We start from the raw sequence: 56,693 nt of genomic DNA, 5'->3' as shown, positions 1-56,693 counted from the left end.
AAAATGTAGGCGAATTCACGCTGTAACTGAGCCAGCACTGATGGCCGACCATAAACCGGAACGTCCTTGCCCGACCGGAAATTATAAGCCCGGATTTCATCGAATCCTGCCGTATGGTCTTTGTGTTCGTGGGTGAAAATTACAGCGTCGAGCTGCTGAAGATGCAAACGGAGTACCTGCTGGCGAAAATCGGGGCCGGTGTCGATAATGAAGCTACGTCCCTCCACAGCGATATGAACCGATGTACGTAGTCGTTTATCACGAAAATCGACAGACCGGCATACCTCGCAGGAGCAGCCAATCAACGGTACGCCCGACGATGTTCCCGTTCCAAGCAGGGTAATGACCATAATGAGCGAAAGAGCGAATGAGTAAAAGAGCGAATTTACAGCGCCAACGCTCTTTCACTCATTCGCTCTTTCGCTCTTTAATTTAGTCTGTCAACTGATTTACGACTTCAACAAGGCGGTCGAAGTTGAGGGGTTTTACCAATACGTCGTTGAATCCGGCGGTTTTGAATTCTTCCTCTGTATAGTTTTTCGCATTGCCGGTGATGGCTACAATCGGCAGGCTCGCTTTTTTCGAATCCGGCAAAGCCCGAACCCGTCGAACGCACTCCATTCCATCCATCAGGGGCATGTTGATATCCAGCAGGAGAATGCTGAAATCTTCCTTATCCAGAATTTGCAGCACCTGCTCGCCATTTTTGACGGCCGTGATGTCGTAGTTCTGAAACTCAAGAATTTTGCGGGCCAGATTCTGGATAACTGAGCTATCTTCGGCAATCAGGACACGTTTGGAAGCTGACATAAGGCTTGTAAGGTCGTGTTACGTTTTAAGGTGGTGAAATTATAGAGTTAAAGTTGAATACCCTAAAAATAACCCCAAAAGTTATATTTACCCGTTTTTACGTATCACCAACAGCCTCTATGAAACATCTATTCGTCTGTCTGTTATTGTTGCTGAGTACCAGCAGCTTCATGTTTGGACAAACCAAACAAATTATCAAACCACGCAATGCGCCTTCGCTCCCTTACCCGTTTAGTCCGGGCGTGATTAGTAATGGATTATTGTTCGTATCGGGGCAGGTCGGCACCGATGCGTCGAGCAAACTGGTATCAGGCGGTATTGAAGCGGAAACAAAGCAAACCATTCAGAATATCGAAGCGGTTCTGAAAGATGGTGGTACGTCGCTCGATAACGTAGTGAGTGTCACGGTGTATCTGACTAATATAGACGACTTTCCGAAAATGAATGCTATCTATAAGCAATTCTTCAAGGAAGGCACCTATCCAGCGCGCACCACCGTAGGCGTAGCTAAACTGGTACTCGGTGCCAGCGTCGAAATAACCATGACGGCAGCTATCCCACCCCGAGGAAAGTAATAATCAATCTGCAAATTTACAAGGTGTTATGCTAATTCTTGCGTACTGCGGCTCACTAATAGCTGCGCAGAAATCTAAAAAATGGGAACGTAGTAACACCTGTGCCACTTGCGTTACTACAAGGTCAATAAATAATGATAATCACCAACCCGTTTCTGGAAGCCATTAACCGTTTTACGCCCTTGTCGCCCGACAGTCAGGACGCGATGGCGAACGTATTAAAACGGTTGGAACTGCCGAAAGGACACGTATTGATACCGCAAAACACGATTTGCCGATGGGTGTATTTTATCGAATCTGGTCTGACCCGAACGTATTACTACAAGAACGGAAAGGACGTAACAGACTGGCTCAGCGCCGAAGGTCAGTTTGCGGTTTCGCTTAGTAGTTTCCTGACGCAGCAGCCCGACCGACGTATCGTTGAACTACTGGAGCCATCAGTGCTTTGGGGTATTTCGCACGATGGGCTGGAAACACTTTATCAGCAACATCACGACATCGAACGGTTGGGGCGGTTGCTGGCAAATCATGGGATGCTTTTGCTCCAGCGACGATTCGACGAACTTCATTTTGCTACTGCTTTGGAACGGTACCGCAACCTGATAGCCCTAAATCCTACATTCATTCAGCGCGTTCCATTGGGTATGGTCGCTTCTTATTTGGGCATGACTCCCGAAACGTTGAGCCGGATGCGGGCTCAGGTTTAGTTTTTGACAATTGTCAAAGGAAAGCCAGTTTACTACGTTCAACTTTGCTTCAGAACGTAATGAACATGGTTATGGATATCTCACTCTGGCTCGCTCAGGGCTTTCTGGCGGTAGTATTTGGTTACTCCGGCTGGATGAAATCGACCCGGCTGGCTCCTGAACTGGTGACGATTGGGCAAACAGGTGTTGAGCATCTGTCGACGCCCCTCATCCGGTTTATCGGGTTTTCTGAATTACTCGGTACGTTGGGACTGCTGCTACCCTGGTACACCCAGATTTTGCCGATTCTGACGCCTGTTTCGGCTATCTGCTTGGGATTGATAATGTTGCCGGCAGGCATTATTCACTACCAACGTAACGAAAGACGTACCGTCTTGCTGAACGTATTTATCTTCCTGATTTGCCTGTTTGTTGCTTACGGTCGATTTGCTACGTAGTTGGGAAGGCCCCGACAGCCAGAGCCTGTCGGGGCCTGGTAATTACTCAACTCCCTTCACCTGCATTGGTAAGGTATAGACTGATTCAGTAGCTGTAATGAACAGCGTTTTGCGATCTTTTCCACCAAAACAGAGGTTGGCCGCCCACCGCGACGGAACTGGAATAAAAGCTACTTTCTTACCTGCCGGATTATAAACCGTGATGCCTCTGCCGCTCAGATACACATTTCCCTGACTATCAAGCGTCATACCATCGGAGCCCTGCGACACGTATAATTGCCGATTGGTTAGTTTGCCATCGGAGGCAATTTCGTACTTGTATGTTTTGCTCGCCCTGATATCCGCTACGTAAAGGTACTTGCCGTCGGGTGTACCCACGATGCCATTGGGCTGCATCAGTTCAGCATCCATGATGATAGCTTCTTTTTTACCGGCTGGCAGGTAGTAAACTTTTTGCCCTTCCATATCGGGTTTTTTCCGTTCCCAATAATCGCGCTGGTAGTACGGGTCGGTGAAGTAAATGCCTCCTTTGGCGTCGATCCATAAATCGTTGGGGCCATTGTAGCGCTGTCCCTGATAATCAGTCATTAATACCGTCACTTTCTTGTCGGGGCTGATAGACCATAGCTCGTCTTTCTCGTCGGCGCAGGAAATGATGTTTCCTTTCTTGTCGAAATAAAGCCCGTTCGAGCGTCCGGTTTTGTCCATAAACAGCGAAATACTGCCGTCGGTATCGAATTTCCAGATTTTATCGTTGGGCTGATCGGTAAAAAAAACTGCCCCGTTTTTATCGACCGCTGGGCCTTCGGTGAAGGTGAACTGGCTGGAAATCTTCTGGGGCGTAGCACCCGGTACAACTACATTTGCCGAATCCATCATGACGGGTGTGGGTTGCTGATTCTGGCTAAATCCGTTAGATAGGCTTAATAGGAGCGCCGAAAAAACGAGTCCGGCTTTGGTATAAGGTTTCATAGGTAGTCTGTTTCGAGGGCGTTCACTGGGCGATACGTATCGTTTTAAATTATCGGAAAGTCAATTTCTACTCTAATCCAATTGTATGACTGATACGAAATATACGCTGATACGTTTCCAGCTGCCAAAGTGAGGATTGTCAAATCACCGAATTCATATCTGGTTAACAATCGCTACTTTTGTCTATATTTTTTGTCAAAGAGAACCGTATCTGTGAGCCGCCTTCTTCTAGTTTGCTTCCTGACTGTCACCGTATTTAGCCGAACTAGCTACCATTCGTTTGCCCAGACTGCCGTTATGCCTGCTACGTCTACCGGAACCTGGTTTATTGGTACGTTGGTTGTGCCGGCTGGTGAAAAAAAGTGGGGTGGTTTTGCTGAAATTCAGGCACGTAGCAATGGACTGTTTCAGCAGTTTTTCTACAATGAGTTGAAAGGCGGTGTCAGTTACGATCTTGATAAAAATTTTTCGCTGATGGTCGCCGGTGGTCGCTACGCTACGTATGATCATCATGATTTATCGACCGGACCGCTTAACGTCGAAATGCGGCTTTGGCAACAACTAACTATTAATCAGTATCTTGCCCGGCTTAAGTTTGAACATCGATACCGGGTTGAACAGCGGTGGTTTACATATCGGGATGGAACAAATCCGTTCCGAAGTCGGATTCGTTACCGGCTCAATACGTTCATTCCACTTAACCACTTAACGGTTACCGACAATACGTTCTTTCTGTCAATTTACGACGAAATTTTCCTGAATCCAGTTGGTCCTGTTTTCGAGCGGAATCGGTTTTATGCGGGCGTCGGCTTTCAATTCGATCAACACCTGATTCTGCAGCTCGGCCTGGTGAACCAGACGAATTATAATCCTGCTACGTTCGATAGTGGCGTTTTCACACCTCAGTCGGCCAGTGGTAAAAACAACGTAGTAATCGGACTGATTTACCGACTCAACCGACGTAGCAACAACGAAAGACTACCAACCCAGCCTGATTGATTGGTTCTGTTACGTAGTGGTTCTATCAGACTTTTAAACGCTTGTTGACTATCTGTTTTTGTCATGCTGAGGCACGAAGCATCTTGAGGCATCCTAACCAGAGAATAAAGAAATCGTAAGATGCTTCGTGCCTCAGCATGACAAAATAACGCTGATGTGTAGTCTGCTACGTTAGCTGTGTATCAGCAAAGTATACCATCGCTTTGTTCAGAAAAACTGCGTATTCAGGGTTTTCCTGACCGTTCTGAGTTGTAAAGCGTGGGTCATCGATGTACAACTGCGCCAATCCTTTATACGCTTTCTGCATGTCTTTCGATTGGCAGGCTTCTTCTCCCCAGAAACCCCGAATATTAACGTAGTGTCGGGCGATTTGCTCCTGCACAGCCGGGCTGGTCGGGTCCTGATGAACCAGGCTTGCCAGCTTCTGAGCAATGTCTAGCTGGTCGGCTTTCAATTGCTCAAAACCCGCTTTACCGAGTTGCCGCAGTTTCGCTTCGCTGTCTTCAATGGTTTTCGCACCGTATTTCTCTACGGCTTCCTCTCGGTACTCCTGACCTTTTGGGAAGCCTTCGTATAACTCTTCGTTGGTTAACATGACTCGTTCTCCTTTTATGGTTGAAATCGTTTTGTCAATCGTCGAGAGCAACGTAGTAAGTCGGTCCTGGCGAGCTTTCAACGCCTGTTTATGGCTTTCAAGCGCCGTAAGCAGGTTGAATTCCGGGTCGTTCATGATTGCGAGAATGTCGGCCAGCGAAAAATCCAGTTCCTTGAAAAACAGAATCTGTTGCAGACGTAACAACTCGTTTTCTCCATACAGCCGATACCTGGCCTCGGTACGGATCGATGGCTTCAGAAGACCTAACCGGTCGTAGTGGTGCAGCGTGCGCACACTGACACCCGCAAGTTTCGCCAGTTTGTTGACCGAATACTGTCGCATAAAAATCACGTTTGCGATTGACAAGCCAAAAGTAGACTATGACGTAAGGGGAGAGTCAAGAAAAATTTTCACTTTTTTTCGAAACCGGTTTTTTCGTCAGAAGGCTAATGCGATTTATCGATGATTTTCGACAGTTTATCCGCTAAAATTGACGTCTTGTCAATTTGTAATAGGAGTGCTGGTGGTTGTATAGCAACTTTGTATCACCCTGCAACCAGTAAACAACGCTACTATGAAAGTTAAGAATTTCCTTCTGGCAAGTCTTTTTCTGTCGCTGCTCCTGATGAGTGCCATGGTATCGCGTAGTATACAAGCCTATCATCAGACCCACGCAACGGCTCAGCTTATTCAACCCTAAAAAAAGAGTGGATAAGTACACGACTCATCCACTCAGTTCAGTTTTCATCCCCGCCCCAGCGTAGCACCTACGCTGATGTTGGTAGTACGGCTCAATAACCTTCGTCATTAACCAGATAGTACTGCTTTGTAGCGGTGGACTGGTCTTCGTTACGTATCGTTACCGTCAGCAATTCGACATGTGTATAGGCATCGAACGAGTTCGTTTGGCTATCGGTGATAGTTTGGTTATTTGCTGACGTATCATTTTCAACAAACGCCAGTGCTTCCTCTCGCGTATCAAAACTGCCAAGCAAATTGTCGGGGCTGATTTCAGGTTCCTGCTCCGGGAGTTCACCTGTAGTATTCGAAATTGGTGAGTCCGATACGTTCGACGTATCGGTTACGGGAACGCTATATAATTCGATGGTCATCAGTATGAATGGATAATGAACAATGAATAAGGCATACTGAAAAAATTAACGTTACGCATCCTTCATTGTTCATTATCCATCCCATATTATTCATTACAGAGCTGTTTTGGGCAGCCGGTTAACCAGCCAGAGACAAAACAGCGCGTTGAAAATCAGGGTGAATGGGATAACGGATATATTCTTGAAAAACAGAATAATAGCCCACTCGGATGTCTGGTCGGAAATTAGCTGGCGGGCTTTCAATGTAATGTACAGGCAGGTTTCGTAAGCGATGTGATTAATCAATACGTTGAATAGGAAGGCGATCACTAAAAAAGCTACAAAATTAGCCAGCAACGATAGCCACTTGGTACGTAGCGTTTGCATCGCCAGTCGCCAGTTCTGCCGACGCCCTGTTTTGTTGGTTACCAATTGCGTTAACCGAACAACTCCTTTCCGAATATTGGTGAATCCCAGCGCATACAGGAAAATCAGAATTCGGGCCGATTCAATGACCACTTCCAGAAGCACATGGGCCGTTGGACTGACAGGGCCAAAAGCCCTTAACTGAATGGCTCGCCCGAAGGCGGCAATGAGTCCCAGACTGAAAATGAACAGAAAATGGTGCTGGCAAAAACGGATAGTCTGAACTGTCCAATCAAGGGCTTTGAGGGATTTGGGTGCTACGTTCATGAGTAAGAGGAATAAGATTTTAGCTCAATCAAATGTATCAATTTTCTGGTTCAGAAAGCGTTCCGACATCGAAATGCTACGTATCGGGAGCACGATTTCATTTCTCAGTTTTGACACCCGTCGAACCAACGTATCGTCGACACCCTAAAGCGCCTTTTCACCAATTCACGCGCCTATAATTCCAGTTCACCTACCTTTCTGATACGTTCACTTTTTCTATCCGCCAAATTTGAATCGTAAACAACAAAAAAACGAAAAGATAATGAAATACAACTTCTTGATTCTTGCCTTATTAGTCGTACCATTCGGCGGGTCGGCTCAGACACGTACTGCCGCTCGCAAACCCGTTGCTTCGGCTTCACAAAAAGCTACAATTCGTTCACAGGCCAGCGGTGCTACGTCGACGGCTGCGAAACCTGCGCCTGCCCCAGCATCGACTCGTTTTACGACCGAACAACCAGCACCTCAGGCACAGCCAGTTGCCGAACCTAAAGCAGTAGAGCCAGCCAACAAACCAACGGCTCAGCCCGTAGCAGAACGGCCGCAGGTACGCCCTGTTGCAGTTGCCGAAAGTAAGTTCCGGATTGGCGTACGGTTAGGAGGCAACTCCTCGACAATTGGTGGAACGGATGTGGCAGCCGTTGGCGCGGGTGTTCAACTGGAGCGGATTATGGGTTTCCACGGCGGACTTGTGATGAATATCGGTGGCCCAGGTTTTTCCGTGCAGCCCGAAATCCTTTTCAGCCAGTATGGAGCGCGCCTGGCTCTGGGATCTGATTATTTACAGATCAAATACAATCTGGTAGAAGTGCCTGTTTTGCTCAAAGCATCATTTGGTCAACCCAACCTGCGCTTTTTTGTCAATGCAGGACCCGTTGGGACATACGCCGTAAGTGGAACTGTTTCAGTACGGGAAGGTGGTCAGTCTGATTCGCAGACGATTGATATGAGCCAGCAGGGCCGGTTTAATTATGGTGTATCGGGTGGTGCTGGTGTAGCCCTGAAGGCAGGACCCGGTACCGTATTGCTGGAAGGCCGATATAGCTATCTGGTTGGTAATGAAGATAAAACGACACCACAAGCTGCCATGCTTTCATTCGGATATTTAATCCCGATGGGCGGCCGCTAAGATCTCATAGAAGAATGTCATAGGTTAGGAAAACGGAATCCCCGGTGCTGATGGCGCCGGGGATTTTTACATACTAAGTAATCTATATGACGAACTGACTTCTTAGCTCGGTAAAATGGTTTGTTTAGTCCAGTAAATCACAAGCGTACCGATGGCTATACAGACGTTGTAGTTTGTCGCGTGTACGTTTAAGCCGCATTTTAACGGTGCTGGATTTCAGATTATACTGCTCGGCAATGGCGTCGATGCTCAGGCCATCCTCGTATTTAAGCTGAAGAAGCGCCCGTTCTTTGGGTGAGATCGTTTCCATGGCCCGCTTCACCAGATGCATGGTTTCTTCGTGAATGGCCGACTCCCGCGATTCAGGAAAGTCCTGGTTTAATGTGTCATCCAGTGCTGTTACTGATAGTCGTTTCGCCAGCCGAATTTGATCTGAGCAGTAGTTGAATGAAATGGAATAGAGCCAGGTTGAGAAACTTGAACGCTCCTGAAAGGCATCTAGTTTATTGAAAACTTTCAGGAAAATATCATGTGTGAAATCTTGTGCCTGTTCTGAATTTTTGGTCATCGATAAACATCGACGGTATACTTTGTTAGCGTAGCGGTTGTAAAGTGTTTCAAAACAATGAGAGGGCTGGCTGGGAAGATAGCGACGAATCATCTCTTCGTCTGTTAAACGAACATTCATGGGCTGACTTATCATTTAATTTATGGGGTATCGGTAAAGTAAGCATAAAAAAATGTATTATAAAATAACAGTGTGGAAGAATTAATAGGAAGAAATGCGAACAATTAGCTAACGAATATCAAAAAACACATATCTATCTATTGCAGTATTATACAAAACAATAAATATCTGGTTTATAAATACTTAAAGTTGTACACTAAAGCAGTATATCAATAAAATCATATTCTTGATAATGGATATATGGCTATAATAAAGTATGTTTATGCTGTAAAAATATATTAAAAGTTACTGAAAAATAATATCAGTAAATCAAGAAATTAAAATTGTATTTAATCGTTAATTTCAATATCAAATTTTAACGCTGCCTTTTTAATTCGCTCTTTAATTGTGACTACTTCCTCACGATCATACTTGGCCGCATTGTCTTTATGATTGATATAACTCCAGGCAGCCCGAACATGCTCGGGAGTATCGATTGGATATTTTTTATTGGTTTGATCGGCAAAAGTAACATCGCCGTATTTGTGCTCGCCTTCGGACGGATTGACATCGTCGCGCCGGTCAATTTTTTGGTCGTTTGCCATGATCGCTACGTTAGTTTATTACAAATGAAACTGTAAAATAGCAACTTGGTTTTCGTAGTGGTACGTTACTGGAACACAGTTAGGTTGTGGTACTTAACAAAAACTGTCTTAGTCAGCCCTGTATTCTGAACGAATGCTACGTATCGCTTGATACCTGTTACGTTAACTTAGCCATAATTCACATTATGTGACGGACATTTATGACCAGGTATTGACGAATAAATTAGCTGTTATTAAACATTTTATCGCCAGAAACGGTAATCTTGCCAGTACGAATTGTATAACTAGTTATAACCGAATAAAACTATGCGTTGGTTAGGAGGTCGCGAAAGCGGTAATGTCGAGGACCGCCGGGGTATGGGCGGGGGAGGCCTGCTGGTGGGGGGCGGAATTGGTTCTGTTGTAATCGCCATCATTGTGATGCTGCTGGGTGGCGATCCGGGTGATGTGCTGAATCAGAGCCCACAGTCTCAGGCAACACAGGCCCCTGCCGATCCGCAGGCCGACGATGAGGCTGCCAAGTTTACCCGGAAAGTTCTGGCCAGTACAGAAGACATCTGGACGAAGATATTTGCTGAACAGGGCGCGCGCTATCGCCAGCCGACATTAGTTATGTTCCGGGGCGTAACGCAGTCAGGTTGTGGTACGGCTACTGAAGCATCGGGGCCTTTTTATTGTCCCGGCGATCAGAAACTGTATATCGATTTGTCTTTTTACGATGAACTGAGTCAGCGATTTGGCGCACCCGGCGATTTTGCAATGGCTTACGTAATTGCGCATGAAGTGGGGCACCACGTTCAGAACCAGCTTGGTATCATGAACCAAACCGATCAGTTACGGGCGCGGATGAGTGAACGACAGTATAACAAGGTGTCGGTACGTCTAGAACTGCAAGCCGATTTTTTTGCGGGTGTGTGGGCGAATCAGGCGCAGGGAAAGAGCTTCGAATTTGAGCCGGGTGATATTGAAGAAGCCTTAACGGCAGCTAACGCCATCGGCGACGACCGTATTCAGGAGCAAACCCGAGGACACGTAGTGCCCGATGCATTTACGCATGGATCTTCGGCGCAACGGGTTTACTGGTTTAAAAAAGGGCTGAAAACCGGCGATATTAAACAGGGTGATACGTTCAACAGCAACGAAGACTCGAATTTGCAATAAGTAAACAGAATTCTGTAAACGAGCCCAATGACTTCTGTCGTTGGGCTTTTTCGTGAGCTGGAACGTAATGTAGGTGGATGCTACGTTACCATGTTGGATATAAGCAGACATTTACCGTTCTTTCTGTCCTAAACCTACTACACATTCTATGGAGCCACAATCTTATTCCAACCAACATCCTTATCTATCCGCCGAAGACATTAAACGCGAGCAGGCTGCTTTTATGACGCAGGTCTACGGCTGGATGACCGTAGCTCTGCTTGTAACCGCTGTCGTTTCGATTTGGGTAGCCAGCACGCCGGCTGTACTAAATCTGATTTTTGGTAATCGGCTGGTTTTCTATGCCTTGCTCATTGGCGAAGTATTGCTGGTGATGTCACTATCGGCGGCTATCCAGCGTGTATCGGCCCAGACTGCTACGTTCATGTTTCTGGGGTATGCGGTAATGAATGGCCTGACACTGGCTTCCATTTTCATCCTGTATACCGGAGGTTCTATCGCATCGACTTTCTTTGTTACCGCCGGTACGTTCGGCGCGATGAGTGCTTATGGCTATTTCACCAAACGTGATCTGACGTCGTGGGGCGGTTTTCTGCTTATGGCGTTGATTGGTCTGATCATTGCGTCGGTGGTGAATCTGTTCTGGCAGAACGAAACATTGTACTGGGTTGCTACGTATGCAGGTGTACTGATTTTCGTGGGACTGACCGCTTACGACACCCAGAAAATCAAGGAAATGAACGTAATAGGCAATGCCGGAACTGATGAAGACCGAAAAGAAGCTATCATGGGTGCGCTACGTTTGTACCTCGATTTTATCAACATGTTTCTATACCTGCTACGTCTGTTTGGACGTCGGAAATAAACGTAGTGAAATCATAAAAAAGCGGAGGTATTCTGATCAGAATACCTCCGCTTTTTTATGGACCGGATAAACTTTTTTCGTTAAAAATAGTCAATACATTCAGTATAGAACTGGTTTACAGACCAAATTCACTAGACAACTCAACTATGAAACGCTTATTTGATAAACTCTTTTTGCTGTTCTGGTTGCCAATTGTGGCCCAGGCGCAGGATAAGTCCACTCTTGCTCAGGCTGCAATTGACGCGCTCAATTCGGCATTGGTTTCGGATGCGCAGGTTGCCGAATTATCCCGGCAAGCCGTCGTGGAAATGGATGCTAAAAATCCAGTAGCTGGCCCCAGCGATCCCTACACGATACGTCTGAATCGAATTGTCAGTCGTCACCGTACAGTAAGCGGGTTGCCTATCAACTACAAAGTGTATAAAGTGGCTGACGCCAACGCGTTTGCTACAGCCGATGGCAGTGTTCGCGTCTTCAAAGGGTTGATGGACATCATGACTGATAACGAATTGCTGGCCATTATGGGGCACGAAATCGGTCACGTGATTAACCACGACACGCGTGATGCCATGAAAAGCGCACTACGTCGGTCGGCAGTACGTAACGCAGCCGCTTCAACGTCTGGAGCCGTTGGGAAATTGTCGCGTTCACAACTGGCGGGCGTAGCCGATTATTTGTTGGGCGCATCATTCAGCCGTCGGCAGGAAACAGAAGCCGATGATTACAGCTATGGTTTTTTGAAACGTAACGGTTATAACGTACTGGCGCTCGCTACGTCGTTCGAGAAGTTAGCCAAGATGAATGGGGGAGGGCAGGGTGGCAAAGTAGCCACTATCGTTTCGACTCACCCGGACAGCAAAACCCGTGCTCAACGTGTCCGAAACCGAGCCCGACAAGATGGTTTGGCTCGATAGACAATAGTCGAAAACAGAAAATATGCCCTATTTTTTAGGATTTTATTCTGTATTATTGTCTTCATTTGCCTTTCCTTTATTTACTCTCTTATGAGTAAGTTGACCACTTGTTGGCGCTACGTTCTTGTTTTATCAATTGTATTCACCTTTTCAGGCTGTCAGTCGACTGATACAAAACTGACTCGTCTTTCGGGCTGGTCATCCAATCCTGTTGAAGAAAAATTAGTGGCTGGTGTTCTCGCCGATTTTCACCGGGAGAAGCCAGCTGTTAATTTTAAATACGAGCCGATTCCGGGGAATTATACCGAGAAAATTCAGTTGATGCTCGGTACGCATACGGCACCCGATGTTTTCTATTTGCGGGGCGAAACGGCTCCCTCATACATGCGATTCAACGTACTGGAACCACTCAATCAGTATGCTGCTGACACTACGTTCCGAATCGATGATTTTTATCCGGCTCTGCTCAAATCGTTTCAAAAAGGTGATACGTTGTACGGTGTTCCGAAAGATTTCAACCCCTACGTATTGTTTTACAACAAAGCCATGTTTGGGGAAGCGGGCCTGACGCACCCACCGCAAAACTGGAAAGAGCTGGAAGCCTTCTCGCGCCGAATGACTAAAGACACGAACGGCGACGGAAAACCCGATCAATACGGTCTGGTGCTGGAGCCAACCATCGAAATGATTATGGCGTTCGTGTATCAGAACGGCGGTGATTTTCAGAAAGAAGATGGTACGTTGGGAATTCTGGACAAAAATTTTCTGGACGCACTTGAGTACTACGTTCGCCTTTATAGAACCGGAGCTGCTACGATTCCGAGCGATTTGAGTGCCAAGTGGAATGGCGAATGTTTCGGTACAAAAAAATGCGCGATGGTGATTTCGTCGGGCTGGCTCATTCCGGAGTTGCGGACGAATTACAACGATGTCGATTGGGGTGTGGCGGAATTGCCCGTTGGCAGGCAAAAAGCGACTATTGTGTTCACCAATGCTTATGCCATGCCAAAGGAGTCGATTCACAAAAAAGATGGCTGGCAGATAATCGATTACCTGACGAGCCAGGACGGTCTGAAAAGCGTAGTTAAACAGGGACTCGCTTTACCTCCTCGCCGAAGTGTAGCGCAGAATCTGGGTCTGTATAACGACCCAGTGAAACGCGTTTTTCTGCAAAGCGCCGAGTTCGCCCGCACGTTTCAGACTACCCTGCCCGAACGCTGGTACGAGGAAGCGAGTGTGGCGCTGCAAATGATTTACTTCGACAACAAGACACCACGGGAAGCGATGGAAGCATTGAACCGGCAAATCGAGAGTGGGATTCTTCAATAACGTAACGTATGCCGCAACCTTCTACCCGTCAGCGTGATATGATTACGATAGCCTGGTTATTTCTGGGCTTCCCACTGTTGCTTATCGGTCTATTTGTGTTTTTCCCGATTGGGTATTCCCTTTTCATCAGCTTTTTCGACTGGAATCTGGTCACGAACCAGCGCACGTTTATCGGGTTGGCTAATTACACACGACTCTTCTCCGACTCACTTTTCTGGAAATCAACGGGTAATACCATTCTGTACACGATTGGCGTGGTGCCGATTCAGACGTTTCTGGCTTTATTCCTGGCGTTTGTGATGAATCAGAAAATACGTGGACGTTCGTTTTTTCGGGCCGCGTTTTACATTCCTGCCATTACGTCGTCGGTTGTTACATCGACCCTATTTATCGCTCTATTTTCTAAACAGGGGCTTATTAACCAGCTGTTTGGGTTAGAAAACGACTGGCTCACCAACCCGAACACGGCCATGCTGACGATTATGGCGAACAACATCTGGACGACGTCAGGGTATTTTATGGTGTCGTTTCTGGCGGGTTTGCAATCGATTCCGAATTCACTCTACGAAGCTGCACGCATTGATGGCGCATCGACCTGGCAGCAATTCTGGAAAATCACGGTGCCAATGGTACGTCCTGTTACGTACTTTGTGTTGGTGCTGGGGTTAATTGGTTGTTTTCAGGTGTTCGACCAGATTTTCATCATGAGTGCGGGCGGACCGGTCAATAGTACAACAACCCTGAGTTACTACGTATACGTAAACGGTTTCAAGTATTTCAAACTCGGTTATGCAGCCGCTGCGGCCATTGTGCTGGCGGTACTGATTTTCTCGGCTAATCAGGTTCAGAATAGATATTTCAAACCCGAAGTTGATTGAAAAAAAGATGATGATACGTTGCGTCAGATTATGTAGGGAGCGTTTTTGTCATGCTGAGGAACGAAGCATCTTAATGTATCCTGATTTGAGAGTTAAGAAACGTTAAGATGCTTCGTTCCTCAGCATGACAAAAACGATCATTGTTGATTGAGAAATACGTTATGAAGCGATTACAATTTCAAAAATTCATATTCTACGCCGTCCTGTTGCTGATGACGACGGTCTATATTGGGCCGTTTATCTATCAGTTTTTTATTTCGATTTCGCAGTCGAAAGACGTATTTGGCGACCCGGTCAAACTGCTTCAACCACCTAACTGGACGTTTCAGAACTATGCCAACGTCTGGGTCGATTTGCCGTTTAAGCAGTGGCTATTCAACAGCCTGTTCATTACGTTGGTGCAGACAATCATGAATGTTTTCTTCTCGGCTTTGGCGGGTTTCGTTTTTGCGCGATTAACCTTTCCCGGCCGGAAATTTCTGTTTGGGCTGCTCATTTCGTCACTAACCGTTCCTGTCATTATTTTGCTGGTACCGAAGTTTATTTTTATGAATAATCTACGGCTGGTCAATACGTATGCGGGGCTGATACTTCCTAACCTGATTACCATTACGAACATCTTTCTGATGAAGCAGTTTTTCGAGACGATTCCCAAAGATCTCGAAGAAGCGGCCCTCATTGACGGTTGTTCTTACTTTCGCATTTTCTGGCAGATTTTTCTGCCGGTCAGTACGCCTGCGCTGGCTGCCGTCGCGATTTATACGTTTCAGGGAAGCTGGAATGAATTTCTCTGGCCTGTTACGTTAGCCATCACCAGCGACAAGTTTACGTTACCAGTTGGTGTTGGTTTTCTGAAAAATCAGTTTCAGAGCGACTGGCCGCTGCTGATGGCTGGTACGTTGCTAATTACATTACCTACGCTTTGTATTTTTCTGGTTTTCCAGCGATACTTTGTGCAGGGCGTTGCCGCTTCGGGCGGGAAAGAATAACGCGGACGGTCCGCCGATGCGGGGAAAACCCGCTTTTTTAAGCTAATTAATTGCGGGTTTCCACCAAAACGTCGGACCGCCCGCGTTACAACATATGGCAACTGTAGAAATCCGCAACCTTGTTAAACAATATCCCGGTGCTGCAAAAGCAGCCATTCCCAACGCAAACCTGACGATTGACGACCAGTCGTTTGTGGTATTGGTTGGCCCTTCAGGCTGCGGAAAATCGACGTTGCTACGTATGATTGCGGGTCTTGAAGAGATTTCGGGAGGAGAGTTGCTCATCGATGGCCAACGCATGAACGACCTGTCGCCCAAAGACCGCGACATTGCAATGGTGTTTCAGAATTACGCGCTTTACCCGCACATGAGTGTGTACGAAAACATGGCGTTTGGCCTCAAACTCCGCAAGTTTTCGAAGGCTGAAATTGATAATCGCGTACGCGCTGCGGCTGATATTCTGGATATGAAAGAACTGCTGGATCGTAAACCCAAAGCGATGTCGGGGGGGCAGCGGCAGCGGGTGGCCATCGGTCGGGCCATTGTTCGTGAGCCGAAAGTGTTTCTGTTCGATGAGCCGCTGTCGAATCTGGATGCTAAACTACGGGTGCAGATGCGGGTAGAAATCAAGCGGTTACACCAGCGACTCAAAGCGACGATGGTCTACGTAACGCACGATCAGGTAGAAGCCATGACGATGGGCGATAAGATTGTTGTGTTGAAGGCAGGCGTGATTCAGCAGGCCGATTCACCGATGAATCTGTATAACAATCCGGCTAATCTGTTTGTAGCCGGATTCATTGGCAGCCCGTCGATGAATTTCGGCCGGGGCACGCTGGTCGCTCAGGACAAAACGCTACGTTTCGTCAACTCGGCTCTTGATTTTCAGATACCGGCTTCACTGGCTGATACGTTAGTTGGGCAGGTTGGTAAAGAAATAATTTTTGGGTTTCGACCGGAGAGCATTTACGACATTTGCTTCCCCAGCGGCAAGACCCTGACCGAACCGCAACGTATCACCATAGACGTAACGGAACCCATTGGCAGTGAGACGTTTTTATACTTCTCGCTCCAGGATCAGGTCTGTTGTATGCGAACGCTGTCGGATAGCCAATACCAGCCAAATCAGACTATCGACGTTGGTTTCGATACGGAACGTTTATATTTCTTTGATCCCCAGACTGAGCAACGTATCGGCTAATTTATAAGCGAGATTTAAAAACCTTGTTACCGGATTTAGTTCACTACGTCCCAACGTATCAAGCGTTTACCTGAGAAAGGCCTTACTTTTGCGACCAGTTCTGTGTTTGTTTTCCATACATGACTTCTCAATCTCATTCCGATTCTGGCTGGCAGCTTACGGCCGATAATATTGATTACACTAATTATTTCGGCGTCACAGTTGCCAACGGCATGGTTGGCCTGGTTTCATCGGTGCAGCCGATGCAGGTGCAGGATGTTATACTTAATGGGGTGTATGATAACTACCAACGTGGCCGCGTTGAAAACATTCTGAAAGTCTTCAATCACCTTAACTGCTGGCTCGATGTTGACGGAAAACGGGTGTCGAGTCAAACTATAAGTTACTACGTTCAGACACTCGATATGAAAACGGCTACCCTTGTTACTACGTTCGAGATAGCCAATAAACTAAGGGTGAAACATAGCGTGCTTTCACTACGTCATTTGCCATTCACAGCTATGGTTGAGCTTGAGTTCGAAGCCTTAAGCGACGTAACGATAACACCTGCTTCGGTTATTGAAGCGCCAGTTCATTTGCAGGAGATTCGTGGTTTATATAGCCAGATTGATCGGCCACACGTTACGTTGCCATTGCTGACATCGGTGGCAAAAAGTCCTTCGGGGAAATACGTAGTAGCCGCTTCCAATAGCTTCATTTTTGAAGAACCTCACGGCCAAGAACCCACACTAATTCATGAAGACTGGGATTATAACCTGCATCTGGCTAAATTCTCGAAAACGCTTCAGAAAGGTGAAACCTATTCGTTCGCTATTGTCGGTTCGGTAATTTCCTCGGCGCACGTAGCAGATGCACATAATGAAGCTGAACGACTGACTGTATTTGCGAAACTTGAAGGGCGTGACCGACTGTTAAAACGCCACCATCAGGAATGGGCGCAGCTCTGGCAAAGCGACATTGAAATCGATGGTGATGAGCCGGTGCAACGGGCGGTACGTTCGGCGATCTATCATCTCTATTCATTCGTGCGCGAAGACTATGCGTACAGCCTATCGCCGATGGGTTTATCGGGATTGGGCTATAACGGTCACGTTTTCTGGGATACCGAAATCTGGATGTATCCGGCTCTGCTGATGCTACGTCCCGAACTGGCTAAATCACTGCTCGATTATCGTTTTGAGCGAATGGAAGCCGCTCGTCAGAACGCCAGATCACATGGATTTAGGGGCGTGATGTTTCCGTGGGAGTCGGCTGGTGATGGTTCTGAGCAGACGCCGGTATGGGCGTTGACGGGGCCGTTTCAGCACCACATAACAGGTTGCATAGGCTGGGCTTTCTGGAAGTATTATCAGGTTACGAAAGACAAAAAATGGCTGGCTGAGCGCGGTTTCCCGCTGCTACGTGAGGTCGCTGAGTTCTGGTGCAGCCGCGTTGAGCGTAATCAGCCTGAACAGTATGACATTAACAACGTAATAGGCGCTAACGAATGGGAAGAGAATATCGATAACAACGCCTTCACAAATGGTATGGCCAAAACCGTACTTCAATACGCTGTTCAGGCCGCTCACGAACTTGGTATTACGCCGGACGCAGACTGGCAGCACGTAGCAGACCGAATTCCAATCCTCACATTTCCCGACGGCACCACTCGCGAAAATGCTACGTATACTGGCGTCGATATCAAACAAGCCGATGTAAACCTGCTGGCCTATCCCCTCAACGTAGTGACTGATGAAAGCGCTATTCGACGTGATTTAGCTTATTACGCGCCCCGTCTGTCGCCAGAGGGGCCAGCAATGGGGCCATCAGTTTTGGCCGTACTTTATGCTCGATTGGGCGAAACCGGAAAAGCCTACGAATGGCTATTGAAAAGTTATCGTGCTAATGAAGTGCCACCTTTTGGCGTACTGGCTGAGTGTGCGGGTGGCACGAATCCATATTTTGCAACAGGCGCTGGAGGAATGCTTCAAGCCGTTTTAGCTGGCTTTGGAGGATTGGATATCACTGATGCAGGCTTAGTCCGCCGAAACGTTACGTTGCCGGAGTCATGGAAGGCGTTGCGGATTAAGGGGATTGGGGTTGCGTAGACAGAGTAGATAGAATAAACTCTATAACTGAGGACCTCTGTCACTTCTTTTTGTATACCTGTTTGCGATCTGCGATTTCAACGACTGTAACAGTCAGTACGTTATCGTTTATCTCATAGATAACGCGGTAGTTGCCGACCCGAATGCGGTATGCCTCTATGTTTGTTAGTTTAATATGATTATGAGGACGAGGATTATTGGCCATTCTCCAATGGCTTCTTTAATTACAGAAACCATTTGTCTATTGATTTTCCTGAGCTGACGTATTGCGTACTCAGTAAGAGCAATGGTGTACATCAAGAAGCTTGTTCACGATGATATTCTTCAACCTGTTTAAAAGCCTCCTCGAAAGGGACCGTTTTGCCAGCCTTTCTTTTTGCCTTTTTATAAGCCGCAATATCCGCTAATTCTTCAGCATCAGCCAGCAATTTTTCGTACTCTTTGACAGGCACTTGAACATACAGCGGCTTGCCATTTCTATCGGTGACGTATTGGACATTTAGCATAGTTGTAGACATTCTTGTTGACAAATATAAGCACATTGGGCCACAAAAAGCCCGGCCACTTTTCAGCGGTCGGGCTGGCACGCTGTCTGTCAACTAAACATTATAATTCAATTTCTGCATCCAGATTGGTGAAAGCGATTTCACCGTCGGGATTCAATTCCATCAGGACGACCGAATCATTTTTTACTTTACCCGACAGAATGCTTTTCGACAACTCGTTCAGCACCCGACGTTGTAACACCCGTTTCAGTGGACGAGCGCCGAAAATTGGGTCAAAACCTTCTTCGCCAATTTTGGTTAGTGCTTCGTCAGTAGCGTCGAGTTGGACGCCGTTTTCGGCCAGACGACGTTTGATTTCGCCAAATTGAATGTCGACAATCTTGCGGATGTTGGCCTGCGTCAGCGGTTCAAACATCACAATCTCGTCAATCCGGTTCAGGAATTCGGGCCGGATGGTTTGCCTCAGCAACTCCATTACTGACTTTTTCGCTTCCTCAATGACCAGTGTATGATTCCAGCCTTCGTCCTCGGCAAATTTCTCCTGAATCAGGTGGCTGCCGATGTTCGACGTCATAATGATAATCGTGTTCTTGAAGTTCGCCACGCGACCTTTATTGTCGGTCAACCGGCCTTCGTCGAGTACCTGAAGCAGAATGTTCCAGACATCCGGGTGCGCTTTCTCAATCTCATCAAGCAACACAACTGAGTAGGGTTTCCGACGCACCGCTTCGGTTAATTGACCACCTTCGTCGTAACCAACGTAGCCCGGAGGTGCACCGATCAGACGGCTCACGGCATGACGTTCCTGATACTCCGACATGTCGATACGTACCATTGCGTTCTCGTCGTTGAATAAATACTCGGCCAATGTCCGGGCGACTTCGGTTTTACCAACACCTGTGGTACCCAGGAAGATAAACGAACCAATCGGACGTTTGGGGTCCTGCATACCGGCCCGACTCCGACGTACCGCGTCCGAAACCACTTCAATCGCTTCCTGCTGACCTGCTACGCGTTTGCCCAGTTCTTTTTCCAGATTGAGCAGTTTCTCACGGTCGCTTTGGAGCATTTTCGAGACAGGAATACCCGTCCATTTGGCAACTACTTCAGCAATGTCTTCTGCAGTTACTTCCTCCTGCATCATCCGATCCGACGTGTCTTTCTCTGCCCCCTGCAACGTAGTGAGTTTCGTTTCTATTTCGGGGATTCGACCGTAGCGAATTTCGGCTACTTTACCGTAGTCGCCACTACGTTCGGCCTGTTCGGCTTCCAAGCGCAGTTTATCGAGTTGCTCTTTCAGCGTACGGCTTTCATTGACCGACGCTTTTTCGCTTTCCCATTTGGCTTTCAGAGCATTACGTTCTTCACTGAAGTCGGCAATTTGCTTATTCAGTAATGTTTCTTTTTCCTTGTCGTTTTCCCGGCGAATGGCTTCCCGTTCGATTTCCAACTGCATGATACGTCGGTTCAGCTCGTCGAGTTCTTCGGGAACGGAGTCCATTTCCAGACGTAGTTTGGCGGCCGCTTCGTCCATCAGGTCGATGGCTTTATCAGGCAGGAAACGGTCGGAAATGTAACGCGTCGACAGCTCTACGGCGGCAATTACGGCGTCATCTTTGATACGTACACCGTGGTGCAGCTCGTATTTTTCCTTGATACCGCGCAGAATCGAAATGGCATCTGCTACGTTAGGTTCATCGACCATAACGGCCTGGAACCGACGTTCGAGGGCTTTATCTTTCTCAATGTATTTCTGATACTCTTTCAACGTAGTGGCCCCAATAGTATGAAGTTCACCGCGGGAGAGAGCAGGTTTCAGGAGGTTAGCGGCATCCATGGCGCCTTCGCCACCGGCACCCGCGCCAATGAGCGTATGGATTTCGTCGATGAACAAAATAAGTTCGCCGTTTGAATCCGTTACTTCTTTTATAACCGATTTCAGTCGTTCCTCAAACTCGCCTTTGTATTTAGCACCCGCAATGAGCAGGCCCATATCAAGCGAGACGATGGTTTTCGATTTCAGGTTTTCAGGAACGTCGCCCGAAACGATACGTTGTGCCAATCCTTCCACGATGGCGGTTTTACCTACGCCCGGTTCGCCGAGCAGAATTGGGTTGTTTTTGGTTCGGCGACTCAGGATTTGCAGTACCCGCCTGATTTCGTCATCACGGCCAATCACCGGGTCAATTTTCCCCTGGCGGGCACGTTCGTTCAGGTTGATGCTGTACCGCTCTAATGATTGATATTTAGCTTCTGCGTTTTGGTCTTTCACCGAATTTCCTTTTCTAAGTTCGTTGATGGCCGCTTTCGTTTGTTTCTCGTTGAAACCGGCGTCTTTTAATAAACTGGCTATCTGATCTTTACCAGCCATTAGGCCCAATAGCATCAGTTCGACACTGACAAATTCGTCGCCAAATTCTTTAGCCGTGTTGCTGGCTTTGGCTAACGCTGCGGCAGTGTCGTTGCTCAGATAAACGCCCCCATTGCCACCCGATACTTTTGGATACGTAGTAAGAATGGCCTGTAAAGCACTGCTTGTATTTGGTAAGTTGATGCCCAGCTTTTGGGCAATAAAACCAACCACGTTTTCGTCTTCCGACAGGATTGCCTGTAAAAGGTGACCTGTTTCAATTGCCTGCTGGCCGTTACCCAGCGCGATTTCCGACGCTTTCTGAACGACCTCCTGTGCTTTGATGGTGTAATTCTTGAAGTCCATATCAGTTCAGGAATGAATCTAATGATTAATGGATAATGTAAAATGAATAATGGTTTTCTGCCTACACTATTCATTAACAAATCATGGGCCGGGGCGATTTTGCGGACATTTTGGCGGAAAAGTTGCGTTTTTCTTTACGTAATACGCCATAATGTCGCACAAAAAAAGCTGCTCAGTCGGAACGTAGCAGCTTTTGAATAAAGAGTATTACGGCTAATCTAAGCCTTCAGCTTCTATGGGCTTCATGCGCTCGCGGGCGATTTGGGCCTGATGCGGTTCTTCAGTTTCGATTGGACCGGCCAGCACTTCGGCTTCGTTCACAACGTAGTGATCATAGCTGTGAAACTTTTCTTTTGGAAGCCAATAAGCCAGAAGTCCAGCGTAAGCAGCTGCCAGAGCTGCCGCTGTCCAGCCAACAATAGGCTGTTTTTCCCACTGCCGGGTAGCAATGCCACTGAAACCCGCTACAAAAGGGACCATATACCAGGGGTCGTTCAACTGACGAGCTATGAAGTATCCGGCACCCGCCGTTGCGCCCAGAATACCCGCTGAAACGGGTTCATCCTGTTCATCGTCCGATTTCCACCAGTCAAGTGTCAATAATGAGTTTGGCGTTCCAACGACCGTAGCTGCCGTGAGCCAGCCTGCATATAAACTCACCGGAATACGAAGATATTTTTCGGGACTTGGTACATCTGTTTTGCCAATCTCCAGACTTTGGTGCAAACCTAATGCAGCAGGCAAATTAAACTTCGTAGTCAGATCCGAAATGAGAATACTCTGCGGGTCGTTTTGTGAGAAAAAGCGGCCAAAAATCGCGTTCAGCGTCCAGGAGGCCAACCACCAGGGTAGTGCTTTCTGGTAGCGTGGATTATGCTCCTGCGAGGGTAATGCCTGGTGTACCATCAGGGCCGTCAACCCTGAATAAATGGTCGACCAAACCGCGCCGAACGTCCAGCCTGCGGGTACAATCTGGTTTTTTTCGAACACCTGTTCGTATTCAACGGGTACATCGTATTCGTATTCCGATCCTCCCTGATTCGCTTCGTGACGTTCCTGGCTCTCGCGCCGGGAGCGACTACTCGACGTAGTAGTGTAGATGATACTGCCAACGGCAAAGACGGCCGCAGCTATTCGCCAGATTGAGGTGTTTTTCATTGCTGGTAACAATAAGCCCGAACGTAACAAGTGCTACGTTCGGGTTCGTAAATACATTAAGAAACGACTTCTTCTTCCATTACCTCCTCTTTTACTACGTCGGCCTTATGAGTCAGATCGGAGGCCTTGTCTTTCGTTGTATTGTATGCGCTCACAACCGAATCTACTACGTTATCGACCACCGACGAAAGTGCGTCCGATATGGTATCGCCCAGTGACTTGGCTTTATAGCGGTACCGTGCCCGCGTGAAGTCATTTGTATTCATATAGGCGTAACCCAGCGCAATACCAGCAACTACAGCAATACCGATGCCAATGCCCCAAGCCAGCCCGTTTGAATGTTCTTCTTCGTTAGGATCAGGCTTTTGTGACATTTTATCACGCATCAGGGCGGATAGTGCTTCCTGCGGTGCTACGTAGGACATCACTTCATACGATTTATTTTTGAAGCCGCCAGGAATGACCTTCGGTTTTCCGGCCATCAGGGCATTGTACCCGTCTTTTGCAACCATAACGGGGTCCTGCACCTCGTCGGTTACTTTGGTATTTTCGGCACCGGCCTTATGGAAAAAATCGGTGTCGGTAGCGTTGGGCAACAGAGCCGTAACCGTTACATTGGTGTCCTTCAATTCATTCACCAGCGACTGGGTAAAGTTGTATACGTACGCTTTTGTGCCTGCATATACGGCCATCAACGGCGTGGGTGTAATGGACAGAAGAGAAGCCAGATTCAAAATTTTCCCCTCATTACGTGACAGCATGTCGTAGAGGAAAAGCTTGGTCATCTGGGTGAGTGCCAATACGTTCAGGTGAATCATGGCTTTCTCGCGTTCCCAATCTGTATCGGTGGCGAAGAGGCCATAAAGGCCAACCCCGGCGTCGTTCACCAGTACGTCGACCGTAATATCTTTCGCCTTAACCTGGTTGTAAACATCCTGAGCAGCATCCTCTTCCGACAGATCTTTTCCGATAACGGTAATTTCCTGGGTGCCATAATTATTTTTGAAAACATCGCCTAGCCGGTCCAGCTTATCGTCGCTTCGGCCAACCAGCACCAGATTGTAGCCATCCTGTGCGAAAAGCTTGGCCAATTCCTGACCGATACCACTAGAGGCCCCTGTAATTAAGGCGGTTTTACCTGTTCCTGCGTTCATAACGAGTCTTAGTTAGTGAATAAAAACATCGTTTCTATCCAACTACAACAAACCAAAGTTGTTTTTGATAAACGCATTTTGAAAGGAACGTAATGAAAAAAGCCTCTCCAAAGAAAGGCTTTTAAAATACTGTTATTCAGTACGTTCAGAATTACTTCACGACAACTTTAAGGTCAATTTTGCGTAGGGTTGGTTTAGGAATACCCGACGTATCGTTTTTACTCACCCCGGTTCCTCGTCCAATGGCATCAATGCGTAGGAAGTCAACTCCCGAAGCCATTAACTGCTGTTTAATCTGGTTTACGCGCTTGAAAGACAGGCTCTTGTTCGTAATGTCGCCCTGTGCATCATTGGCATAGCCAACAAGCTGAATCTGCAACCGTGGGTAGGTTTTAAGGATGGTTCCAAGCTCACCGATCGTAGCAACGGAACCCGCCGTCATCGACAATGATCCCGGCTGAAAACTGATACCAGTCAACGGGAAAACCTTGCCTTTTGGCAAAGCAGCATTGCCAAGATAAGGTGCCATTTGTTGCGTCAGTCCGCCAGGGGCTGGCGCTGTTGTTGCCGACGTAGCAACCGGACGACTGGCCACCGCCGTTGGGCTCGTAGCTGACGTTGATTTTGGCGGTGTGCCAGCCAGCGAATCTTTAGGCAGGACCATCGAACGCGTAACTGTATCAGCCTGAACCGTATCGGTATTGACTGTGACGTCGGTAGCTTCTTCCTGACCGTTCGAATATTTCTGCGTATTCTGGTAAACGTAGTACCCGCCAGCGGCAACCGCCAGAAACAATAAAGCACCAACGCCCCACTTCGCCAGTGAGCTATTGTCGCTATCCCGATCATCATCGGGTTCGGAATAGTTGACGGGTGGCCGGACGGTTGTTGTCGATGAACTGCCGCCAGAATTTGTGGAATAGCCTGACGATTCGGCATTGGTACGTCGGGCCGGATTAGCCAGTCCCGAAATGATCTGATGCAGCCCAAGCCGTTCAACGAGCTGGGGCATAAACTCGTCCGGTACCGTATTCATCAGGGTGTCGCGTTCGGCAAAAAGCAGGGCTGCAAGACCATCGGCGTCAAGCTTTTTCTCTTTTACCTGTCTTCCCAATACGTGCAGAATGATCGTAGTAATGAGCCCCAATAATGAAATCGACGACGAATTGCGAATACCGGCATACCGGGAAATCATGTTCCCAATAGAGCTTTTCATTGCCGGCAACAGGTGGCTGATTACATCGTTTCCCTGCGTAATCAGCGTATTCGTCTGATTGGGCTCGCGTAAAATCGTTAGTAGATTATCGGTCAGCGAACCATCATAACGACCTTTCTGAATATGGTTATATAACTGATTGACGCCTATTTCAGAGGTGGTACGTTTCATCAGTCCACCAATAATTGTATAAACCAGCCCGTCGACGGCCTTGCTCGTTCGTTCGTTTGATTCGTCTATATAGGTCGCGATACGTGCCAGCACATCCGGACTCAAAACAGTAGATAGTGTATTAAACAAATTCATAAGTACGTATCAATCAGGGAGTAAAAAGGCTATTGCTCACTCAAATCAGCTCTCACATTCCTCTGCAATAGCAACGGTAGTCAACCTATAGCTCAGACGTATTATTGTCGGAAGCAGTCACTACGGGATAAAAATAGGTAAGGTTTAGCAAAGGTGAGCTAACTTCATCCGTAAAATTACCATATTCATCGCCGAGGGAGTCGCTCAATGATTTCCTGATATTCAGTTTCAACGGCCCGTAATCGTTCCTGACAGAACGTAATCAACTCGGTGGCCAGCCGAATTTTTCCCGGCAACTCATCAAGAGCTACCTCCTCATTCTCTATTTCATCGACCAGTGTAAGCAACTGGTCATAAGCTTCCTGATACGTCATTTTTGGGTTATAAAGTTGTGGTGTTGGAAAGTTATAGAGTTGGGGAAGAGAATGTTAGACGAAATAACTTTACAGCCATATAACCTTACAATCATACTACTTCCACTTCCACCGTTCCGTCGTGCATTTGCAGTTGGAGCGTTTCGTTGGGTTGAATGTCAGTAGTTTTTGTAAGTATTCGACCGTTACGTAGTACCATGGCATACCCCCGACGTAGTACGTTCGATGGGTCGAGGTGACGTAACGTAACGGCTTTTTCGGCGAGGCTGGTATGGCACTCGCGGAAATAAAGTTGCGTTACGAAACGAAGTCGTTCGGTTTCGCGGTCTACCTGCTCTCGGGCTATCTGCATGGCTTCGCGCGCAACTACGCGCAATCGGTCGCCCAGAAGAAGGCAGTTTGCTTCAAACTGTCGATTCTGCTCGATTAGAAAGGCAGCCGCTTTGGTAGGGGTTTTTACGCTCTCGTGGCATAGCAAATCAGTAATGCTGACGTTACGTTCGTGACCGATGCCCGCCAGAATCGGTATTGGGAAACCAGCTACGGTTTGCCCCATCAGATACGTATCGAACGACCCAAAATCGAGCTGGGAGCCACCGCCACGTACCATCACGACGGCGTCGTAGGGAATGCCACTAAGGGCGATACGTTCCAGCTGGCCACAAATGGCACGTTCGGCCCCCTGGCCCTGTACCTGCGTCAAATATTCGTCTACAACGAAGTCGTAGCCGAACGGATTCTGGGCCAGCTCATGCCGGAAATCGCGCCAACCGTCGGAGTTGGGCGCTGCGATAAGGGCAATCCGCTGCATAACAGCGGGGCGGGGGAGAAGCTGGTTCGCCGTAATGTATTGCCCATCTTCGAGCCAGATCAATTCGGGATGATCGCGCAGAAGGGTATCGAGCACTGCCTGCCGTTCGCGTTCGAGATTGCCGAGCGTGTAGGACGGGTCAATTTTCAGAATCTCTAGCCGAAGCCCATACACCGGATTGAAACTGACCGATACCAGTAACAATAATTGAATATTACGGGCAAAAGCCACGCCCGTTGTCCGTTCAAACTCGCTAATGGTATGGTAATTTTTTCGCCAGATACAGGCCTCCAACTTTGCCAGCGTACCTCCGGCAGAAGCTCCGGCTTCGCGTTCGACCAGGGTCAGAAAACAGTAGCCCCTGTCAGGATAGTTTTTGATATCGCTCGTTTCGGCAATAACCCACACCGCCTTCTGTCCGAATGCGTTATCGATAACCGCTTCCAGCGTAAACGCTAAATCTGAAAGGCGAACGGGTGTCATGAATTAAAGAGCGAAAGAGTGAATGAGTGAAACCGGGCCGCCGGAGCGGAGCGAATGAGTTGATGCAGAATATTCGCTCCGCTCCGGCGGCCCGGTTTCACTCATTCACTCTTTCACTCTTTATTTAAAGTCCTTCAAACTGGCGGAGGAAACGGACGTCGTTTTCGGTGTAGAGCCGGAGGTCGTTTACTACGTATTTTAACTGGGTGATACGTTCGATACCCATACCGAATGCAAAGCCGGTAAATTCTTCGGGGTCGATGCCGCAGTTGGCAATAACCTGTGGGTCGACCATACCAGAGCCCGCAATTTCGACCCAGCCCGAGTGTTTGCAAATGTTACAGCCTTTCCCACCACAGATCTGACATGAAATGTCGATTTCGGCGCTAGGCTCCGTGAATGGGAAATAGGAAGGGCGAAACCGGATCTGTGTACCCGGCTCAAATAGCTCTTTTACAAAATGATAGAGCGTGTCTTTCAGGTCTTTAAATCCCACATTGCGGTCGATGTAAATGCCCTCGACCTGGTGGAACATGCAGTGTGCCCGCGCCGAAATGGTTTCGTTTCGATACACCCGACCCGGCATAATGGAGCGGATTGGCGGGGTTTGCCGTTCCATCAGACGGATCTGAACGTTGGACGTATGCGTACGTAGCAACGTATCGTTTGGCGTATCATCGCCCTCATTGCCAGCCGCTTTTGCGATGAAAAACGTGTCCTGCATATCGCGCGCCGGATGATTGTCGGGAAAGTTAAGAGCGCCAAAGTTATACCAGTCCGTCTCGATTTCGGGGCCATCTGCTACGTTGAAACCGATACGTTCAAAAATCTGAATGATACGTTGGCGAACTAAACTCAACGGATGCTGGGTGCCCGTTAGATTCGGAATGGTAGGCAGCGTCAAATCGACGGGAGGAGTACCACCTGACGTAGTACGCTGCTCATCAATCTGCTGACTGAACGTATCGAATCGCTCCTGTGCAAAGTTTTTCAGGCCATTTAATTCCTGCCCAACAGCCCGGCGGTCGGCTTGCGGAACCGTTTTTAACCCTTCAAACAACTCGGTAATAACGCCCTTTCGGCTAATGAACCGCATCCGAAACTGTTCCAACTGTTCAGGGGAATCTACCCTGAACTGATCGATTTCCTGATGTATATCTTTTACTCTATCCAGCATATACTATCGCTTACGCGCTAATTACAGCGCAAAGGTACGAAAAAGTGGTTATTGAAGCCGAATCCCTTAATAGAGCAGTCGGTGAGACTGTAGCTTCACTACTTAGAACAATCTACGATTTTTATATGTCACCACGGAAAACTATAACTCAATTCATTATTGATGAGACAGTTGCTAATTGTTGAGTAAACGGTTAAATATTTTGATAGACAGTTTGTTAAATTAACTATATTTCAGCAATACTTAGGTATTTTTTGGAAGTGGGTCTAATTCTTGCGTATAGATTTAGTACAAAACCCGGTTGGGTTACTGTTTTTGATTTACAGAATGGTGCAGTAAACTTCTGAGTGTCAGTCATAAACCGTTTTTCACGTAGTACCTTAAATAGCCAGTATGAAAGCCTTCACTAACAACACCATCTTTGACACAGTGTCCATGGGATTCCACAATAGTGTGGAAAAAATTGCCGATCCAAGCTGCCTTCAGAAACTGCTCATTCCTTTTTATGACCGTAAACGTACCGTTTCCATTGAAGAAATTGTGCGGTTGGAAGGCTGTGGAAACTACACCAATTTTTTCCTGAAAGATGGAACAAAAATGCTGGTATCCCGTACACTAAAAGAATACGAAATTCTGCTCGATAATCAGGCATTTGTGCGCGTTCATAAATCCTGCATTGTGAACCTGGGTTTTGTTCGTAAATTCTTTGTTAAGAAAGAAGGCGAGCTGGAATTACTTGATGGACAGCAGGTAAAAATTTCACGTCGTCGGGCACAGATGTTTATTGACCGTATCCGCGACTTTCAGCCAGCTATTAATTGATTGATAGGGAGGAGTTTTTAGAAAAAAAAGCAGTTTTTTATACGCAGCCGCACTACGTAGTTTTACGTAATAAGCAGAGTACATTCACTGAAAAAAATACATAATTTAATCAACAAGTACCTGATTAATAGATCGTTAACTTAAAAAATTAACGCTCTAGCAATCAGGTACTTTTTTTAGGTACGACCGTAGAAAGGTAGTTTTGCTTCATCAATCACGGATTTCAAAATCCCGAACCAAAACTATTCCTTTGACATGGACGCTACTCTTTTTCCTACTGCACAGCCAATTGCTGTAGTACCTCAGTTCCCATCGTCTTATACACGAGGTGCTCAACGTATCGCTTTGCCCTATCTCAATCGCACCGTTTTTATTTCTGTAGACGATATATTGTACCTGCAGGGAGAAGGTAATTACACCTTTCTATACACTCGCGACCGGAAGCGCTATTTGGTGTCGAAAACGCTGAAAGAATTCGAAAAACTACTGGACGCTACGTTGTTTCTGCGGATACATAAATCCTACATTGTAAATCTGGGCTATGTGCAGCAACGTATTTGCCCAAAATCGCGGCAGGTACATCTGGCTAATGGCCGTGAAATCGATATTTCACGCCGTCGGGTGAAAGATATTTCGCGCCAACTTTCGCAATACTGGCAGCAGCTTTACAACTAACGTTTCCAAACGCTACGTTCCGACTCGAAGATTTCGCTTTTTAGTGGGTTAATAAACAAACAACCGTTGCTACACCTCCGACCTGGAGCAGATAGCAACGGTTTGTTTTTGGGAGTGGCGATTTACCCCTCTTTATTTATCGCCATAATGACCAAGACAGGACAATACAAATACTTCTGCGTCGGTTACTCTGTAAACTAATCGGTCTTTCTTGTTTATGCGCCTTGACCAATAACCAGAAAAATCGTGTTTTAAGGCTTCTGGCGCCCCTTTTCCTATAAAAGGAGAATGAGTGCATTCGACTATTAACTCAAATACTTTTTTAGCTATTTTAGAATCTGTGCCTAGCCATTCTTGATACTCTTTTGACGCTTGAGGAGAAAACGTAATCTTACGAGTGGCCATTGGTTATGGCGGCAAGTTCCTCTACTGTAAAGGTTACACCACGACCTGCGGCAATATCAGCCTCCCCCTGTTCAATAACTGATTTTAGCGTTTTACTCGCTACCCCTTTTGACTGGCGAGCAGAGCTATTTTCGTTCCTAGTTTGCGAACTTGTTGCTTGGTTGAACGTACCAACTTCTGCGTTTTTTACTACTGTTGCTCGTGCCATAAATAACCCTTTCTAAATTGACAGTATTGCTTAGACTGAAATTATGGACAAACGTTTCGCACCAAATACAAATAAACTTCTGTGGCACATAAATTAACGCAGGAATCTGATGATAAGTTAAACAAATGGAGCGGGAAAGCAGCCGAAAAAATAGAGTTGTAAAGTTATAGGGTTATAAAGTTGGCTGGCACATCAACAACTTTATAACCCTATAACTTTACAACTTAAAAAATCTGATAAGCCAATGTTACCTGCCAGGATTTCATGCGCTGGCTGAATTGACCCCCACTGTTCTGAATCTGAGCAATATCGCTGAGGTTTCCTTCATAACGAACATCAAGTCCCAGTGGGCCCAGGTCCAAACCTCCTCCCACCTGAAAACCGTAGTACGCTTTGGTCCAGGCGTCGTTCAGGCTGTTGTTAGTGTACTGTCGGATGGCAGCACCCAATTTCTGATTATCGTCGACCTTGAACGAGATAATAGGCCCCGCCATGACACGTAGTGGGCCACCTTTAAGACCCAGCAAAATTGGTACGTCAAAACTGGTTACCGTAACAGCTACCCGTTCGGTCTGGCCGTTACGTATCACATCGAACGCCCCTGCTTTGGTTGAATAAAGCAGCTCGGGTTGCACAAATAGAGCACCACCAATGCGGGTATAAATACCAAACGACGTACCGGTACGAGTTTCGTAACTGTCGCTGATACTGTTTCGGAAGGTCTGCCCATCCACACTAGCTGTGGGTGATCCATTACCATTCGTACCTGTCTGTACAAAATTGCCGAAACTCAGTTTCGACAGGTTAACTCCGCCTTTTATACCAATCTCAAACTGCGCAAACGACAGGGCAGGCAGCAGAATCAGCGATGCAAAAAACAATACTTTCTTCATAACTGGTTGTGTAAAATGTGATGTTTGTTGTTAAACGAGATTTCCGCCAATACGGTACAAAAAGTCAACTTATTTTGAGTGAATGGCGTTTAATAAATGGGTAATGGTCAATGAAAAATGAATAATGAAAAGCCTGTTTGTGGCTTTGATACACTTTATCCCTTGGAGGTTTAATCTGCCTGCATATCCATTTTACATTAATCATTATACATTATTCATTATCAATTGAATGGCAAAACTAAAAACCACTTATTTCTGTCAGAATTGCGGCCAGCAGTCGGCCAAATGGATGGGCCGATGCCCCACATGTGGCGAGTGGAATACAATTGTTGAAGAACTCGTTCAGAAAGACGAACCTGAAAAAGGAGGCTGGCGCAGCCCATCGTCGGGGCCGGGCAGTGTAAAGGTGGCGCCGAAACCCAAAGCGATTCACGCCATCAATTACGAAGAACAGCCACGTGTTCGCACGACCGACGCCGAACTGAACCGCGTATTGGGCGGTGGTATTGTTCCAGGTTCGCTGGTGCTCATTGGAGGAGAACCGGGCATTGGTAAATCGACGTTGCTGCTACAAATTGCGCTGAGTCTGAGCGGAATGCGAGTTCTCTACGTATCGGGCGAAGAAAGTGAGCAGCAGATAAAAATGCGGGCTGAACGTCTGGATACGCCCACCAGCGATTGCCACGTAATGACCGAAACATCGACGCAGAATATTTTCCGGGTGGTCGAGCATTTTGAGCCGGAAATCCTGATTGTCGATTCTATCCAGACCATGCAATCCTCATTGGTGGAGTCGGGCGCGGGGAGCGTATCGCAGGTACGAGAGTGTACGGCTGAATTTATGAAGTACGCTAAGGAAAGTTCGGTGCCCGTTTTCATGATTGGCCACATTACCAAAGAAGGTTCGTTGGCTGGCCCCAAAGTGCTGGAGCACATGGTCGATACAGTGCTGACGTTTGAGGGCGACCGTCATACAACGTATCGGATACTACGTACCACCAAAAATCGATTCGGCAGCACCGATGAGTTGGGTATTTACGAGATGCTCGGAACGGGGCTGCGTCAAGTAACGAACCCTTCCGAAATCCTGATTTCGCAACGCGACGAAGCCTTAAGTGGCGTTACCATCGGCTCCATGCTCGAAGGTAACCGCCCGCTCATGATCGAAACACAGGCGTTAGTGAGTGTCGCTACGTATGGTACGCCCCAACGTAGCAGTACCGGTTTCGACGCCAAACGACTGAACATGTTGCTGGCCGTATTAGAAAAGCGAGGTGGTTTCCGACTGGGACAGCAGGACGTATTTCTGAATATTGCCGGTGGCCTGCGCGTTGAAGACCCGGCCATCGATCTGGCCGTTTGTGCGGCCGTGGTTTCGAGTTACGAAGACATTGCCATTCCGTCGACTGTGGCGTTTGCCGCCGAGGTGGGCCTGGGTGGTGAAGTGCGAGCCGTAAGCCGGATTGAATCACGTATTGCCGAAGCTGAAAAATTAGGTTTCAAGCAAATATTCATTTCCAAATTCAATATGAAAGGGCTGGATACCAGAGATTTTAAAATCAGCATCAAACCTGTCTCCCGTTTAGACGAGGTATTTCAGGGAGTTTTGCTCTGACAAAAAGCCATTAAATAAGTACGCCCTCTACTAACCAACGTAACGCTTTCTTGGAGGGCGTATTTTTTTATAAGACGCTACGTTCCGACTACAAAAATCCTTTAATAGCTTCTTCGATCATGTGGGCCGATACGAAGAATGGCTTTTTGTTGATGGTGACCGAAACAGGCGTTGGATTGCCCGCTACGTTCCCTCGCACCTCGTATGTGCCTTCCACAGCTCCCGCTGGTGTTTTTAAATGAAAATTACCTTTCGATGCGTCGCCGTCGAATGTGCCACCTTTCTCTTTAATAGCCGTTCCTGCTTTAGTGGCAAACTGATCGGCGGTGCCCGGAAAATCAATTGTGAATGTACTCATACGTAATACCTATGGTGTTTAGTCAGTCAATGCTGGATGAAAGATGAATATCAAAAGTAAATAAGAATCATGTGCAGATTGTTTTGGTGAAAATGAGTGCGTACCGAATTTGAGCAACACTGTTCAGTGGTAGTCGATAGCCAGAGTCTGTCGGGGACTACCGTAGACGTAGTAATTCAATCATTAAGTTTGGTAAGGAGACTGCTTTGATAGATAACGCTTAGTAGTGATTCGTACTGGCTATTCTAAACTTTCCCTTATGCAGCGAAGAACATTTCTGAAACAACTCTCCCAAAGCACAGCGTCGGTCGCGGCACTGAGTTCACCGCTGGCTGCACAGGCGACCGACTGGGCATCTCACTACGTCGATGCCAAAGATCTGGCGGCCCATAAAATTGCGGACATCAGTTACACCAAAGTTCAGCTGAAATGGCCGCGTTTTGTCGGGAAAAATGGTCGGCGGGATATTCATGGCTATGGCCCGAACGTGGGAGTCTGCGTACTTACCACCGATCAGGGAGCTGTAGGCTGGGGAATGCACGGCAAGCGGGATGATGAAACGGTGGCGTATCTGAAAGGCAAGCGGGTGTCGGATGTGTTTCAGCCATCGACGGGTGTTACTGATGCAAAAGCGTTGGCTTTCGACGTACCGCTGCACGATTTAGCAGGTGTTATTCTGAATAAACCCGTGTATGAAATGCTCGGTCAGAAAAAGCCCATTCTGACCAAATGCTACAGCGGCATGATTTATTTCGATGAGCTGGAACCCAAAGAAGGGCAGGTAAAAACCATGCCCAATGGTCTGGACAAACTCCTCGAAAACTGTAAACACGATTATGATCTCGGGTATCGCCAGTTAAAACTAAAAATTGGGCGGGGAAATATCTGGATGCCAAAAGAAGAGGGCACAAAGCGCGACATCGAAGTCACTAAACTAGTTGCCAGGACGTTCCCGGACATCGAGATTCTGGTGGATGCGAACGATGGTTTCACCGTCGATATGGCCATTACGTATCTGGAAGGTGTTCGTGATATTCCGCTGTTCTGGCTGGAAGAACCCTTTGCCGAGAACGTAGCAGATTACCAAAAGCTACGTGCCTGGACGAAAGTGAACATGCCCAAAATGCTTTTAGCCGAAGGCGAAGCCAATCCAAATCAGGAACTGCTACGTGAATTGTGCGAAAAGAAGCTGATGGACGTCCACATCTCCGATATTATGGGGTACGGTTTCACGCCCTGGCGAAAGCTAATGCCCGAACTCAAAAAAATGAGTATTACGTCGTCACCGCACGCGTTTGGTGAACTGCTGAAATCGTATTACTGCGCCCAATTGACGGGTGGTTTGGGCAATACGGTCACGATTGAGGGTGTGCCGGCTACCTGCGAAGAGGTCGATTTTGGTACGTATAAAATTGAGAATGGTAAATTTATTCCATCGTCAGCGCCGGGTTTTGGTATGAAGCTGCTTAAGAAATCATAATTCTCTGCATGTATCGTTACGTAACACTTTCCGTAGTTTTAGTAAGTTTCGCCCTAACAGTTGTTGGGCAGGTAAAAACAAATTCGAATCCACCAAAAACGAACGTAGTAAGCCGGGCTCCGCTACGTCCGAATGCCTACGTCGAATTGCCGTTGGGAGCCATCAAGCCGCAGGGCTGGCTTCGGGAAATGCTGCTACGTCAGAAAAATGGCGCGACGGGGAATCTGGATAAATTATATCCGTTGGTGATGAACGAACGTAACGGCTGGCTCGGTGGCAATGGCGATCAGTGGGAGCGGGGACCGTACTGGATTGATGGTCTGCTACCGCTCGCTTACATTCTGGATGACGCCGAACTGATTGCCAAAACCAAACCCTGGGTCGAGTGGGCGCTTAACAGCCAGCAGCCTGATGGTTATTTTGGCCCGTCCAAGGATTACGGTCCGGAGCCGGGTGTTCAGCGTGACAACAGCCGCGACTGGTGGCCCAAAATGGTGATGCTGAAAATCCTGAAGCAATATTATTCGGCCACTGGCGATAAACGGGTTATCAATCTGATGACCAACTATTTTAAATATCAGTTAAAAGAACTGCCGAAAAAGCCGCTCGACCACTGGACATTCTGGGCGCGCTATCGAGGGGGCGATAATCTGATGGTGGTGTATTGGCTTTACAATATCACCGGCGATAAATTCCTGCTCGACCTCGGAGACCTGATTCACAAACAGACGTTCGATTACACGAATGCGTTTCTGAATACGGATTTGCTCACCAAACAAGGTAGCATTCACTGCGTTAATCTCGCGCAGGGTATCAAAGCGCCGATTATTTATTACCAGCATCATCCCGACAAAAAATACCTCGACGCCACCAAAAAAGGTTTCACAGATATTCGGAAATACAACGGTATGGCACACGGCCTTTACGGAGGTGATGAAGCCCTGCACGGCAACAACCCAACCCAGGGTTCGGAGCTTTGTTCGGCGGTGGAGATGATGTTTTCGCTCGAAAGCATTCTCGAAATTACCGGCGACGTAGCGTATGCCGATCAACTCGAAAAAGTAGCCTTCAATGCGCTGCCCGCCCAGGTTTCGGACGATTTCATGGCGCGTCAGTATTTCCAGCAGGCCAATCAGGTGATGGCTACCCGACACACGCGCAATTTCGACGTCAATCACCACGGCACTGATCTTTGCTTTGGACTGCTTTCCGGGTATCCCTGCTGCACCTCGAACATGCACCAGGGATGGCCGAAATTCGTTCAAAATCTCTGGTATAATACGCCTGACAATGGGCTGGCAGCTCTGGTATATTCGCCTAGTGAAGTGAAAACTACGGTTTCCAACGGTACGTCTGTTTCGGTTAAGGAAGAAACTGGTTACCCGTTTGAAGAGCGTATTAAATTCACGCTTACCATTGATAACAATGCGAAAACTGCTACGTTCCCTTTCCATTTGCGTATTCCGCAGTGGTGTAAGAAAGGCACCGTAAAAGTCAACGGGAAAATTTCGCAGGAAGCCCCTGGTAATCAACTGGTAAAATTGCAGCGTACCTGGAAATCGGGCGACGTAGTAGAGCTGGAATTACCCATGCACATCTTCAAAAACAACTGGTACGAAAACTCGATGTCGGTGGAGCGTGGGCCATTGACGTATGCGCTGAAAATTGGCGAATCGGCTACATTGGTGAAAAACGATAAAGACCCGATTGATTATGGTGCTATGTATGAAGAAATACGTCCGACAACGCCCTGGAACTATGCCTTGATGCAGGTGCCCGATAACAGGCTGGACGAAAACTATACATTGGAAAAGAAAGGCCCGATTTCTGATTTCCCGTGGAACCCTGAAAAAGCTCCACTAGTACTGAAAACTAAAGCGAAACGCATTCCATCGTGGGGTATCTACAACGAAATGACCGGGCCAATTCCGTATAGTATTACGTATCAACTGGAAACGGCAAAAGAGGAGGAAGAAATCACGCTGATACCTTACGGATGCACCAGTTTGCGTATTTCGCAGTTCCCGGTTGTGCGGAAGAAATAACTGTTTTTTGTCATGCTGAGGGACGAAGCATCTTAACGTTTCCTAGCCTATACATTTGGATGCTTTAAGATGCTTCGTCCCTCAGCATGACAAAAATGTCCAACCAAATAAAATTCTTAAAATGATGCCCATTTCTCAGAAAACCATAGTTCGAAACGTAGCAGCCTGTTTGATGGGCATCATGAGTACGTCGGCGGTGTTCGCGCAGGCACAGTTGCTGGTGCAGCGGTTCGAACCGGTCGGCTTTTCGCAGGTGTCGATTACCGACAAGTTCTGGAAACCGAAACTGGATAAAGTAGCCACTGCTACGTTGCAGGCCTGCATTGTGCAGACCGAACAAAAAACCGGACGTATCCGCAATTTTGAAAAAGTAGCCCGCAAGCAGGGCGAAAAACACGAAGGGATTTATTACGACGACAGTGATGTGTACAAGGCTCTTGAAGCGATGGCGTATTCGCTCAAGAACCATCCTGACGCCGTTCTGGAACGTAAAGCCGACGATTGGATTGATAAAATTGCTGCGGCTCAACTGCCTGACGGCTACCTCAATACGTATTACACGCTGACCGGTCTCGACAAACGCTGGACCGATATGGAACGGCACGAAGATTACTGCGCGGGCCATTTGATCGAAGCAGCCGTAGCCTATTACAACACGACTGGAAAACGCAAACTGCTGGACGTAGCGATTCGGTTTGCCGACCATATCGACTCTACGTTCCGAATAAAAAACCGTCCCTGGGTGAGTGGCCATCAGGAGATTGAGTTGGCTTTGATGAAGCTATATCATCAGACCAAGCAGGAGCGCTACGTTAAACTGGCCGACTGGTTTCTGGCTCAGCGCGGACATGGATATGGCAAAGGGAAGATCTGGGACGACTGGAAAAACCCCAAATATTGCCAGGACGACGTACCCGTGAAGCAGCAGAAAGAGATTACCGGCCATGCAGTGCGGGCTATGTACCAATACACGGGAGCCGCCGACGTAGCAGCCGCCACAAACGACCCGGGCTACATGAACGCCATGACTACCGTTTGGGAGGACGTAGTACACCGGAATATGTATCTGACCGGTGGCATCGGTTCGTCGGGGCACAACGAAGGTTTTACGGACGACTTCGACCTGCCTAACGAATCGGCTTATTGCGAAACCTGCGCATCGGTGGGCATGGTGTTCTGGAATCAGCGCATGAACCTGCTGACCGGTGAAAGTAAATACATCGACGTACTGGAACGGAGTCTGTATAATGGGGCGCTGGATGGCCTGAGCCTGAGTGGTGACCGATTTTTCTACGGCAATCCGCTCTCATCAGCCGGTAATTACGGACGTAGCGAATGGTTTGGAACCGCCTGCTGCCCATCGAATATTGCCCGATTGGTGGCATCGCTGGGCGATTACATCTACGGTCGTTCGGAGCAGGGTATTTGGGTGAATTTGTTTGTGGCCAGCAATACTACGTTCAAGTTTGGAAAAACTGACGTACCGCTTCAACTCGATACCAATTATCCCTGGGACGGCAACGTAACGATTACGGTCAATCCGGCCAAAAAAGTGGCTTATGCTTTGCATGTACGCATACCCGGCTGGGCTGATAATATGCCGGTACCCGGCAAGCTGTATCAGTTCACCGATACTACTACTGGTAAAATTGAGGTGTTGCTGAACGGTAAACCTGCAACGTATCGCCTGGAGAAAGGTTATGCTGTTCTGGACCGTACCTGGCAGAAAGGCGACGTAGTGGAAGTGAAATTGCCGATGGAAGTACGTCAGGTGGCAGCTCGCCGTGAAGTTAAAGCTGATCAGGACCGGATTGCCCTGCAACGTGGCCCGCTGGTGTACTGCGTTGAAGGCGTAGACAACGCTGGCCGTGCCTGGAACATCCTCGTTCCCGCAAACGCGACTTACGCAACCAAACCCCACCAAGTACTCGACGAACCCGTTACGGCCATTCAGGCGAACGTATCGGTGGTGGAAGCTGCCCCCGACGGCTTGAGCGTACAGACAAAACCGCAGATCATAACAGCTATTCCGTACTACGCGTGGGCCAACCGGGGTAAAAGTTCTATGCAGGTCTGGCTACCTGGTCGCATTAAAGAAGTGAAGATTACGGAGTAGGAACAAACAGCGCCAATCAGGGATTTCAATAAACCTTAAACACAACGAAAATGGGCTACTTGATTACTTTCACCATAGGCGTCATCTTGCTTCTACTGTCCTTCTATCTATTTTCGAATGCCAATAACCTGATTCAAACTGGTAATCGGACGAATGCTGTTGTCGAAGAACTTATCGAAGAACGTAGCAAAAAAGGGAAATCTACCTACCGGCCTATTTTTCGCTTCACGACGATTACTGGTAAAGAAATACACTATTCCTATGGAATAGCCAGTTCGCCACCGGATTGGAAAGTAGGGGAAACGGCAACGATTGTTTATCGGACCGACGATCCTGAAAACCCACTGGTGTTGACCTACTTCGGTGCTTTTGGCTGGGCCGTTATTTTATTGGCTGTTGCCGCCGTGTTACTCATTATTGGTGGAGGTAATTATGTGTTTAATCTATATGCGAAGCAATTTTTGGTGTGATCGGGTTTGAATAGGAGGGGCACAAGAGAAATTTATTAACGTTCAAGGATAGGCTTCTGGATGACTATGAAAGAAAATATACACTTGATATTCTAATACGTAAACCGGTAGATCCTTCTTATTTCGTTTTATCAGACCGGATTTAAACCCATCATTAGGAGTTGGCTGGTCGTCGTAACCGTAGCAAACTCACCATGCAGACTCGCCAGCGCCGTGGCATGAATCTGGTCGGCACTGTACTCTTCTCCGTTGTAACCCTTCCGATTGAAAGTTGCGGTTGCATCGGACACAACGAACGTATCATAACCATAATTGCCAGCCATTCGCGTGGTTGTCGATACGCAGTGGTCGGTAGTTAACCCAGCTATTACCAGCGTCTTAATTCCTGCTTCGGCTAATCGCTGCTGCAAATCTGTGCCGATGAAGGCACTGTTAACCTGCTTGCGGATGATGGGTTCTCCTGCCAGAGGCTGAACTATCTCCTTAAACTTGTTCCCTGGTTGGCCATCGGCTAATAGAGAAGTAGGGTTCGCAGAGCAATGTTGAATATGGAAAACAGGCCATGTCTGGGTACGCCAGTGATCCAGCAAGCGTTTACAGTTGCTTTCGGCATCCAGATTGTTACGGTGATTTCCCCAATAGGACACGTCATCAAATCCCTGCTGAATATCGATTAGCAGCAAGGCTGGTACGTTTTCGAATGTCATCATAGTAATCTATTACAGAATTTTTATGAATTTTATTCCCCTAACCAGCGCCGGAACGCCATCGATTTTTCCCGGCTAATGATGACGTCATCGTCGGTGGCGGGTAGTAAATCAACTTTCAGTTTGCTGGTGAAATACAGATGAACTTTCTGCACGGATTTATGACTGACGATGAACTGCCGGTTGACGCGGTAAAATCGGCGTGGGTCAAGTGTCTGCTCAAGTTCGTCGAGTGAGTAGTCAATGGCGTACTGCTTGTCCGTGCCAGTTTTCAGGTAAGTGAGTTTGTTAGCCGTAAAGAAATAAGCCACTTCCGCTACGTCGATGGGTAACAATCGCTGCCCCATGTGCACCAGAAAACGGTCGCGGAAGTGCGTGTTGGGCCGCCCATGCTGATTGATCTGACGTAGTAGTTCATCGATAGGTACTAACAGCCCACCCGATGTACCCGCTGACGTATCACCGCCATACGTTTGGCGCAACTGACGAAACTTGTCCAGCGCTTTACGTAGTGCCGCTTCTTCGATGGGTTTGAGCAAATAATCGACGCTGTTGACCTCAAATGCCTTTCGGGCGTATTCGTCGTAAGCGGTCGTGAAAATAACCGGACTTGTTACGTTAACCTGCTTGAAAATCTCAAAACTTTGTCCGTCAGCTAGTTCAATGTCCAGTAGTATTAAGTCGGGTTGGGGCGACTGACGCAGATACGTAACAGTAGCCTCGATGCTTTCCAGAACGGCCATTACGTTTATATCCTCGCCCGCTCGGCACAGCATCGCTTTCAATTGCCGGGCTGCAACAGCTTCATCTTCAACAATCAATACATTCATACCGATACGGGTTTTAGCAAAGGAACAGCGACCTGAAAAGTGGTTTCGGTTTGGTGAATTACGATGTCGGGTTGGTTCAGCAGTCGGTATTTGGCCGCAATATTAGCCAACCCCATCCGATTCGATTGAACCGCCGACTGCTTGGGCTGGCGGTTGTTGACGACCACTACGTTGTTGGCCGCATCGGTAAAAATACGTATCGTCAATGGACAGGCGGTCGATACGCGGTTGTGCTTTACGGCGTTTTCAACGAGCATTTGTACTGTCAGCGGAGGAAGATTGTACGTCAGCATCTCCGGCGCTACGTCGATGTGCAGCACCAGCCCCTGTTCGAAGCGGGTTTTCAGCAGGTCAACGTAGGCCCGGATAAACTCCAGTTCCTTCGAAAGCGGAATGATCAGTTGCTCATTACTTTGCAGCAGGTAGCGATACACCTGCGACAGATTGATGATAAACGAAACGGCCTGTTCCTTTTCATCTTCCATCACCAGCCCCTGCAACGTATTAAGGCTATTGAACAGAAAATGCGGTTTAACCTGCTCACGTAGCGATTCCAGCTGGGTTTGCAAGGTCATTTTTTTTAGCTCTTCAGCTTCAAAATAGGTCACTCGCCACTGCCAGTAGAGGTACAATCCTTCGTAAATGGTTGCAATCGGGATTACGCAGAAGATACCTACGGCGATGTTATACAGGTAACGTAGTGGCGTGTAATGATAGCCCCAGACCATTGTAAAATCGTAAATGGCTGAGGTTATCAGCCGGAAAAGCCCCGTTACCAACAGGAACCAAATGGCCTGAAAAACAACCCGTTGCCGTGTCTGACTCAGGGTCGGGTATCGTCGGCGGGACTGCACAATTCCGTACCGGCTGATTGTCCACAGCAGCGACACTTCGACCAGACTGACCATGTAATCGAGCCAGAAGGGCCAGCCATGTTGCTGGTTGATTTCATCGTAGAAAATCCAGTCGCCCAGCAGGGCGATGAGCGGGATTCCCACCCGCCGAAACCACCGATCGTTTAAACCCATCGTCAGGGAGCGTTCCATCCGTGCCAACGTAAGCGTTTTTTCTTAATGAAGCAATTCGAGAGCGGTTTCCAGCGCCCGGTCGTGACCGGATTTTAACTCTTCAGGCTTGTTCTTTACCAGTACTTTCGGTACGATGCCAATCCCTTCGAGATTACGACCCGTAGCATCGCGCACGTCGGCAATGGGCACGCGAACACTCCAGCCGTTGGGTAGATCACGCGGGAGAGCATCGGATAAAGCTCCGCCCGTTACGTCACCAACCTGCGTGACCGTCTTATTCTGAAGCATGGCCAGCACAAAGGTTTCTGCCGAACTATACGAAGTCAGATTTGTCAGTAAAATCACTGGTTTAACGTATTGGAAACGGCCCGCCGGTTCGGTGTAGAACCGTAGTTCGCGGCCAAAGTCGGTGTGGCGGGGGCCGTTACGTAGCCGGGAAGTGAATGACAGATGTCGTTCCGTGGCGAAACGATTGGCAATATATTGAGCCACACGGTCTTCGCCACCGCCGTTTTCGCGTAAGTCGATGATAATGCCTTTTGTATCCTGGAGGTGCGTTAATACCGCGTCAATCGTTTTGCCATACGTAGCAATATCGTGTTCAAAACCTTTCAATAGAATATACCCAATGTTACCCGGAAGTTTGCCCGTAATAAACTCGTTGGTGAATGTCCGGCTGTCGGTCAGGTACTTTCTTACGACCGAACCATCGTAATCCTCAATTTTCGTGCGCCCTAAAATACCCCCGTCGTACCAAGGTAATCCGGTGTTCGCTGTCGGACGAAGGTAGACGTGGTTATCGTCGAGGTGATTCAGGAGAGCCGTCATGACCCGATACAATTCGGCGTCGGTCGTTTTCTCGTTCACCTGCGGACGGTACGTCTGGTAGAGCGCGTTCCAGTCGATTTTCCTGGGCTCAAATGCACCGTAAAGTCGGTCATATTCACCCCACAAATGGTCAAAGTTGGTGATCGGATTGTTGGGCGTTTCAGGACCGATAATCCGATTCGAACAAGCCGTAAATAGCGCGGCTGCACTGATTATCAGCATAGAAATCAATGACTTTTTCATGATGGTTTCGCTCCGGCGGACCGGCTAATGTTGTTTACGGAAATTAAAAATGTACTTCTCCTTCCAGCGAAAGCGAACTGGTCAGGGCACGTATCGGACGTGGGTCGGGATAGGTCAGGTAACGAGCACGATACGTAGCACCGACGCTTATCCGCGGACTAACGCGGTACGAATAACCCAGTTGCACATTGGTATTGCCCAGCTTGTTCACGGTTGCCCGATGCGTACCCTGTTTGACATAAGCTATTACGTTGTTATCGCCGATTGATTTGGGGAAACTGGCCCAGATGGCGCGGGTAATCAGTCCCACAGCAGCAATGTCAATACGTAGCGTCAGGCTGTGGCCAGCACCAAATGCATAGTCGGTTTGTACCACGGGTGAAACGGTTGCCGTATTGACGAGCCAGGGGAAATTGGCCACTTCATCACCGTAAAGCAGTGATTCGTGAATTGAGCCACCTACCCACGTAGTAAGGCGACCCGGTTCAGCCGGACCGATGCGCTGGAGGTAATCGGCTTCTACGTTAACGTGAAAAAATTCAGACGAAATCTGGTAGGAGTAGGGTGTGCCATCCCCAAATTTGGTTGTATATGTCCGGGCGCCAAAGCGTTCGGGGTTCATTGTGCCCGCTCCGCCCGAAAATCGCAGGTTAAATTGCGAACGATCGGTATGATACCGATACGTAAATCCGTACTGCGGGCTAATTGTACCCACGTAGCGTAGGGGAGAGGCTTGCTGATCGAGTGTGCGAAGATGGAACGTACCAATCGACAGGCCAATACTATTTCGATACGTCTGTGCAGTGGCTATCCGGCTAGTAATGGCCAGCACAGCGACGCAGAGAGCGATTTTGGTAAAGCAGTTCATTAGGGCGATGTTGTTTGATTGACATCGCAAAAGTGACATCCCGACAGTAGTGCGCCAACTAACCACCGACGAACTGGAAAACAAGGCTATTTACGGTGAAAAAAAACGTACCGAAACGTAGCAGTTATTCGCCCAGCCACCGCTTAAATTCGCCCGCTTTCTCACGACTGACCAGCACTTCTTCGCTAAAAGCCGGTTGAAGCGCGATTTTTAGTTTTCCGTTAAAATAAATATTCACCTGCCCGATGGCTTGCAATTCGGCAATAACCTGCCGATTGAGTCGGAAAAATCGCTGTGAATCAAGCATGTGTTCCAATTCATCCATTGTGTATTCGATCAGCCACTCATGCCCGTCGTTCGATTTTAGAAACGTCATTTTATTGCGGCTGAAAAAATACGATACTTCGTGGATAGGCACTGAAAACAGCCGTTGCCCCTGCTTCACTAAAAAGCGGTCTCGCTCAGACCGACGCTCGGATGAATTATTCCGGAACGGCAATTGTGCTGAGAATTGCCCTGTAACAGATTGTTCGGCAAGCTGCTGCAATAGATTCACCAATGATGTTTGTACGCTGTTGGGTTTGTCTGTCAATACTTCTTTCAGGCTGTGAAGTTTGGTGAGTGCGCCCCGGAGATCCGTTTCTTTAATCGGCTTGAGCAGGTAATCGATACTGTTGACTTTGAACGCTTTAAGCGCAAATTCGTCGTAAGCCGTCGTGAAAATGACCGGGCAATTAACATCGACCTGTTTAAAAATCTCAAAGCTTTGCCCGTCGGCCAGTTCAATATCCATTAGAATCAGGTCGGGCGCGGACGGGTGGCTAGTATCATGCGTTCGCAGCCACGCTACCGATTCTTCTACACTTCCCAATTGCCCAACAACCGTAGCTGTCGGTTCAACGTCGGCCAGTAGCCGCTGGAGTTTGCGGGCAGTGGCTTCTTCGTCTTCAATGATTAGTATCTTCATACGTAACACATCGTTGGTAAACCGTAACTTCTTTGTCTGTTACGTTGGCTGAGCTTATTGATCAGTAAACTCAGGTGGGGTTACTTCGATAAGCGGAATCATTACCTGAAAAATCGTATCAGTTTGTTTAATTACGACCTCTGCCTGCCTTAGCAAGCGATATTTAGTGGCAATGTTACGTAAGCCCATCTGGTTTGAAGGCACCGCATTCGCTTTTTTTTGCAGATTGTTCATGACAAACAGATTCCTTGCTTCGTCGGTATACAATCGAATGAGCAGGGGGCGGTTTGGCATAGCCGTATTGTGCTTAACGGCATTTTCAACAAGCAGTTGCAATGTAAGAGGAGGTAACAAAAAGTTATAATAACGTTCATCAACGGCAATATCAAGTTCAATACTGCGGCCGAATCGCATTTGCAGTAAATGAAAATACGCCCGGATAAACTGCAACTCCTGCTCCAGCGTTGTCAGATGCTGGTTCGCTCCTGATCGGAATGCCGCACCACCAGCCTCCCGGTCGTCGTGGTTGGTTTGCAGGAGGTAACGGTATACCGACGCCAGTTCTTCAATGAACCGCTCGGCCTGCTTCGGGTCTTCGGCCACCAATGAGGATAACGTACTGAGGCTATTGAACAAAAAATGAGGATTGATCTGAGCCTTGAGCGAATCAAGCTGACTTTGCAGGTTTTCCCGCTTCAGTTGTTCGGCTTCGTAATACGTAATGCGCCATTGCCGGTACAGATGACGGCCCTCGTAAATGGCCGCAACCGGTAGCGTAAACAGGAATGACACCAACGTAGTGACCCAGTACGTACCACCCGGCAGCGGATACCCCCAGAAATGCGTTACGTCGTAGATATACGTGACGATAACCCGGTGGGCGACCGTAGCGGCCACGAACCAGCTCAATTCCAGGGCGATACGTTGCCTGGTCTGAGCCAGCCGGGGATAATACCGACGGGCGACCCGAATACCTTGCCGATTGACTTCCAGCAGAATGATCCATTCGATCAGGCTGATAAGCAGGCCCTTAAGCCAGCTGATGTGCTGAACGTCGTTGTCGGGCTGGTAGAACACAAAATTTGCAACCACCGCCACTACCAGAATGGCAATCACCCGTAACCACTTGTCGTTCAGCTTATCCATTGAACCGTAAAATCGCGTTAAAATAACCTACTAGCGCTTCAAAGCCGCTTCCTGATTGGCCCATATCAGTTGCCGGACGTAGTGCATCGTGCGATCAGTACCGCTCAGTACGTCGTTGATGGTGGGTGTCAGCACATGATCGGGGCGAATACCCTGCCCGGTTTGCAAACCTGCCGGAAGGTTAGCCATATAGTATCCGAACATCGGAATTCCAAAGTCTATTTTTGAGTTTGGCAGTTGCGTGATGGTAAAAATACCGCTGCTGTTTCCTTCATACGCCCCGCCCGTTTCCTGACCCAGAAAGGTAGCTCGTTTGTCTGCATGGATTCTTGCTGCTAACTCTGTAGTTACCGAGAAACTTCCTCCGTTAACGAGTACGTAGAGCTTTCCTCCGAAAGCGTCGCGTTGGGGTGAATGACGTTTCAAGCCCGTCTGCTTCGTAAACACGTACCCATCGGCCCGCTTACGTACCGCCAGCCATCGAAACATCCGATACAGTTTGGGCGTCCAGGCCGGAAACGAGTAGGCTTTCTTTTGGCGGACTCTGATACGTTCGTAGTAGCGGAATGGCTTCTGGGCCAGATATCGATACAGCCAGACACCATACTTTTCTTCCCCGCCTTCGTTGTTACGTAGGTCCAGAACCAGATTTGCTACGTTCTTTGCCTTAATTTGTCGGAATGTTTCGGCCAGAAACGTATTGAATTTCTGCTCATTATTCTCGGTCCAGAATCGCTCAATGGTTAGAACGGCAGTGCGGGTGCTATCGTTGAACGTAACACGGTGGGCTGGCTGCGGACTGGGTTTATGACGTTCGTTATACGTAGTAATCGCAGCCAGCGACACGGCGGGGAGTTCTACCGTTTGTGTTACGTCGCCAGCTCGATACGTTAGTTTGTGTACGGTTGGAGCACCGATGTACGTAGCATAAAATCCAGAAAAAAAATGATTTAAATCTTCGTATTTACCCGTTTTGGTGTTTCCATCGGCAAAGGTCATGTTGGGCAGAAGTTTGCGTAGTACGGTAGCTATAGGTTGATCATTGATCGTCAGCACTTCGGCCCCGATGGGTAACGTATCAGTTCCGTAATTGCCTACAATCCAGGCTTTATTATCCAGAAAATACAATTTTGCGGGAAACAGTTTGTCGCTGAAGAAAGGGTAATGTTCATCCTTTCCCGGCAAAAGCCATTTGATATGGCCGTCACGTAACGCCACTAGTAAAGGCGTCATCGTTACGTAAAATTCATGTTGTGTTAACGGATGGTTTAATTGAGCGGCTACCGCTGCATAGAGCGAATCGAATTTCGCTTTGGGTGTATAGCGGTATGTAGCCGGATGAACTTCGTTCAATGCAGTTCGGAAGTAAGCCAGATCCGCACGTAATTGCTCAGGCGTAAGCGTCTGACTATGTGTTAGTAACGGACAAATAAATAATAGGCAGAAAAGGACGAGTTTTGTGTTCATAGTAGTTGTGATCGCTTTTAATACGACAAAACTGGCTGTCCTTGCGGTTTTCTGGAAACGAACTGACACCGAATTGAGCGGAATTCAGGCCCAAGCGTCGAATTTAACGTACCCAGGCGGCATAGGTAATTGAAGCGGTAAACTCGGATAATTTTCTTCTTTCTAGCACTATGTACGACGCTATCCTCGCTCATATAGGCCAGTTCATCGATCTCGAACCAGCCGAAGTCGATTATTTTACGTCACTGCTACGTTACAAGATGCTACGTAAGCGGCAGTATTTAGTACAGGCAGGAGACGTCTGTAAGTACGATTCGTTCGTGGTGAAAGGGTGCCTGCGGACGTATTTCGTGGATGAGCGCGGAGGGGAACACGTTGTACAGTTCGCCGTGGAAAACTGGTGGACAGGCGACCTGTATAGTTTTCTGAGTGGATCGCCAGCGGCCTACAACACCGACGCGCTGGAAGACTCCGAACTGCTACAGATCGATCAGGCATCGCTCGATCAGTTGTACGAACGGGTGCCCAAGTTCGAACGATTCTTTCGTATTCTCACCCAGCGGGCGTTTGTGTCGGCGGAGAAGCGCGTCATTGCTACCATCAGTCAGACGGCCGAAGAACGTTATAATAACTTCATCAGGAGCTACCCCGGCCTTGACCAGCGCGTACCCCAACACCTGATTGCTTCGTATCTGGGCTTTACGCCAGAATTTCTCAGCCGGATGCGCAAACAGATGGCTACGCGGAAGTCGTAGGTGGTAAACAACATCTTAACCTACATCAAGATCATTTCCTAAACTACGTCAAGGAAGCCTGGCAAGGGGCTGCCGTAGCTTTGTGGTGTCAAAACAAACTGACAACTATAACAAACAAAGCAATGGACAAACTCCTCCAAAACATCCGCAATCTTAATCAACTTGTGCTCCAGGGTAAAGCCATGGAGGCCTTCGAACAGTACTATGACGAGCAGGTCGTCATGCAGGAAAATGCCCTGCCGCCCACCATTGGCAAAACGGCCAACCGCCAGCGCGAACTGGAATTCTTTGGCAACGTAACAGATTTACGCGCCATCCGTGCTCTTGACGTAACAGTCGGCGACAACGTAACGATGGTGGTCTGGCACTACGATTACACGCACCGGGAATGGGGCGAGAAAAACTACACGCAGGTTTCGGTGCAGCACTGGCGCGGTGACAAAATCGTTCGCGAGCAATTCTTCTATGATTCCGTTCCCGCTCCTGTAGCGGCTGTCTAAGCCAATCTCATTTCAACTCATTTTTAACCACATACAACCATGTTCCAGAAACTCATTGCGACCCAAAACAACGTAACGGGTCTGTTGCTACGTTTGCCATTGGGCACAGTTATGCTTTACCACGGTCTGCAAAAAGCGGCCGGTATTTTCGGGGGCTACGGCTTCACCGGTACCATGCAATTCTTCACCGACACCATTCATATACCCTGGATCATCGGCTTTCTTACCATTGTGATTGAAACCATTGGGGCAGTTGGCTTGCTGGTTGGTTTCCTGGGACGGGTCAGCGCACTTGGTACGTTCGCGGTGATGCTGGGAGCGATGCTGACGGTTCATCTGCCGTACGGTTTCTCGATGAACTGGTTTGGTAATCAGCAGGGCGAAGGTATTGAAATGGACCTTTTGATATTCGGCATGAGCCTCGCCTTGCTGATCGTAGGTAGCGGACGTTACTCGGTTGATCGGCTACTGATTCGCCCAACCCACAAGACGATCGAAACTCGCGAGCCCGTAATGGCCTGATCGAGCAATTGTTTAACATCCAATTTCTACGCTTCAAATCGTCTTTTTGCCAGTTGAACGATCTATAGGTTTCGCTGCTGCTGATACTCAGTACGTTTGCTGCGTTGATTGATGAATTTTTAGCAATCAGCAACAAATAAAAACCGCTTTGGCGGATAAACATGAAACAACAATCAATGAACAATATTCACCAGGCCGTGAACGGCGGCCTGGTTTTTCCAAACTATATCAGGAAGAAATCGGCTCTTTCGTTAACCTGGATCAGTTTATTCGCGCTAACGTTTCTGGTACTGATCGGCATAGCCTGCCAGCCTAAAGATGGCGTTCAGCCCGGCAACTATGGGAACGGCCCCCGGAAAACTGTTCCCACCAAGTTAGTCGGCGAATGGACGTACACCAGCGTCAGTAGTTCCAACATCGTCAGCCGAAACGGTCATACCGTACCTGCCTGGTCGCTGGGATCGGTCTTCCACATCAATGCCGATGGCACCGGCTGGAGCATTGTAACGGCATCGACGGCTACGTATACCTCAGAAGACACCCAGCGAGTTGAGGAAAATGGCACGTTTGAGATTGATTTGGATAGCGATGGAGAAATGGTTTTTCGGTTCTATCCGGCGAATGGCAAGGTCTATAACAACGACGTATTTGCGCATGACGTCGAAGCTGCCAAGTTATATCCACAGACCTTCACGAACTGGGCCGGTACGCTCACAAACAACGGCGGTCGGACCTGTTTCGAAAGCGGAGAACTACGCTACTACAAAACCAACTAAATCATTGCCTTTGGAGATAATTTTGTCCACAAAACACCTCAAAAGCGTTTGATTCATTTCAAATAATCCAGCCATGAAAAAGTTACAATTCCAGGGAAAACGGCTGCACTCGTTGCCAACCGAATCCCGTAAACACGCTGCAATTCTCGTATATATTCTTATTGTCCTATTGGGCGAACTGCTAATTCAAGCCTGCCAGCATCGGGTTGGTCCAACGAACGAACCGGGCAGCATTGGGCATCCATCAAACGATTCAATCATCAGTAAACCAGGGAATTCAGATGGACCTGACGGCCAGGTTGGCGTATTTAAAACCCTTAAGATTGCCCGGACTGATACCGATTATCAGATGATTCAGTTCGATGCAGCTAGAAAGCCGGTTCAGTATGTAAACCAGCATGTAGTTGATCAGGAAACGGGTGCTGTTCGACGGTCGACGTATCAGTTTCTGCACGGTCTCGATGGGCGTTTATACCGTGTCAATACAGTAGGAGGGGGCTATGTTGTTTACCTGTATGGAGACAATGCAGGAGGGCCAGTACTGTCTACGGAAGAATACGACGGAAAAGGAGAACCACTGGTGCTGAGAGCCTACAGCTATTCCGGTGATAATCGCCTGATTGCCATTGATCAGCGACGAGATGATGGTTCACCTCCCACTCGTCGAACGTATCAATACGACAGTCGGGGCAATCTGAGCTTGATTTCCGACTTTGTCATGGACACGCAGTTTCGCTACGTCCTGGAGACGACCACCTCGTTTGAGGATTACGACAACGGAATTCAGGTTGAAAATCTGCTGGCCGAATTTCCGTTCTTACCGGGCGTTACCTTCCATCGAAATAACTTCTGTACCAAAGTGATACGTTATAAAGACGGTCGCGAAATCAGCCGCGAAACGGCCACCTATACGTATAACAAACAGGGCTTACCTACTCAGAAAGTGAGTCGCGTAAGAGCTGGTACGTTAACCACTACGTATACTTATTAGTGTTAGTCAACTTTCTATTTTGTTCTGTTTTGTTCCATAGTATGCCTCGATTGACCATTCCTGTCGTTCAGGCTTTCGTAGACGCCGGTCGGGGCGGAAACCCGGCTGGCGTCGTACTGAACGCCGATGCTTTTGACCCGGCAACCCGGCAACGTATTGCCACCCGGGTTAGCCTTTCGGAAACCGCCTTTGTTTCTGCCTCAATAGTAGCTGACTTTAAGCTGGAATTTTTTACGCCGGTACGTCAAATCGCACAGTGCGGCCACGCTACTATCGCTACGTTTTCATACCTCGCCCAACAGGGAATGCTGAAGGAAGGCCACAATTCGATGGAAACAGTAGATGGCGTACGGGGCATTCGCCTGGAGGATAATCAGGCTTTCATGGAGCAGCGGGCACCGACCTTTACGCCCCCCGACCAGGTTATTGCCGACTTAAGCACACAGCAGATTCTGGACTCATTACGTTTGTCTGCCACTGATTTGATTGATGGGCAGGTTCCGGTAGTGGTCAACACCGGAAATTCGTTTATGATTGTTCCGCTACGTTCGGCTGGAGCGGTTCGGAACGTAGCACCGGATTTGGATGCTATTGAACGTATCAGCGAACAACTCGACCTCGTCGGGTACTACGTTTTCTCCCCAGACGTGCAGCAATCAGGACGCGACGCTGGCGCGCGAATGTTCGCCCCCCGGTATGGTATTTCTGAAGAAGCTGCTACGGGTATGGCAGCAGGTCCGCTGGCCTGCTACTTGTTCCGCTACATCCAATCACCAAAAACAACTTTCCTGGTCGAGCAAGGGCATTTGATGCCGTCCCCATCGCCTAGTGTGCTGACGGCCCAACTCTATCTGGATCAGCATACGATTACGAGCTTATGGGTAGGTGGCCGAGCTGCTACGTCACATTCCATTGACATTGATTATTGATACGTCGACGTAGCGTCAGCACTCGGAAAGATGAGTGTAAAAGCAACTGTAATAAGCAGTTACGAACTAGTTGGGTGATGCTTTTCAGTAGATCGGATTGGAATCGGAGATTTTCGTAACTGGTCGCCTGATAGGATATAGGCCTATACATGAACGTTCATTATCTGGTGATTACTCAACACGATGTGTAGTAAGCAACCACCAGATAATTCTTTTCATTAAATCCGATCGGCAATATAAGCCGCCACTTCAGCTAATCGGTTTGAGAAACCCCATTCATTATCGTACCAGGAAGCCACCGATAGCAAATTGCCCTCTTTGGCCGTTAGTGGTAGATCAATCAGAGACGAATGAGGGTCAGCCACAATGCGAGACGATGCCCATTCCCCTTCCAATACAGCCATTACACCTTTTAGTGGACCTTCGGCGGCAGCCTTACGGAACGCATCGTTGACTTCCTCCACAGTACAGGATTTTTCAGTAATCAGGTTTAATTCGGCAATACTGCCCGTGCGCGTGGGAACCCGATAGGCCTTACCTGTAATCTTAAGATCCGGCCAAATGAATTGCAGGGCGCGGGCGGCTCCTGACGAAGAAGGAATGATGTTCTCGGCGGCAGCCCATGAATCACGCCGGTCTTTCATCGGCTGATCAGTAAGCGATTGCGTGTTTGTATAGGAGTGAACGGTCGAAAAAAGGCCATACTGTATACCAAAATTCTCTTTAATCACTTTGACAGGAGACGCCAGACCATTGGTAGTACAGCTGGCCATACTAATAATCTTATGCTTTTGCGGGTCAAAGTCATCCAGGTTTATTCCTTTCAGGAGCACCGCATCACAGTCAGCCAACGTCTTACTGGGGGCACTAACGAGTACATATTTAGCGCCCCGATCGATGTGCGCCTGGGCACCGGCCCGATTGGTCGCCCTGCCCGTGCAGTCAACGACCAGATCGACCCCGAGAGCTGCCCAATCTGGAATTTCTTTTAGCGAATTGATATACTGAATGGTCTGGTCACCAATGATAAGCGAGCCTTCACTTCCAGAAACGGGCTGCTGCCAGCGACCGTAATTGGTATCCACTTCAAACAAAGCGGCCAAGGTAGGCTCATCGCGAATATCCGAAATAGACGTGGGAACAAACAAGCTCTTACTAAGACCAACTCGGAGAAATTGCCGTCCGATACGGCCGAATCCATGCAGGGCAATGGTTTTCATGCTGATTGTGATTAGATGAAAAATAGATTTGCTCTACTAGCATAAGTCAAAAATTAATGGCTTGGTTCGTTTCCTGCATTCCAGGAAATTTGTACCATCAATAGTCCAACTATGACATGGAAAACAAAGAAACCGCTCTGAGTCACAACTTCTGCCGTCAGATCAATATTGACGATACGTATCAGTTGACATGGCTTTAAGCCAGTGGTCGGCCACCAGTTACGCCGTAAATCATACCGGTAATATAGCTCGCTTCCTGCGACGCCAGTAGTACGTATACAGGAGCCAATTCGACTGGCTGGGCGGGGCGCTTCAGTGGGGTATCGGCTCCAAATTCTTCAAATTTTTCGGGTGGCATGGTCGATGGAATCAAGGGCGTCCATACGGGACCGGGAGCAACTGCATTGACCCGAACACCCTGCTGCATTGCTTCTTCGGAAAAGGCTTTGGTAAAATTGACAATCGCAGCTTTTGTGGCTGCATAGGGAAGCAATTGCGGTTTTGGATCGTACGCCTGAATAGACGTCGTGTTAATAATGGAAGCGCCGGGTTTTAGGTGCGGCATCGCTGCTTTGCAGAGGTAGAACATCGCAAAGACATTAGTCCGAAACGTCCGATCAATCTCTTCGGCCGAAAATTCAGCAATGGATTGATGGGACATTTGAAAAGCGGCATTGTTGACCAAAATATCCAGTTGGCCCCACTCATCAATAACTCGCTGAACGAGTTGCTGACAATGCCTCTCCTGCTGAATATCTCCTTTTACGGCAATGGCTTTCTGACCCGACTTCTCTACCAAACGTACTGTTTCCTGAGCGTCTTTATCTTCTTCATTATAAGCTATCAGTACGTCGGCTCCTTCGCGGGCAAATGCCAGTGCCACGGCTCGACCGATGCCACTGTCCCCACCAGTTATTAGCGCTTTGCGTCCCGCTAATTTTCCGCTTCCCCGGTACGAATGTTCTCCGTAATCGGCCTTGGGATTCATTTCTGATTCCTCTCCAGGAGGTTCTATCGGCTGTTGCTGTTTGAAGGGAGGTACGGGATACTGTTGGCGCGGGTCCTGCATTTGGGTAATATCTGTAGTTGCCATCGTTTGTTAAACTGATTTTACTAACCTCATCAGAAGCATCGGTTAGTGGAGAAATTTGGTTGATTCGCACTTAAGCGTCTTACGATTCGTAACCCAACCGACCGAAAAAGCGGACGATTTTTCTGGTTGCAATGAGGCAATGGGCCTGGTGGACGTTTACAAAAGTTCGGCAGTAGGTAACGTAACGGAATTGATTTTAACGGTTTTTTCAGTGGTCACTTTTAACACTTTTCTGACTAAAGAGCTGGTGGAAATCTGGACTTTCCGTCTTCATCCATTTGTCCCAAAATGTAAAATAAAGCCCAAAGTTATAGCGGAACTGGCTATGGTGCAGGCTGTGATGCGTGGCGCCAATCAGCCATCGACCCAGCCAGTGCCGATCAAACGCATGCGGGTAGATTTCAACATTCAAGTGATTGATGGCTCCCGATAAAGTCATGATAATCAGAATCAAACCGACGGCTGTACTATGAAGAGGCAGCACGAACGTCAGTGCCGGAATCACAATGGCTTGCAACGTACTCTCAAGCGGATGAAACGAAAAGGCCGACCAGGGAGTGGTAATCAGGCTGTCGTGATGCGTTTTATGAACCCACTTGTACACACCCGGTTTGTGCATCCAGCGGTGGAGCCAGTAATAATAGGTTTCATGAATAAGGAGTACCAGACTAATACTCACCGGATACCAGATCAAGCCATAGCTATGAATATCCGTGTAGATTTTGGTGTAGCCCCTTTGATACGCGAGCATAACACCAACGGCAATACCGGTAAAAACCAGCGACGTCAGCGCTGACCAGCCAATTTCCCGCCACTGCTGATTTGACTTTCCAGAACGACGCTGAGCTGTTCGAATAGCTTGATAACCGCTTTTGGAACGGGTAAATAACCACCAGAACACAAGCGAAAACAGGACATACCGACCGAAAATAGTGAGGAAAAATAGCAGTGCTGTCAGACCCAGCGTGAACCATGAATTGATCTGAATCATTGTTCAATAGTTAGATAAAAATAGCCTTGTAAGTCAGCTAATGTGAATTGTGCAGTCTTACTAACTTAATGTTTCTAAAAGAGCAAGGCCCACCATTGGCAGACCTTGCTGGGTATTTATCCAAACTATGCTACCTATTTACTACGACCAGATTTGCTGCCACCCGTAGAGCCTCCTGCACTATGGTTGCCTTTAGATGAGCTTTTATGGGAGGTAGAACTACGACCATTTCCTGTGCTGCCGTGGCCCGTGCCATTATCCTGATTGCCAGTAATACGTTGTCCTTCGTACTCTTTTTCAACTTTTTTCAGTGTTTTATCTGCCATAACGTTACGTATTTACGAAGTAATGAATTTGCTATCACCGGGAAAAGCTAAATTTATAGGCTATTGTTTTAACATCTAAGTCAATAATAAGCTACTGGTCCAGCCTCGAAGTATAAATGCTCTACATTCTTTCTCCTGCACATTGAGGGCTAAAAACGGACGTACTGAAATCCGTCATTGCTATCAATCTGGTTTATTAGCAACCGAGTGGAGCAAACCAGCCGATACCGTTAACGCACCAGATTGAGGTTCTATTAACCCGTTACGTTCGTCTTCAATGTGGTACGTCGTCAAATGAAAGTCGATGAGCTAAATGGTGAGATCTAATGGCTAACCGAAAATAGTTTTTTTCTCAGCTTGACTTTAGCCTTTCGAGAATGCCCTAAATTGGCTTGTATAGGCCTAAATACGTACTTGCTAAATTTTTGAATACCCTCATTCTAGAGCAGATGTTCAAAAATAAATCACCAACGTGGCCTATCCATCCAGGAAACGGCTATAAGCATTTTTCAAACAGCTAAAGTCGAGCTCAGAAGCTGTCTGAAAACTATTTTGTAATTCGTTCAAAAACCCATAAATCCCCTGAAGGGGACTTTGTTCGAGTGCGAGTTAAGTCCCCTTCAGGGGATTTAGGGGTTTTTCAGACAGTTTCTCAAAATTTCGACATGGCCCTACCTGTGACAGACGTTGCGAGCCATCACAAATTAAGGCCCAGGTATTACGTTTATAAACCCATTTCCCCCGCATTTTTGTTATTCTTGCAGAAGTATATTTTATGCTGAATCAGAAAGGCGGAAGCTAAATATTCGCGCTT

60 protein-coding genes (1 of these 60 only partly in view) are annotated in these 56,693 nt (G+C 47.9%); 27 read left to right on the top strand and 33 right to left on the bottom strand.

The genetic code is table 11. The features are described 5' to 3' along the window. Together IC229_RS20960 and IC229_RS20955 are read right to left on the bottom strand one after the other, a co-directional pair. A protein-coding gene (locus tag IC229_RS20960; protein WP_190888973.1) for an MBL fold metallo-hydrolase crosses the window boundary here: on the bottom strand, positions 1–350 show its beginning. Its footprint begins 412 nt before the window's first position; only the first 350 of its 762 coding nucleotides appear in the window; the start codon lies at positions 348–350; the stop codon falls past the left edge of the window. An 82-nt stretch (positions 351–432) separates the two neighbouring features. Further along, positions 433–810, bottom strand: coding sequence for a response regulator (locus tag IC229_RS20955; protein ID WP_190888972.1), 378 nt, complete (start codon positions 808–810; stop codon positions 433–435). A 119-nt stretch (positions 811–929) separates the two neighbouring features. Between IC229_RS20955 and IC229_RS20950 the strand changes: the two genes are divergently transcribed. The 3 genes from IC229_RS20950 (at position 930) to IC229_RS20940 (ending at position 2,529) form a co-directional block, all read left to right on the top strand. Next, positions 930–1,385 carry a RidA family protein gene (locus IC229_RS20950; RefSeq protein WP_190888971.1) on the top strand — a complete coding sequence of 152 codons (456 nt, stop codon included), beginning with the start codon at positions 930–932 and terminating at the stop codon, positions 1,383–1,385. Between the two features lie 134 nt (positions 1,386–1,519). Beyond that, a complete protein-coding gene (locus IC229_RS20945) occupies positions 1,520–2,092 on the top strand; it encodes a Crp/Fnr family transcriptional regulator (protein WP_190888970.1) in 573 nt (190 codons plus the stop codon). Positions 2,093–2,163: 71 nt separating this feature from the next. Beyond that, positions 2,164–2,529: a DoxX family protein gene (locus tag IC229_RS20940; protein ID WP_190888969.1), complete on the top strand. Its 366-nt coding sequence runs from the start codon at positions 2,164–2,166 to the stop codon at positions 2,527–2,529. 42 nt (positions 2,530–2,571) lie between these two features. Here IC229_RS20940 and IC229_RS20935 read toward each other — a convergent pair whose 3' ends face one another. Further along, on the bottom strand, positions 2,572–3,501 hold the full coding sequence (locus IC229_RS20935; RefSeq protein WP_190888968.1) for an SMP-30/gluconolactonase/LRE family protein: 930 nt from the start codon (positions 3,499–3,501) through the stop codon (positions 2,572–2,574). Positions 3,502–3,714: 213 nt separating this feature from the next. On the opposite strand from IC229_RS20935, the gene IC229_RS20930 reads away from it, so the two are divergent. Beyond that, positions 3,715–4,500, top strand: a complete 786-nt coding sequence (locus tag IC229_RS20930; RefSeq protein WP_317171606.1) for a DUF2490 domain-containing protein — start codon at positions 3,715–3,717, stop codon at positions 4,498–4,500. A 166-nt stretch (positions 4,501–4,666) separates the two neighbouring features. On the opposite strand, the gene IC229_RS20925 is transcribed toward IC229_RS20930, so the two are convergent. Further along, the gene (locus tag IC229_RS20925; RefSeq protein ID WP_190888967.1) at positions 4,667–5,437 is read right to left on the bottom strand and encodes a MerR family transcriptional regulator; all 771 of its coding nucleotides are present in this window, start codon (positions 5,435–5,437) and stop codon (positions 4,667–4,669) included. Positions 5,438–5,669: 232 nt separating this feature from the next. Here IC229_RS20925 and IC229_RS35775 point away from each other — a divergent pair, with 232 nt between their 5' ends. Beyond that, positions 5,670–5,795 carry a hypothetical protein gene (locus tag IC229_RS35775; protein WP_262893400.1) on the top strand — a complete coding sequence of 42 codons (126 nt, stop codon included), beginning with the start codon at positions 5,670–5,672 and terminating at the stop codon, positions 5,793–5,795. 91 nt (positions 5,796–5,886) lie between these two features. On the opposite strand, the gene IC229_RS20920 is transcribed toward IC229_RS35775, so the two are convergent. Both IC229_RS20920 and IC229_RS20915 read right to left on the bottom strand, forming a co-directional pair. Further along, positions 5,887–6,207 (bottom strand): hypothetical protein, encoded by a 321-nt coding sequence (locus tag IC229_RS20920; RefSeq protein ID WP_190888966.1) that lies wholly within the window; start codon positions 6,205–6,207, stop codon positions 5,887–5,889. 93 nt (positions 6,208–6,300) lie between these two features. Next, the gene (locus IC229_RS20915) at positions 6,301–6,879 is read right to left on the bottom strand and encodes a hypothetical protein (protein ID WP_190888965.1); all 579 of its coding nucleotides are present in this window, start codon (positions 6,877–6,879) and stop codon (positions 6,301–6,303) included. Positions 6,880–7,141: 262 nt separating this feature from the next. Here IC229_RS20915 and IC229_RS20910 point away from each other — a divergent pair, with 262 nt between their 5' ends. Continuing rightward, a complete protein-coding gene (locus IC229_RS20910) occupies positions 7,142–8,008 on the top strand; it encodes an outer membrane beta-barrel protein (protein WP_190888964.1) in 867 nt (288 codons plus the stop codon). Between the two features lie 124 nt (positions 8,009–8,132). Here IC229_RS20910 and IC229_RS20905 read toward each other — a convergent pair whose 3' ends face one another. Both IC229_RS20905 and IC229_RS20900 read right to left on the bottom strand, forming a co-directional pair. Continuing rightward, positions 8,133–8,696, bottom strand: coding sequence for an RNA polymerase sigma factor (locus tag IC229_RS20905; protein ID WP_190888963.1), 564 nt, complete (start codon positions 8,694–8,696; stop codon positions 8,133–8,135). Positions 8,697–9,025: 329 nt separating this feature from the next. Then, on the bottom strand, positions 9,026–9,280 hold the full coding sequence (locus IC229_RS20900) for a DUF6582 domain-containing protein (protein WP_190888962.1): 255 nt from the start codon (positions 9,278–9,280) through the stop codon (positions 9,026–9,028). 306 nt (positions 9,281–9,586) lie between these two features. On the opposite strand from IC229_RS20900, the gene ypfJ reads away from it, so the two are divergent. From ypfJ to IC229_RS20860, 8 genes are all read left to right on the top strand, one after another. Further along, entirely contained in the window at positions 9,587–10,441 is an 855-nt protein-coding gene (ypfJ, locus tag IC229_RS20895) for a KPN_02809 family neutral zinc metallopeptidase (protein ID WP_190888961.1), read from the top strand. Positions 10,442–10,589: 148 nt separating this feature from the next. After that, positions 10,590–11,306: a Bax inhibitor-1/YccA family protein gene (locus IC229_RS20890; protein WP_190888960.1), complete on the top strand. Its 717-nt coding sequence runs from the start codon at positions 10,590–10,592 to the stop codon at positions 11,304–11,306. Positions 11,307–11,452: 146 nt separating this feature from the next. Beyond that, on the top strand, positions 11,453–12,220 hold the full coding sequence (locus IC229_RS20885) for a M48 family metallopeptidase (protein ID WP_190888959.1): 768 nt from the start codon (positions 11,453–11,455) through the stop codon (positions 12,218–12,220). 90 nt (positions 12,221–12,310) lie between these two features. Further along, positions 12,311–13,549 (top strand): ABC transporter substrate-binding protein, encoded by a 1,239-nt coding sequence (locus IC229_RS20880; RefSeq protein WP_190888958.1) that lies wholly within the window; start codon positions 12,311–12,313, stop codon positions 13,547–13,549. A gap of 8 nt (positions 13,550–13,557) precedes the next feature. Continuing rightward, positions 13,558–14,427, top strand: coding sequence for a carbohydrate ABC transporter permease (locus tag IC229_RS20875; RefSeq protein ID WP_190888957.1), 870 nt, complete (start codon positions 13,558–13,560; stop codon positions 14,425–14,427). A 161-nt stretch (positions 14,428–14,588) separates the two neighbouring features. Continuing rightward, the gene (locus tag IC229_RS20870) at positions 14,589–15,416 is read left to right on the top strand and encodes a carbohydrate ABC transporter permease (RefSeq protein ID WP_190888956.1); all 828 of its coding nucleotides are present in this window, start codon (positions 14,589–14,591) and stop codon (positions 15,414–15,416) included. A gap of 94 nt (positions 15,417–15,510) precedes the next feature. After that, entirely contained in the window at positions 15,511–16,617 is a 1,107-nt protein-coding gene (locus IC229_RS20865) for an ABC transporter ATP-binding protein (protein ID WP_190888955.1), read from the top strand. 119 nt (positions 16,618–16,736) lie between these two features. Beyond that, a complete protein-coding gene (locus tag IC229_RS20860; RefSeq protein WP_190888954.1) occupies positions 16,737–18,704 on the top strand; it encodes a glycoside hydrolase family 65 protein in 1,968 nt (655 codons plus the stop codon). Between the two features lie 40 nt (positions 18,705–18,744). Here IC229_RS20860 and IC229_RS36150 read toward each other — a convergent pair whose 3' ends face one another. From IC229_RS36150 to pheS, 9 genes are all read right to left on the bottom strand, one after another. Next, positions 18,745–18,909 carry a type II toxin-antitoxin system RelE family toxin gene (locus tag IC229_RS36150; protein WP_190888953.1) on the bottom strand — a complete coding sequence of 55 codons (165 nt, stop codon included), beginning with the start codon at positions 18,907–18,909 and terminating at the stop codon, positions 18,745–18,747. Positions 18,910–19,000: 91 nt separating this feature from the next. Continuing rightward, complete coding sequence (locus IC229_RS20850) at positions 19,001–19,222, bottom strand: hypothetical protein (RefSeq protein WP_190888952.1); 222 nt, start codon at positions 19,220–19,222, stop codon at positions 19,001–19,003. An 88-nt stretch (positions 19,223–19,310) separates the two neighbouring features. Then, a complete protein-coding gene (clpB, locus tag IC229_RS20845) occupies positions 19,311–21,926 on the bottom strand; it encodes an ATP-dependent chaperone ClpB (RefSeq protein WP_190888951.1) in 2,616 nt (871 codons plus the stop codon). Between the two features lie 213 nt (positions 21,927–22,139). Then, positions 22,140–23,084, bottom strand: a complete 945-nt coding sequence (locus IC229_RS20840) for a tryptophan-rich sensory protein (RefSeq protein ID WP_190888950.1) — start codon at positions 23,082–23,084, stop codon at positions 22,140–22,142. 56 nt (positions 23,085–23,140) lie between these two features. Further along, positions 23,141–24,238, bottom strand: a complete 1,098-nt coding sequence (locus tag IC229_RS20835) for an SDR family NAD(P)-dependent oxidoreductase (RefSeq protein ID WP_190888949.1) — start codon at positions 24,236–24,238, stop codon at positions 23,141–23,143. A 151-nt stretch (positions 24,239–24,389) separates the two neighbouring features. Continuing rightward, positions 24,390–25,760: a DUF937 domain-containing protein gene (locus IC229_RS20830; protein ID WP_190888948.1), complete on the bottom strand. Its 1,371-nt coding sequence runs from the start codon at positions 25,758–25,760 to the stop codon at positions 24,390–24,392. Positions 25,761–25,945: 185 nt separating this feature from the next. Then, positions 25,946–26,134 (bottom strand): exodeoxyribonuclease VII small subunit, encoded by a 189-nt coding sequence (xseB, locus tag IC229_RS20825; protein ID WP_190888947.1) that lies wholly within the window; start codon positions 26,132–26,134, stop codon positions 25,946–25,948. A gap of 91 nt (positions 26,135–26,225) precedes the next feature. After that, positions 26,226–27,428: an exodeoxyribonuclease VII large subunit gene (locus tag IC229_RS20820; RefSeq protein WP_190888946.1), complete on the bottom strand. Its 1,203-nt coding sequence runs from the start codon at positions 27,426–27,428 to the stop codon at positions 26,226–26,228. Positions 27,429–27,552: 124 nt separating this feature from the next. Continuing rightward, positions 27,553–28,605, bottom strand: a complete 1,053-nt coding sequence (gene pheS, locus IC229_RS20815; RefSeq protein ID WP_190888945.1) for a phenylalanine--tRNA ligase subunit alpha — start codon at positions 28,603–28,605, stop codon at positions 27,553–27,555. A 393-nt stretch (positions 28,606–28,998) separates the two neighbouring features. On the opposite strand from pheS, the gene IC229_RS20810 reads away from it, so the two are divergent. Together IC229_RS20810 and IC229_RS20805 are read left to right on the top strand one after the other, a co-directional pair. Continuing rightward, positions 28,999–29,427 (top strand): LytR/AlgR family response regulator transcription factor, encoded by a 429-nt coding sequence (locus IC229_RS20810; RefSeq protein WP_190888944.1) that lies wholly within the window; start codon positions 28,999–29,001, stop codon positions 29,425–29,427. A gap of 255 nt (positions 29,428–29,682) precedes the next feature. Next, on the top strand, positions 29,683–30,102 hold the full coding sequence (locus IC229_RS20805) for a LytR/AlgR family response regulator transcription factor (protein ID WP_190888943.1): 420 nt from the start codon (positions 29,683–29,685) through the stop codon (positions 30,100–30,102). A 132-nt stretch (positions 30,103–30,234) separates the two neighbouring features. Here the strand turns inward: IC229_RS20805 and IC229_RS20800 are convergent, their stop codons facing one another. From IC229_RS20800 to IC229_RS20790, 3 genes are all read right to left on the bottom strand, one after another. After that, positions 30,235–30,507, bottom strand: a complete 273-nt coding sequence (locus IC229_RS20800; RefSeq protein WP_190888942.1) for a Txe/YoeB family addiction module toxin — start codon at positions 30,505–30,507, stop codon at positions 30,235–30,237. Beyond that, positions 30,494–30,715, bottom strand: coding sequence for a hypothetical protein (locus tag IC229_RS20795; protein WP_190888941.1), 222 nt, complete (start codon positions 30,713–30,715; stop codon positions 30,494–30,496). The genes IC229_RS20800 and IC229_RS20795 overlap by 14 nt, the downstream gene beginning before the upstream one ends. A 224-nt stretch (positions 30,716–30,939) precedes the next feature. Then, positions 30,940–31,608 (bottom strand): outer membrane beta-barrel protein, encoded by a 669-nt coding sequence (locus tag IC229_RS20790; protein ID WP_190888940.1) that lies wholly within the window; start codon positions 31,606–31,608, stop codon positions 30,940–30,942. 229 nt (positions 31,609–31,837) lie between these two features. Here IC229_RS20790 and radA point away from each other — a divergent pair, with 229 nt between their 5' ends. Next, on the top strand, positions 31,838–33,223 hold the full coding sequence (gene radA / locus IC229_RS20785) for a DNA repair protein RadA (protein WP_190888939.1): 1,386 nt from the start codon (positions 31,838–31,840) through the stop codon (positions 33,221–33,223). Between the two features lie 88 nt (positions 33,224–33,311). On the opposite strand, the gene IC229_RS20780 is transcribed toward radA, so the two are convergent. After that, positions 33,312–33,581, bottom strand: coding sequence for a hypothetical protein (locus tag IC229_RS20780; protein ID WP_190888938.1), 270 nt, complete (start codon positions 33,579–33,581; stop codon positions 33,312–33,314). A 259-nt stretch (positions 33,582–33,840) separates the two neighbouring features. On the opposite strand from IC229_RS20780, the gene IC229_RS20775 reads away from it, so the two are divergent. The 4 genes from IC229_RS20775 to IC229_RS20760 all read left to right on the top strand — a co-directional run bounded on the left by IC229_RS20775 (position 33,841) and on the right by IC229_RS20760 (position 39,692). Beyond that, positions 33,841–35,061 (top strand): enolase C-terminal domain-like protein, encoded by a 1,221-nt coding sequence (locus tag IC229_RS20775; protein ID WP_190888937.1) that lies wholly within the window; start codon positions 33,841–33,843, stop codon positions 35,059–35,061. Between the two features lie 8 nt (positions 35,062–35,069). Continuing rightward, positions 35,070–37,106: a beta-L-arabinofuranosidase domain-containing protein gene (locus IC229_RS20770; protein WP_190888936.1), complete on the top strand. Its 2,037-nt coding sequence runs from the start codon at positions 35,070–35,072 to the stop codon at positions 37,104–37,106. Positions 37,107–37,278: 172 nt separating this feature from the next. Further along, on the top strand, positions 37,279–39,222 hold the full coding sequence (locus IC229_RS20765) for a glycoside hydrolase family 127 protein (RefSeq protein WP_190889006.1): 1,944 nt from the start codon (positions 37,279–37,281) through the stop codon (positions 39,220–39,222). 50 nt (positions 39,223–39,272) lie between these two features. Next, positions 39,273–39,692: a DUF3592 domain-containing protein gene (locus IC229_RS20760; protein ID WP_190888935.1), complete on the top strand. Its 420-nt coding sequence runs from the start codon at positions 39,273–39,275 to the stop codon at positions 39,690–39,692. 131 nt (positions 39,693–39,823) lie between these two features. On the opposite strand, the gene IC229_RS20755 is transcribed toward IC229_RS20760, so the two are convergent. The 8 genes from IC229_RS20755 to IC229_RS20720 form a co-directional block, all read right to left on the bottom strand. Next, the gene (locus IC229_RS20755) at positions 39,824–40,402 is read right to left on the bottom strand and encodes a cysteine hydrolase family protein (protein WP_223834103.1); all 579 of its coding nucleotides are present in this window, start codon (positions 40,400–40,402) and stop codon (positions 39,824–39,826) included. Positions 40,403–40,431: 29 nt separating this feature from the next. Further along, entirely contained in the window at positions 40,432–41,229 is a 798-nt protein-coding gene (locus IC229_RS20750) for a LytR/AlgR family response regulator transcription factor (RefSeq protein ID WP_190888934.1), read from the bottom strand. After that, entirely contained in the window at positions 41,226–42,275 is a 1,050-nt protein-coding gene (locus tag IC229_RS20745) for a sensor histidine kinase (protein ID WP_190888933.1), read from the bottom strand. Before IC229_RS20745 ends, IC229_RS20750 begins: the two co-directional genes overlap by 4 nt. Positions 42,276–42,299: 24 nt before the next feature. After that, positions 42,300–43,328, bottom strand: a complete 1,029-nt coding sequence (locus IC229_RS20740; protein WP_190888932.1) for a S41 family peptidase — start codon at positions 43,326–43,328, stop codon at positions 42,300–42,302. A 43-nt stretch (positions 43,329–43,371) separates the two neighbouring features. Continuing rightward, the gene (locus tag IC229_RS20735) at positions 43,372–44,196 is read right to left on the bottom strand and encodes a hypothetical protein (protein ID WP_190888931.1); all 825 of its coding nucleotides are present in this window, start codon (positions 44,194–44,196) and stop codon (positions 43,372–43,374) included. 124 nt (positions 44,197–44,320) lie between these two features. Then, positions 44,321–45,163, bottom strand: coding sequence for a LytR/AlgR family response regulator transcription factor (locus IC229_RS20730; protein ID WP_190888930.1), 843 nt, complete (start codon positions 45,161–45,163; stop codon positions 44,321–44,323). A gap of 54 nt (positions 45,164–45,217) precedes the next feature. Then, positions 45,218–46,309 (bottom strand): sensor histidine kinase, encoded by a 1,092-nt coding sequence (locus IC229_RS20725; RefSeq protein WP_190888929.1) that lies wholly within the window; start codon positions 46,307–46,309, stop codon positions 45,218–45,220. 30 nt (positions 46,310–46,339) lie between these two features. After that, positions 46,340–47,776: a S41 family peptidase gene (locus tag IC229_RS20720; protein ID WP_190888928.1), complete on the bottom strand. Its 1,437-nt coding sequence runs from the start codon at positions 47,774–47,776 to the stop codon at positions 46,340–46,342. A 170-nt stretch (positions 47,777–47,946) separates the two neighbouring features. On the opposite strand from IC229_RS20720, the gene IC229_RS20715 reads away from it, so the two are divergent. The 6 genes from IC229_RS20715 (at position 47,947) to IC229_RS20690 (ending at position 52,249) form a co-directional block, all read left to right on the top strand. Next, complete coding sequence (locus tag IC229_RS20715; RefSeq protein WP_190888927.1) at positions 47,947–48,531, top strand: Crp/Fnr family transcriptional regulator; 585 nt, start codon at positions 47,947–47,949, stop codon at positions 48,529–48,531. Between the two features lie 122 nt (positions 48,532–48,653). Beyond that, positions 48,654–49,031: a nuclear transport factor 2 family protein gene (locus IC229_RS20710; RefSeq protein ID WP_190888926.1), complete on the top strand. Its 378-nt coding sequence runs from the start codon at positions 48,654–48,656 to the stop codon at positions 49,029–49,031. 39 nt (positions 49,032–49,070) lie between these two features. Continuing rightward, the gene (locus IC229_RS20705; protein ID WP_190888925.1) at positions 49,071–49,553 is read left to right on the top strand and encodes a DoxX family protein; all 483 of its coding nucleotides are present in this window, start codon (positions 49,071–49,073) and stop codon (positions 49,551–49,553) included. 161 nt (positions 49,554–49,714) lie between these two features. Then, positions 49,715–50,329, top strand: coding sequence for a hypothetical protein (locus IC229_RS20700; protein ID WP_190888924.1), 615 nt, complete (start codon positions 49,715–49,717; stop codon positions 50,327–50,329). Positions 50,330–50,402: 73 nt separating this feature from the next. Then, complete coding sequence (locus tag IC229_RS20695; RefSeq protein WP_190888923.1) at positions 50,403–51,320, top strand: hypothetical protein; 918 nt, start codon at positions 50,403–50,405, stop codon at positions 51,318–51,320. A 41-nt stretch (positions 51,321–51,361) separates the two neighbouring features. Beyond that, positions 51,362–52,249 carry a PhzF family phenazine biosynthesis protein gene (locus IC229_RS20690; protein ID WP_190888922.1) on the top strand — a complete coding sequence of 296 codons (888 nt, stop codon included), beginning with the start codon at positions 51,362–51,364 and terminating at the stop codon, positions 52,247–52,249. A 218-nt stretch (positions 52,250–52,467) separates the two neighbouring features. On the opposite strand, the gene IC229_RS20685 is transcribed toward IC229_RS20690, so the two are convergent. The 4 genes from IC229_RS20685 to IC229_RS20670 form a co-directional block, all read right to left on the bottom strand. Further along, on the bottom strand, positions 52,468–53,469 hold the full coding sequence (locus IC229_RS20685) for a type I glyceraldehyde-3-phosphate dehydrogenase (protein WP_190888921.1): 1,002 nt from the start codon (positions 53,467–53,469) through the stop codon (positions 52,468–52,470). A gap of 196 nt (positions 53,470–53,665) precedes the next feature. Further along, positions 53,666–54,562, bottom strand: coding sequence for an SDR family oxidoreductase (locus tag IC229_RS20680; RefSeq protein WP_190888920.1), 897 nt, complete (start codon positions 54,560–54,562; stop codon positions 53,666–53,668). 208 nt (positions 54,563–54,770) lie between these two features. Next, the gene (locus IC229_RS20675; RefSeq protein WP_190888919.1) at positions 54,771–55,553 is read right to left on the bottom strand and encodes a sterol desaturase family protein; all 783 of its coding nucleotides are present in this window, start codon (positions 55,551–55,553) and stop codon (positions 54,771–54,773) included. 134 nt (positions 55,554–55,687) lie between these two features. Then, entirely contained in the window at positions 55,688–55,879 is a 192-nt protein-coding gene (locus IC229_RS20670; protein WP_190888918.1) for a hypothetical protein, read from the bottom strand. Positions 55,880–56,693: the final 814 nt, after the last annotated feature.

Source organism: Spirosoma profusum (genome assembly GCF_014699005.1).
Classification (GTDB): Bacteria; Bacteroidota; Bacteroidia; order Cytophagales; family Spirosomataceae; genus Spirosoma; species Spirosoma profusum.
The sequence above is the reverse complement of the archived record's forward strand: the minus strand, read 5'-3'. Positions and strand labels throughout refer to the sequence as shown.

Bases quoted from the DNA above. Each gene is read 5' to 3' on its own strand.
- IC229_RS20820 (WP_190888946.1), bottom strand. From the start codon at position 27,428: ATGACACCCGTTCGCCTTTCAGATTTAGCGTTTACGCTGGAAGCGGTT.
- IC229_RS20675 (WP_190888919.1), bottom strand. From the start codon at position 55,553: ATGATTCAGATCAATTCATGGTTCACGCTGGGTCTGACAGCACTGCTA.
- IC229_RS20765 (WP_190889006.1), top strand. From the start codon at position 37,279: ATGGGCATCATGAGTACGTCGGCGGTGTTCGCGCAGGCACAGTTGCTG.
- IC229_RS20795 (WP_190888941.1), bottom strand. From the start codon at position 30,715: ATGGCACGAGCAACAGTAGTAAAAAACGCAGAAGTTGGTACGTTCAAC.
- IC229_RS20730 (WP_190888930.1), bottom strand. From the start codon at position 45,163: ATGAAGATACTAATCATTGAAGACGAAGAAGCCACTGCCCGCAAACTC.
- IC229_RS20950 (WP_190888971.1), top strand. From the start codon at position 930: ATGAAACATCTATTCGTCTGTCTGTTATTGTTGCTGAGTACCAGCAGC.
- IC229_RS20915 (WP_190888965.1), bottom strand. From the start codon at position 6,879: ATGAACGTAGCACCCAAATCCCTCAAAGCCCTTGATTGGACAGTTCAG.
- IC229_RS20750 (WP_190888934.1), bottom strand. From the start codon at position 41,229: ATGAATGTATTGATTGTTGAAGATGAAGCTGTTGCAGCCCGGCAATTG.
- IC229_RS20875 (WP_190888957.1), top strand. From the start codon at position 13,558: ATGCCGCAACCTTCTACCCGTCAGCGTGATATGATTACGATAGCCTGG.
- IC229_RS20770 (WP_190888936.1), top strand. From the start codon at position 35,070: ATGTATCGTTACGTAACACTTTCCGTAGTTTTAGTAAGTTTCGCCCTA.
- IC229_RS20780 (WP_190888938.1), bottom strand. From the start codon at position 33,581: ATGAGTACATTCACAATTGATTTTCCGGGCACCGCCGATCAGTTTGCC.
- pheS (WP_190888945.1), bottom strand. From the start codon at position 28,605: ATGCTGGATAGAGTAAAAGATATACATCAGGAAATCGATCAGTTCAGG.
- IC229_RS20775 (WP_190888937.1), top strand. From the start codon at position 33,841: ATGCAGCGAAGAACATTTCTGAAACAACTCTCCCAAAGCACAGCGTCG.
- IC229_RS20720 (WP_190888928.1), bottom strand. From the start codon at position 47,776: ATGAACACAAAACTCGTCCTTTTCTGCCTATTATTTATTTGTCCGTTA.
- IC229_RS20940 (WP_190888969.1), top strand. From the start codon at position 2,164: ATGGATATCTCACTCTGGCTCGCTCAGGGCTTTCTGGCGGTAGTATTT.
- IC229_RS20925 (WP_190888967.1), bottom strand. From the start codon at position 5,437: ATGCGACAGTATTCGGTCAACAAACTGGCGAAACTTGCGGGTGTCAGT.
- IC229_RS20910 (WP_190888964.1), top strand. From the start codon at position 7,142: ATGAAATACAACTTCTTGATTCTTGCCTTATTAGTCGTACCATTCGGC.
- IC229_RS20900 (WP_190888962.1), bottom strand. From the start codon at position 9,280: ATGGCAAACGACCAAAAAATTGACCGGCGCGACGATGTCAATCCGTCC.
- IC229_RS20870 (WP_190888956.1), top strand. From the start codon at position 14,589: ATGAAGCGATTACAATTTCAAAAATTCATATTCTACGCCGTCCTGTTG.
- IC229_RS20755 (WP_223834103.1), bottom strand. From the start codon at position 40,402: ATGATGACATTCGAAAACGTACCAGCCTTGCTGCTAATCGATATTCAG.
- IC229_RS20920 (WP_190888966.1), bottom strand. From the start codon at position 6,207: ATGACCATCGAATTATATAGCGTTCCCGTAACCGATACGTCGAACGTA.
- IC229_RS35775 (WP_262893400.1), top strand. From the start codon at position 5,670: ATGAAAGTTAAGAATTTCCTTCTGGCAAGTCTTTTTCTGTCGCTGCTC.
- IC229_RS20735 (WP_190888931.1), bottom strand. From the start codon at position 44,196: ATGAACTGCTTTACCAAAATCGCTCTCTGCGTCGCTGTGCTGGCCATT.
- IC229_RS36150 (WP_190888953.1), bottom strand. From the start codon at position 18,909: ATGGCCAATAATCCTCGTCCTCATAATCATATTAAACTAACAAACATA.
- IC229_RS20865 (WP_190888955.1), top strand. From the start codon at position 15,511: ATGGCAACTGTAGAAATCCGCAACCTTGTTAAACAATATCCCGGTGCT.
- IC229_RS20890 (WP_190888960.1), top strand. From the start codon at position 10,590: ATGGAGCCACAATCTTATTCCAACCAACATCCTTATCTATCCGCCGAA.
- IC229_RS20685 (WP_190888921.1), bottom strand. From the start codon at position 53,469: ATGAAAACCATTGCCCTGCATGGATTCGGCCGTATCGGACGGCAATTT.
- IC229_RS20690 (WP_190888922.1), top strand. From the start codon at position 51,362: ATGCCTCGATTGACCATTCCTGTCGTTCAGGCTTTCGTAGACGCCGGT.
- IC229_RS20700 (WP_190888924.1), top strand. From the start codon at position 49,715: ATGAAACAACAATCAATGAACAATATTCACCAGGCCGTGAACGGCGGC.
- IC229_RS20745 (WP_190888933.1), bottom strand. From the start codon at position 42,275: ATGGAACGCTCCCTGACGATGGGTTTAAACGATCGGTGGTTTCGGCGG.
- IC229_RS20880 (WP_190888958.1), top strand. From the start codon at position 12,311: ATGAGTAAGTTGACCACTTGTTGGCGCTACGTTCTTGTTTTATCAATT.
- IC229_RS20705 (WP_190888925.1), top strand. From the start codon at position 49,071: ATGTTCCAGAAACTCATTGCGACCCAAAACAACGTAACGGGTCTGTTG.
- IC229_RS20955 (WP_190888972.1), bottom strand. From the start codon at position 810: ATGTCAGCTTCCAAACGTGTCCTGATTGCCGAAGATAGCTCAGTTATC.
- IC229_RS20670 (WP_190888918.1), bottom strand. From the start codon at position 55,879: ATGGCAGATAAAACACTGAAAAAAGTTGAAAAAGAGTACGAAGGACAA.
- IC229_RS20905 (WP_190888963.1), bottom strand. From the start codon at position 8,696: ATGAATGTTCGTTTAACAGACGAAGAGATGATTCGTCGCTATCTTCCC.
- IC229_RS20680 (WP_190888920.1), bottom strand. From the start codon at position 54,562: ATGGCAACTACAGATATTACCCAAATGCAGGACCCGCGCCAACAGTAT.
- IC229_RS20830 (WP_190888948.1), bottom strand. From the start codon at position 25,760: ATGAATTTGTTTAATACACTATCTACTGTTTTGAGTCCGGATGTGCTG.
- IC229_RS20860 (WP_190888954.1), top strand. From the start codon at position 16,737: ATGACTTCTCAATCTCATTCCGATTCTGGCTGGCAGCTTACGGCCGAT.
- radA (WP_190888939.1), top strand. From the start codon at position 31,838: ATGGCAAAACTAAAAACCACTTATTTCTGTCAGAATTGCGGCCAGCAG.
- IC229_RS20835 (WP_190888949.1), bottom strand. From the start codon at position 24,238: ATGAACGCAGGAACAGGTAAAACCGCCTTAATTACAGGGGCCTCTAGT.
- IC229_RS20760 (WP_190888935.1), top strand. From the start codon at position 39,273: ATGGGCTACTTGATTACTTTCACCATAGGCGTCATCTTGCTTCTACTG.
- xseB (WP_190888947.1), bottom strand. From the start codon at position 26,134: ATGACGTATCAGGAAGCTTATGACCAGTTGCTTACACTGGTCGATGAA.
- ypfJ (WP_190888961.1), top strand. From the start codon at position 9,587: ATGCGTTGGTTAGGAGGTCGCGAAAGCGGTAATGTCGAGGACCGCCGG.
- IC229_RS20715 (WP_190888927.1), top strand. From the start codon at position 47,947: ATGTACGACGCTATCCTCGCTCATATAGGCCAGTTCATCGATCTCGAA.
- IC229_RS20740 (WP_190888932.1), bottom strand. From the start codon at position 43,328: ATGAAAAAGTCATTGATTTCTATGCTGATAATCAGTGCAGCCGCGCTA.
- IC229_RS20805 (WP_190888943.1), top strand. From the start codon at position 29,683: ATGGACGCTACTCTTTTTCCTACTGCACAGCCAATTGCTGTAGTACCT.
- IC229_RS20790 (WP_190888940.1), bottom strand. From the start codon at position 31,608: ATGAAGAAAGTATTGTTTTTTGCATCGCTGATTCTGCTGCCTGCCCTG.
- IC229_RS20935 (WP_190888968.1), bottom strand. From the start codon at position 3,501: ATGAAACCTTATACCAAAGCCGGACTCGTTTTTTCGGCGCTCCTATTA.
- IC229_RS20945 (WP_190888970.1), top strand. From the start codon at position 1,520: ATGATAATCACCAACCCGTTTCTGGAAGCCATTAACCGTTTTACGCCC.
- clpB (WP_190888951.1), bottom strand. From the start codon at position 21,926: ATGGACTTCAAGAATTACACCATCAAAGCACAGGAGGTCGTTCAGAAA.
- IC229_RS20810 (WP_190888944.1), top strand. From the start codon at position 28,999: ATGAAAGCCTTCACTAACAACACCATCTTTGACACAGTGTCCATGGGA.
- IC229_RS20800 (WP_190888942.1), bottom strand. From the start codon at position 30,507: ATGGCCACTCGTAAGATTACGTTTTCTCCTCAAGCGTCAAAAGAGTAT.
- IC229_RS20885 (WP_190888959.1), top strand. From the start codon at position 11,453: ATGAAACGCTTATTTGATAAACTCTTTTTGCTGTTCTGGTTGCCAATT.
- IC229_RS20840 (WP_190888950.1), bottom strand. From the start codon at position 23,084: ATGAAAAACACCTCAATCTGGCGAATAGCTGCGGCCGTCTTTGCCGTT.
- IC229_RS20850 (WP_190888952.1), bottom strand. From the start codon at position 19,222: ATGTCTACAACTATGCTAAATGTCCAATACGTCACCGATAGAAATGGC.
- IC229_RS20710 (WP_190888926.1), top strand. From the start codon at position 48,654: ATGGACAAACTCCTCCAAAACATCCGCAATCTTAATCAACTTGTGCTC.
- IC229_RS20725 (WP_190888929.1), bottom strand. From the start codon at position 46,309: ATGGATAAGCTGAACGACAAGTGGTTACGGGTGATTGCCATTCTGGTA.
- IC229_RS20695 (WP_190888923.1), top strand. From the start codon at position 50,403: ATGAAAAAGTTACAATTCCAGGGAAAACGGCTGCACTCGTTGCCAACC.